The sequence below is a fragment of the Christensenella massiliensis genome (assembly GCF_040409835.1).
Classification (GTDB): domain Bacteria; phylum Bacillota; class Clostridia; order Christensenellales; family Christensenellaceae; genus Christensenella; species Christensenella massiliensis.
Genome location: NZ_CP117826.1, coordinates 2,354,074 through 2,411,744, shown reverse-complemented (window position 1 = coordinate 2,411,744; position 57,671 = coordinate 2,354,074). Strand labels below are relative to the sequence as shown.

General features: G+C 45.3%; 47 protein-coding genes and 1 tRNA gene (1 of these 48 running past the window's edge). 5 read left to right on the top strand and 43 right to left on the bottom strand.

Annotated elements, in window-relative coordinates:
• Positions 1–478 precede the first annotated feature (478 nt).
• The 3 genes from PUP29_RS11815 to PUP29_RS11805 are packed head-to-tail and all read right to left on the bottom strand — an operon-like array spanning position 479 to position 3,323.
• Positions 479–2,074, bottom strand: coding sequence for a recombinase family protein (locus PUP29_RS11815; RefSeq protein ID WP_353423432.1), 1,596 nt, complete (start codon positions 2,072–2,074; stop codon positions 479–481).
• Positions 2,071–2,367, bottom strand: a complete 297-nt coding sequence (locus PUP29_RS11810; RefSeq protein WP_066520125.1) for a hypothetical protein — start codon at positions 2,365–2,367, stop codon at positions 2,071–2,073. Before PUP29_RS11810 ends, PUP29_RS11815 begins: the two co-directional genes overlap by 4 nt.
• Before the next feature lie 53 nt (positions 2,368–2,420).
• Positions 2,421–3,323, bottom strand: coding sequence for a Fic family protein (locus PUP29_RS11805; RefSeq protein WP_066520122.1), 903 nt, complete (start codon positions 3,321–3,323; stop codon positions 2,421–2,423).
• Positions 3,324–3,605: 282 nt separating this feature from the next.
• Here PUP29_RS11805 and PUP29_RS11800 point away from each other — a divergent pair, with 282 nt between their 5' ends.
• Positions 3,606–3,992, top strand: a complete 387-nt coding sequence (locus tag PUP29_RS11800) for a DDE-type integrase/transposase/recombinase (protein WP_082771046.1) — start codon at positions 3,606–3,608, stop codon at positions 3,990–3,992.
• 142 nt (positions 3,993–4,134) lie between these two features.
• Here PUP29_RS11800 and PUP29_RS11795 read toward each other — a convergent pair whose 3' ends face one another.
• The 8 genes from PUP29_RS11795 to PUP29_RS11760 all read right to left on the bottom strand — a co-directional run bounded on the left by PUP29_RS11795 (position 4,135) and on the right by PUP29_RS11760 (position 14,233).
• A complete protein-coding gene (locus PUP29_RS11795; RefSeq protein WP_353423431.1) occupies positions 4,135–5,016 on the bottom strand; it encodes an alpha/beta fold hydrolase in 882 nt (293 codons plus the stop codon).
• 39 nt (positions 5,017–5,055) lie between these two features.
• Positions 5,056–6,015, bottom strand: a complete 960-nt coding sequence (locus tag PUP29_RS11790; RefSeq protein ID WP_353423430.1) for an ABC transporter permease — start codon at positions 6,013–6,015, stop codon at positions 5,056–5,058.
• Positions 5,996–7,489 carry a sugar ABC transporter ATP-binding protein gene (locus PUP29_RS11785; RefSeq protein WP_353423429.1) on the bottom strand — a complete coding sequence of 498 codons (1,494 nt, stop codon included), beginning with the start codon at positions 7,487–7,489 and terminating at the stop codon, positions 5,996–5,998. The genes PUP29_RS11790 and PUP29_RS11785 overlap by 20 nt, the downstream gene beginning before the upstream one ends.
• 89 nt (positions 7,490–7,578) lie before the next feature.
• The gene (locus PUP29_RS11780) at positions 7,579–8,892 is read right to left on the bottom strand and encodes a substrate-binding domain-containing protein (RefSeq protein ID WP_353423428.1); all 1,314 of its coding nucleotides are present in this window, start codon (positions 8,890–8,892) and stop codon (positions 7,579–7,581) included.
• 53 nt (positions 8,893–8,945) lie between these two features.
• Positions 8,946–10,103: a Gfo/Idh/MocA family protein gene (locus PUP29_RS11775; protein ID WP_353423427.1), complete on the bottom strand. Its 1,158-nt coding sequence runs from the start codon at positions 10,101–10,103 to the stop codon at positions 8,946–8,948.
• A gap of 27 nt (positions 10,104–10,130) precedes the next feature.
• Positions 10,131–10,946: a sugar phosphate isomerase/epimerase family protein gene (locus PUP29_RS11770; RefSeq protein ID WP_353423425.1), complete on the bottom strand. Its 816-nt coding sequence runs from the start codon at positions 10,944–10,946 to the stop codon at positions 10,131–10,133.
• A gap of 235 nt (positions 10,947–11,181) precedes the next feature.
• Complete coding sequence (locus tag PUP29_RS11765; protein ID WP_353423424.1) at positions 11,182–13,173, bottom strand: LacI family DNA-binding transcriptional regulator; 1,992 nt, start codon at positions 13,171–13,173, stop codon at positions 11,182–11,184.
• A gap of 592 nt (positions 13,174–13,765) precedes the next feature.
• The gene (locus PUP29_RS11760; RefSeq protein WP_066520107.1) at positions 13,766–14,233 is read right to left on the bottom strand and encodes a helix-turn-helix domain-containing protein; all 468 of its coding nucleotides are present in this window, start codon (positions 14,231–14,233) and stop codon (positions 13,766–13,768) included.
• 293 nt (positions 14,234–14,526) lie between these two features.
• Between PUP29_RS11760 and PUP29_RS11755 the strand changes: the two genes are divergently transcribed.
• Positions 14,527–15,750, top strand: coding sequence for a plasmid recombination protein (locus PUP29_RS11755; protein ID WP_353423423.1), 1,224 nt, complete (start codon positions 14,527–14,529; stop codon positions 15,748–15,750).
• A 48-nt stretch (positions 15,751–15,798) separates the two neighbouring features.
• The gene (locus PUP29_RS11750; protein WP_162938948.1) at positions 15,799–15,963 is read left to right on the top strand and encodes a hypothetical protein; all 165 of its coding nucleotides are present in this window, start codon (positions 15,799–15,801) and stop codon (positions 15,961–15,963) included.
• Positions 15,964–16,028: 65 nt separating this feature from the next.
• On the opposite strand, the gene PUP29_RS11745 is transcribed toward PUP29_RS11750, so the two are convergent.
• The 15 genes from PUP29_RS11745 to PUP29_RS11675 form a co-directional block, all read right to left on the bottom strand.
• On the bottom strand, positions 16,029–16,238 hold the full coding sequence (locus tag PUP29_RS11745) for a hypothetical protein (protein WP_066520104.1): 210 nt from the start codon (positions 16,236–16,238) through the stop codon (positions 16,029–16,031).
• A gap of 66 nt (positions 16,239–16,304) precedes the next feature.
• Entirely contained in the window at positions 16,305–16,610 is a 306-nt protein-coding gene (locus PUP29_RS11740) for a TnpV protein (protein WP_066520103.1), read from the bottom strand.
• A gap of 104 nt (positions 16,611–16,714) precedes the next feature.
• Positions 16,715–16,791 (bottom strand) — tRNA-Arg (locus PUP29_RS11735).
• Positions 16,792–16,814: 23 nt separating this feature from the next.
• A complete protein-coding gene (locus PUP29_RS11730; RefSeq protein ID WP_079545570.1) occupies positions 16,815–17,537 on the bottom strand; it encodes an amino acid ABC transporter ATP-binding protein in 723 nt (240 codons plus the stop codon).
• Between the two features lie 5 nt (positions 17,538–17,542).
• Positions 17,543–18,241: an amino acid ABC transporter permease gene (locus PUP29_RS11725; protein ID WP_353423421.1), complete on the bottom strand. Its 699-nt coding sequence runs from the start codon at positions 18,239–18,241 to the stop codon at positions 17,543–17,545.
• Positions 18,242–18,378: 137 nt separating this feature from the next.
• Positions 18,379–19,257, bottom strand: a complete 879-nt coding sequence (locus tag PUP29_RS11720) for a transporter substrate-binding domain-containing protein (RefSeq protein WP_079545571.1) — start codon at positions 19,255–19,257, stop codon at positions 18,379–18,381.
• A gap of 95 nt (positions 19,258–19,352) precedes the next feature.
• Complete coding sequence (locus PUP29_RS11715) at positions 19,353–21,056, bottom strand: phospho-sugar mutase (RefSeq protein WP_353423419.1); 1,704 nt, start codon at positions 21,054–21,056, stop codon at positions 19,353–19,355.
• Positions 21,053–21,979 (bottom strand): type I phosphomannose isomerase catalytic subunit, encoded by a 927-nt coding sequence (locus tag PUP29_RS11710; RefSeq protein ID WP_353423418.1) that lies wholly within the window; start codon positions 21,977–21,979, stop codon positions 21,053–21,055. The genes PUP29_RS11715 and PUP29_RS11710 overlap by 4 nt, the downstream gene beginning before the upstream one ends.
• Before the next feature lie 10 nt (positions 21,980–21,989).
• Complete coding sequence (locus PUP29_RS11705; protein WP_079545576.1) at positions 21,990–23,012, bottom strand: mannose-1-phosphate guanylyltransferase; 1,023 nt, start codon at positions 23,010–23,012, stop codon at positions 21,990–21,992.
• Between the two features lie 16 nt (positions 23,013–23,028).
• Entirely contained in the window at positions 23,029–26,097 is a 3,069-nt protein-coding gene (locus tag PUP29_RS11700; protein ID WP_079545578.1) for a glycosyltransferase, read from the bottom strand.
• Positions 26,098–26,120: 23 nt separating this feature from the next.
• Positions 26,121–27,407 (bottom strand): ABC transporter ATP-binding protein, encoded by a 1,287-nt coding sequence (locus PUP29_RS11695; RefSeq protein WP_079545579.1) that lies wholly within the window; start codon positions 27,405–27,407, stop codon positions 26,121–26,123.
• A gap of 21 nt (positions 27,408–27,428) precedes the next feature.
• A complete protein-coding gene (locus tag PUP29_RS11690) occupies positions 27,429–28,199 on the bottom strand; it encodes an ABC transporter permease (protein ID WP_353423416.1) in 771 nt (256 codons plus the stop codon).
• 138 nt (positions 28,200–28,337) lie between these two features.
• Positions 28,338–30,776, bottom strand: a complete 2,439-nt coding sequence (locus PUP29_RS11685) for a YfhO family protein (RefSeq protein ID WP_079545583.1) — start codon at positions 30,774–30,776, stop codon at positions 28,338–28,340.
• 3 nt (positions 30,777–30,779) lie between these two features.
• Positions 30,780–32,447, bottom strand: a complete 1,668-nt coding sequence (locus PUP29_RS11680) for a hypothetical protein (protein WP_353423414.1) — start codon at positions 32,445–32,447, stop codon at positions 30,780–30,782.
• On the bottom strand, positions 32,434–35,298 hold the full coding sequence (locus PUP29_RS11675) for a YfhO family protein (protein ID WP_353423413.1): 2,865 nt from the start codon (positions 35,296–35,298) through the stop codon (positions 32,434–32,436). Before PUP29_RS11675 ends, PUP29_RS11680 begins: the two co-directional genes overlap by 14 nt.
• Before the next feature lie 202 nt (positions 35,299–35,500).
• Here PUP29_RS11675 and PUP29_RS11670 point away from each other — a divergent pair, with 202 nt between their 5' ends.
• On the top strand, positions 35,501–39,469 hold the full coding sequence (locus PUP29_RS11670) for a GBS Bsp-like repeat-containing protein (RefSeq protein ID WP_353423411.1): 3,969 nt from the start codon (positions 35,501–35,503) through the stop codon (positions 39,467–39,469).
• Positions 39,470–39,600: 131 nt separating this feature from the next.
• On the opposite strand, the gene PUP29_RS11665 is transcribed toward PUP29_RS11670, so the two are convergent.
• The 13 genes from PUP29_RS11665 to gap form a co-directional block, all read right to left on the bottom strand.
• Positions 39,601–40,494, bottom strand: coding sequence for a UDP-3-O-(3-hydroxymyristoyl)glucosamine N-acyltransferase (locus PUP29_RS11665; protein WP_353423410.1), 894 nt, complete (start codon positions 40,492–40,494; stop codon positions 39,601–39,603).
• 5 nt (positions 40,495–40,499) lie between these two features.
• On the bottom strand, positions 40,500–41,453 hold the full coding sequence (locus PUP29_RS11660; RefSeq protein WP_079545592.1) for a glycosyltransferase: 954 nt from the start codon (positions 41,451–41,453) through the stop codon (positions 40,500–40,502).
• Between the two features lie 37 nt (positions 41,454–41,490).
• Positions 41,491–42,534: a hypothetical protein gene (locus PUP29_RS11655; RefSeq protein WP_079545594.1), complete on the bottom strand. Its 1,044-nt coding sequence runs from the start codon at positions 42,532–42,534 to the stop codon at positions 41,491–41,493.
• A 6-nt stretch (positions 42,535–42,540) separates the two neighbouring features.
• Positions 42,541–43,617 carry a DegT/DnrJ/EryC1/StrS family aminotransferase gene (locus PUP29_RS11650; protein ID WP_079545596.1) on the bottom strand — a complete coding sequence of 359 codons (1,077 nt, stop codon included), beginning with the start codon at positions 43,615–43,617 and terminating at the stop codon, positions 42,541–42,543.
• Between the two features lie 11 nt (positions 43,618–43,628).
• On the bottom strand, positions 43,629–44,591 hold the full coding sequence (locus PUP29_RS11645) for an SDR family NAD(P)-dependent oxidoreductase (RefSeq protein ID WP_353423408.1): 963 nt from the start codon (positions 44,589–44,591) through the stop codon (positions 43,629–43,631).
• Positions 44,588–45,592 (bottom strand): Gfo/Idh/MocA family protein, encoded by a 1,005-nt coding sequence (locus PUP29_RS11640; protein ID WP_079545597.1) that lies wholly within the window; start codon positions 45,590–45,592, stop codon positions 44,588–44,590. The genes PUP29_RS11645 and PUP29_RS11640 overlap by 4 nt, the downstream gene beginning before the upstream one ends.
• Positions 45,593–45,609: 17 nt before the next feature.
• Positions 45,610–45,963 (bottom strand): EamA family transporter, encoded by a 354-nt coding sequence (locus PUP29_RS11635; protein ID WP_079545599.1) that lies wholly within the window; start codon positions 45,961–45,963, stop codon positions 45,610–45,612.
• Positions 45,953–46,315: a hypothetical protein gene (locus PUP29_RS11630; protein WP_079545602.1), complete on the bottom strand. Its 363-nt coding sequence runs from the start codon at positions 46,313–46,315 to the stop codon at positions 45,953–45,955. The genes PUP29_RS11635 and PUP29_RS11630 overlap by 11 nt, the downstream gene beginning before the upstream one ends.
• Before the next feature lie 13 nt (positions 46,316–46,328).
• Positions 46,329–46,862, bottom strand: a complete 534-nt coding sequence (locus tag PUP29_RS11625; RefSeq protein WP_353423406.1) for an acyltransferase — start codon at positions 46,860–46,862, stop codon at positions 46,329–46,331.
• An 11-nt stretch (positions 46,863–46,873) separates the two neighbouring features.
• Positions 46,874–47,956 carry a DegT/DnrJ/EryC1/StrS family aminotransferase gene (locus tag PUP29_RS11620; protein ID WP_079545605.1) on the bottom strand — a complete coding sequence of 361 codons (1,083 nt, stop codon included), beginning with the start codon at positions 47,954–47,956 and terminating at the stop codon, positions 46,874–46,876.
• 98 nt (positions 47,957–48,054) lie between these two features.
• On the bottom strand, positions 48,055–48,762 hold the full coding sequence (locus PUP29_RS11615) for a hypothetical protein (RefSeq protein ID WP_079545606.1): 708 nt from the start codon (positions 48,760–48,762) through the stop codon (positions 48,055–48,057).
• A gap of 138 nt (positions 48,763–48,900) precedes the next feature.
• Positions 48,901–50,874: a GBS Bsp-like repeat-containing protein gene (locus PUP29_RS11610; RefSeq protein ID WP_353423404.1), complete on the bottom strand. Its 1,974-nt coding sequence runs from the start codon at positions 50,872–50,874 to the stop codon at positions 48,901–48,903.
• A gap of 415 nt (positions 50,875–51,289) precedes the next feature.
• Complete coding sequence (gene gap, locus PUP29_RS11605) at positions 51,290–52,294, bottom strand: type I glyceraldehyde-3-phosphate dehydrogenase (protein WP_079547772.1); 1,005 nt, start codon at positions 52,292–52,294, stop codon at positions 51,290–51,292.
• A gap of 423 nt (positions 52,295–52,717) precedes the next feature.
• Between gap and fba the strand changes: the two genes are divergently transcribed.
• Positions 52,718–53,647 carry a class II fructose-1,6-bisphosphate aldolase gene (fba, locus tag PUP29_RS11600; protein WP_079545610.1) on the top strand — a complete coding sequence of 310 codons (930 nt, stop codon included), beginning with the start codon at positions 52,718–52,720 and terminating at the stop codon, positions 53,645–53,647.
• Positions 53,648–53,740: 93 nt separating this feature from the next.
• On the opposite strand, the gene galE is transcribed toward fba, so the two are convergent.
• The 4 genes from galE to PUP29_RS11580 form a co-directional block, all read right to left on the bottom strand.
• Positions 53,741–54,757 (bottom strand): UDP-glucose 4-epimerase GalE, encoded by a 1,017-nt coding sequence (gene galE, locus PUP29_RS11595; protein ID WP_353423402.1) that lies wholly within the window; start codon positions 54,755–54,757, stop codon positions 53,741–53,743.
• Entirely contained in the window at positions 54,754–54,897 is a 144-nt protein-coding gene (locus tag PUP29_RS11590) for a hypothetical protein (RefSeq protein ID WP_353423400.1), read from the bottom strand. Before PUP29_RS11590 ends, galE begins: the two co-directional genes overlap by 4 nt.
• 300 nt (positions 54,898–55,197) lie before the next feature.
• The gene (locus tag PUP29_RS11585) at positions 55,198–56,313 is read right to left on the bottom strand and encodes an aminopeptidase (protein WP_079545614.1); all 1,116 of its coding nucleotides are present in this window, start codon (positions 56,311–56,313) and stop codon (positions 55,198–55,200) included.
• A gap of 78 nt (positions 56,314–56,391) precedes the next feature.
• Positions 56,392–57,671, bottom strand: partial view of an MATE family efflux transporter gene (locus tag PUP29_RS11580; RefSeq protein ID WP_079545615.1) — the 3' portion only. Its footprint extends 130 nt past the window's final position; only the last 1,280 of its 1,410 coding nucleotides appear in the window; its start codon lies off the right edge, out of view; it ends in the stop codon at positions 56,392–56,394.

Below are 57,671 nucleotides of genomic sequence, written 5' to 3'. Positions count from 1 at the left end.
TAATGTTAACGGTAATATTCTTCTCGTGTCATGCCCATTATCTCAAAAAAGACTCATGTCCAATTTTATTTAAGATTTGATGCAACATGGTGCACTCGAAAGGATAGCGCCCGCTTCGCATTCTGCTCGCGCTTGCATGAACCTTCGAAGGCTCGAATCTCTCCCTCATAAAAAATACCATCCCGTGCGCTCTGCGCATGGAATGGTATTTGGTAGAGTCTTACGGAATGGATATTTGTTTTCGGGATATAAACCACTTACGCTTATCGAATATGATCTAAACTATTGATTTCGGAACCGAGAAAAGTTGGTAGCACAGCGGAGGCGTTATGCCCGCGTTTACAAGGGCATAGTTACAAGGGCATAGCCGCAGCAAGCATGACCTTTCTCGGAAAGGGAGCATCAGCGGCATAAGACAATGACCCCATCGCAAAAGCGATGGGGTCATGTCAAGGTCGCTTGATGCGACGTGTGTCGTTCATACAAAATAGATGCAGCTAAAAACGGGGCCCCGCGCGAGCCCAGCGAAGCGGGTCGCGTGGGGAAAAGGAGCGGCAGTAGAGCATGAAAAAGCCCTCGCAAAAGCGAGGGCTTGGAAATCGCGGAACTTGCCGCGACGTGGTGTAGCCTCTTTCAATAAATCCGAACCCTCTATATCCCGAAGGGAAATGGTCTTTGCACCTTCCGTATAATTTAATGTGATGACGATCCTATCGTCATATAAATAAATCGCGTTGACGAAGCTGTCTATCAGCCTCTGTCTCTGCTCCCGTTTCGTGATATCGCTGTCCCGGAAACGATAGATGAAAAAGGATATCTGCTCCCTCGTCAATAAAGGATGCCGTATCTTCTCCTGCAGGATACTCGTTTGCAGTTTGCTTTTCGTTTCCTCCAGTTCCCGCAGCCTTTCCTTTGTCGATTCTGTCAAAAGTCCCTGCTGGATCGCGTCCAGCAAATTTCGTATCCCATTTTCCGTTTCCGCAAGCTGCCGTTCCAGCAAAGGAAGCTCCCTGCTCTCCTTGGATTGCAGATTCAACAGCGCGTCGATCAGCCGTTCCAGTTCGTCGTCATGCATCAATTCCTGCATAATGCGGCTGACTACAAAGTTCTCGATCCAGTCCTTTTGCACAGCTTTTTTATCACAGGTCTTTCTTTGCTTGGTATTCGTGCATTTGTAGTAGCGATAGATCTTCGCCGTATGGCTCGTACCGCTTTCCCCCACCATAAAGGCTCCGCACTTTCCGCAATACAGCTTTGTCGTCAGCAGATAATCGTCCTCCGCCTTGTGTCTTGTCGGAGCCTTCTTGTTCTGCTTCATCCGCTCCTGCGCACGTTCAAACAATTCTTCTGAAATGATCACAGGCATCCCGCCCGGCGTTACGATATCCCCATAGCGGTATTCGCCAAGATACCGCCTGTTTTTCAGCATGTGGGAAATGATATTCAAAGAAATCGGTCCGCCTCTTGAAGAACGGATCCCCTTAGCGTTCAGCCCGTCCGCGATCTCTTTCATTGTTGCACCTTCCGCATATTGGTTGAAAACTTCCTGCACAATGGGGGCAGCAACTGGATCGATCTGAAAATGCCGTTCGCTGTCGACCACATATCCCATCGGTATACTGCACCCGTTAGATTTGCATTTCAGCGCATTTTCTTTCATGCCGCGCCTGACCTTTTCGGAAAGCTCTGCCGAAAAGAATTCTGCATATCCCTCTAAAACCGATTCCAACAGGATACCTGTCGAGTCCTCTGCGATACTCTCCCGTGCTGAAACGACTTTCACGCCGTTTTTCCGCAGGATCATCTTATAATGGGCGGAGTCGTAGCGGTTGCGCGCGAAGCGGTCGAGCCGCCATACGATCGCCACATCAAACAGCCCCTTTGTGCTGTCCTTTATCATTCGCTGGAAATCCGGCCGGTTATCCGTTTTAGCCGAAAGTGCCCGGTCAATATATGTTCCAAGAATATTGATATCCTGTTTTTCTGCAAACTCCATACATTCGCGAATCTGTCCTTCAATGGATTCCTCGCGCTGGTTGTCCGAGGAATACCGCGCATAGATCACTCCGTTCATTGCTTCGATTCCTCCGGATTCGATTTCGCCAATTCGCCCATATCCTTTACCAGATTTCGGAAAGTTTCCTCGCCGTCCAAATAAACGTCATTGTAATAAATCGGCTTGCCGAATAAAATTTTTACCGCTCGTTTTATTCGTTCCCACACGGTATTATAATTGTGATCATATCTGGAATCCTGAATCGAAATATTATAACCGATGTCTCCTTCTTCCCACACCGTCTTCTCGATCACAAACGTACAGCATTTGCAATCGCAGGGCAAAGTGATCCTTTTGCTGATTGAGTTCATGATTTTCCTCCCGCTTTTGTCCTTTAGAAATCATCTGGCTGTGCAATCGCCTTTCAACCCATATAGCCAATGCCAATGCGGAAATAATCGAGATACTGTTTGAATGTATCCTGCGCCGCAAGACAGGTATCGGTCAAATATCCCTCTGTATGATGCCATTCGGCCAATCCCCGATAGTAAAACATTTTTAATTTATCATCGATGATAAAGGGAACGATATTATGCTTCAAACACTCTTTGAACAGGATAAGCCGCCCCACACGCCCGTTTCCGTCCTGAAACGGATGGATCAATTCAAAGCGTACATGGAAGTTTATTATATCATGCAGCGTCGGCGATTCGATTGCCCTATATTTTTTGAGCAGGGAATTCATCTCTGTTTCTACATCTTCCGGCAGCGTCGTTGCTTTTCCTCCGACTTCATTCGGCAGCCGTTTATATTTCCCAACTGCAAACCAGCTTTTCCGCGAGTCGCTCGTTCCATTCTTTAAGGTCTGATGAAGTTCTTTAATCCATCTTTCGCTGAGCATTTTTCCCGCGTCTTCAATCACCATATCGATACAGCGGAAATGATTGACCGTCTCGATAATATCGTCTACATTCATCCCATCCTCTGCGACGCCAATAGTGTTCGTTTCAAAAATATACCGCGTCTGGTCGTGGGTGAGTCTGCTGCCTTCCATATGGTTTGAATTATATGTCAGGTCGATCTGTATCTTATGATAGATACCCCCTCTCATACCGGAATCTTTTTCCGCACGCAAAATATCCAGAAGTACCTGCATCGTTTCTTTTTTCTTGTTGGCGCGTTTGGGTTTCACGGCGTTTTCCGGGATATTCCACGTCTTTCCTTTTCGGAACGCCCCCGGTATTCTTCCGTTCGCACAATAATTCCGCACGCTTCTCTCAGATATATCCCATTTTTTAGCTGTTTCCGCAACCGATAAGAATTTCATAGCAGTACCTCATTCACTGCTTTTATTATACCACGGATTCGGCAATATATTGATAATTTTTTTATTTTTTATGTTTTTAGCCGATATTCTTTAAGTTATGAAAATATTCAAGTATATTTTTATTTTGCAAATAATATCTGTTACTTTTATGAAAAGATAATATAAAATTCCCGTATAGATTTTATTATACTGCCTATTCTAAAAAGTTACAAGTGGGTAGTGGATTTAGCATATATATTGTACAAAAAACTATAGAGAGATTAACTATTAAAGCATGGCTGGTTGTATCTTGTTGTTTTTATTGACATCTATTCCCGTAAGGTGACTGGATGGATCATGGACACCATGGTTCGGGATACGTTGGTTTTACCAGTGCTTACCCAAGCAATCTGCCGAAAACATCCGCCAGAGGGATTGATTATTCATACAGATAGAGGTTGCCAATTTACAGTACGCAGATTTCAGTCTATGTGTATTCGCTGCGGCTTCCGGCAAAGCATGAGCCGAAAAGGTAACCCTTATGACAATGCTATTATGGAATCTTTCTACCGCATCCTAAAAAGAGGGCTTGTTCAGGATGTCAAGTATGACAATCCCGAACAAGCCCGCATGGATATCTTCAAATACATTGAACTTTACTACCATACATTCCCATACATTCTGCTTTAGGTTAGCTCAGTCCGGCGTAATTTGAAGCTATAAAGATTTAACCGCTTTTAACTTTGTGTCTGTTTTTTGGGCATGAACAAATTTCCCTTCAAAATATTGTCTGCTTTTTGTGGCGCTTCAAATTTGATGCCCTATCTAACTTTTATTCTCCAAAAAATTGATCTAATTCCGATGCCAGAAGCTCTGGGCATTCCTCTGCCATCTGGTGGCCATAGTCGAGGACAACACTGGTGACATCTTCTGCAACCAGTTTCATTTCACGTTCCACTTCTTCGAAAATGAATTCTCTGCCTCCCAGTGCCAACACCGGCATTTTTAGCTTTTCTTTGGCCGCTTCGAGATTCCACTCCGCATCTTGGAATGTAGCTCTGTAAATTTCGCACATACTCCGGATGCCGTCTGGCTTTGAATAGCATCGGATATATTCATCCATCGCATCATCTGGAATATTACAGTCCAGCGCCTCATTCTTTAAGAACTGATCAAAATAGATCCGTTCGCGTCCCGTAATCAGCGCCTCTGGAAATGCCGGCACATTATAAAAATTGATGTGCCACAGCCAACGGTTACCTTCCACATTTTCCGGCGTCAGATGAGACCATTCTTCCAGTCCGAAACCGGGCAGGAGCATCTCGATATAGGCAAATTTCATTACGCGGTCAGGATACTTCTTTGCTATACAATATCCGCATGCCGCACCCCAGTCTTCTCCCGCAAGGTAAAACTTGTCAATTCCAAGCTGGTCGGTCAGTGATATGATGTCGTCTGCCATCGTCATCATGTCATACCCGTCTTTTGGACGGTTTGAATCCCCAAGCCCGCGGAGATCCGGGCATACGACCGTGTATTTCTCCGTTAGGATAGGTATGAGTTTCCGCCAGTAATAGGAGGTTTTGGGAACGCCGTGAAGCAGGATCAGCGCTGGACCTTGGCCTGCCGTGTAATAATGCAGGCGGACTCCATTGCATGTCTTGCGGGAATGTGTCACCTTGTTACCTTTAAAGTCCAAAATATCTTGTTTCATGTTTCTTCTCCTTTTCATTTTATTTTAAACTGATTGTGCTCAAACTTTTTTACGCTTTTCCCCAAAAGCGATTGCCAGAATGATAATTGCCCCTGTCACCATAGATTGCTGTGCGATATTGAGTCCCATGATTACAATACCGTTATTGATTACACCAATCAAAAGCGATGCGACCACTGTTCCTATGATCGAGCCTTTTCCTCCGGATAGTGCGGCGCCGCCGAGAATCGCTGCAGCGATTGCGTTTAGCTCAATGCCGCCCTCCCCAATCGTGCTGCGCGCTGTTTGCATCAGCCCTGCAGAAAGCATGCCGGAAATGGCCGCCACGATTCCGATGACCAGCATGACCATAAATTTGATTTTTTTTGTAGAAACGCCGGAGAACTCCGCCGCCACTCTATTAGCCCCGGTTGCAAGCACCTCGCGTCCGTAAGACGTTTTTTTGAGTACAACGTGCCCAAACAGCAAAGCCGCGACCGTCCATATCACCAGTACTGGCACGGGACCGATACTTGCCTGTCCGAAAATATTGTTAAACAACGCATCGCCTATGATGATCGGCTTAGTATTAGTAAGCCACATATCTGCCCCTCGAACCACCATTTGCATACCAACTGTTACGATAAACGATGGTATGCCAAGACCGGCAACGAGCGCTCCATTGGCGGCGCCCACGAGTGCTCCCCCTGCGATACCAGCTAAAATTCCAATAAACGTATTCCCGGTTGCCTGGATTGCAAGAGCCGCAAAAATTGCGCCGAAAGCCGCCGTCGCTCCAACCGAGAGGTCGAATTCGCCCGCCGCAATCGTAAATGTCATTGCAACTGCAATCAAAGTTGTCATCGTAGTTGTCCTGACTATGCTCAACAGGTTGCTTGGTTTTAGAAAACCAGAATCACCGATCGAAAACAGAAAGAACAGAAAAACGCCGATGAAAACAAAATATACAATGTAATTTCTCCATTCAAAGCTTCTTCTGCTAGAGACCTTGGATTGCATGATGAAGCACCTCCTCCGATTCAATTTCTCGTCCGGACAGTTCTTTATTGATCGTCCGGTTGTACAGAACCAATATCCGGTCGCATGCCGCTACCAATTCACTTAACTCCGATGAAATCATCAATACCGCAACGCCTTCGTCGGCAAGCTGCCTTATGATACGCAGGATTTCGGCTTTGGCCGCAACATCGACGCCAATAGTCGGCTCGTCTAGGATCAAGATCCTGGGGGTACGTGCAAGCCATTTCCCTAGGACGACTTTTTGCTGATTCCCACCGGAAAGCAACATAACCATCTGCTTGATGCTATCTGCTTTAATTGACAGCTTTTCAATATATTCCCAAGCGATATCCGCCCCTTTTTTATCATTGATCAAAAGTCCTTTTCTCATCTGCCGGACGCTAGGCAACATAAAATTACTTTTGATACTATGCTGCAAAATCAATCCTTCCTGCCGCCGGTCTTCGGGGACAAGTGCAATTCCTTTATCCATCGCATCTTTTTTGCTTTTGACAGGCTCTCCCCGCACAACAACTTCTCCCGTCCAATTTCTTCTTATGCCGAAGATGGATTCGACAAGCTCCGTTCTTCCGCTCCCCATCAGCCCGGCAAGTCCCAGTATTTCCCCCGGATACAGGTCAAACGAGACATCTGTGAGTTTATTGCCATAGGAAAAATCTCTTACGCGCAGCACAGGATCGCCAGACTGTTTAAAATTCCTTTCCACACGCTCAAAGGAGGTTTTTGCAGCTACATCCAGCATCTTATCAATAATCTCTTCCATTGTAGTATCGCTGCTTTCGACCGTTGCAACGTTGATTCCGTCGCGCAGGATCGTTACCCTGTCGCAAATTTCAAAAACCTCGGCCATCCTGTGTGAAATATATATGATCGAAATCCCCTTTTCCTTGAGTTGGCGGATCACCTTAAACAACGCCTTTGTTTCCGCTTTCGACAAAGAAGACGTAGGTTCGTCCATAACTAATATTTTTGCATCCTGAGCCAGTGCCTTCGCAATCTCGACCATCTGCCAGTATCCAACATCCAGCGACTCGACTGCAACTCGGGGATCCATCTTGTCAATTTCCAGCCATTTCAGCAGTTCCTCAGCCTTTTTAATATTTTTTCTATCATCGATCAGTCCACCCTTTTTCCACTCGCGCGTAATGTAAATATTTTCCGCAACGCTCATGGCGGGTAACAAACTGAATTCTTGGTAGATCATCGCGATGCCCTTTTTGTGTGCATCCTCCGCACTGTGCAGTTCGACCTCCTGCCCATCAATCCGTATTTGCCCTACGTCCTTGGTATATACACCGTTCAATATTTTCATCAGCGTAGACTTGCCGGCGCCGTTGCCTCCGAGCAGGGCGTGGACTTCACCCTTTCTTAGGGAAAAGTTCATTTTTTTTAGGACAGGAACGCCGTTGAATTGCTTTTCAATATCGTGCATTTCCAAAACGTTTTCATTCATCTTTGCCACCTTGTAAAATGGGCTGTAAGGCGGAATCGGGAATGCCCTGCTCCGCCTTGTCCCATTTGGATTTCTTACGCAGCTTCAAATTACTGCTTCAGTGCTTCTGCAGCTTCCTCAAACAAAGGTTCACCGCATACTTCTTCATAAATATCCGCAAGATTGTCACGAGTAACAACGGTTGGAACAACTTCAATAAACGCCGGTACATCCGCACCGATCAGAGCAAGCGCGCCCGCCGTCGCTTCGGCAACTCCCTGCTGATAAGGATCCTGTGTGCTGATCCCCTTTACATATCCGCCCTGCGCTAAGTCCAACACGACTTCATCGCTCATGAGGTCTGTACCGATTGCCAGATCCTCCGATGAAAGCCCTGCCGCGCGCGCCGCAGAGATAATGCCAATTGCTGGTTCGTCCCACTCCGTATAGATTGCATTGATCTCTGGATGCGCTGTGAGCAGCGCAGCCGCAGGTGCTTCCGTATCCAAAGCATCCTCAAATGGCGCGATGGCCACGATGTTGATGTCCGGATATTTTGCCGCTAATCTTGTTACAAAACCTTCATACCGATCGTTGGTTGCGGTAAACTGCGGTGCGTAATATAATATTCCAACATTTTTTTCCGTTTTGCCTTCCAACGCCTGTGCAACGATATCGGCATGCCGCATACCATTTAGAAGATTGTCACATGTAACTGTTGTAACATAGTCCGTGCCCGCTTCGAGTCCGTCTACCGCTTGATCCATGAATATGATTTTGATTCCAGCGTCCACCGCTTTTTTGCATACATCCGTGAGAGTAGCTTCATTCGTCGGATGGATAAAGAGAAGATCCGGTTCCATTGCAATCGCCGCTTCAATATTGGATATCTGCGTCACGTCGTCCGAATTTGCATCTGTCGTTGTGATCACCTCGATTCCATAGGATGCAAGCGTATCGGTAATACCTGCAACCTGCTGATTCGGCCAAAAGCTGCCCGTCCACCGCATGCACAGTGCTGCCGTCATTCCATCGAGGGCTTCGATCTGATTCTTCTGATCCTCCGTTACAGCTGCGACGAAATCGCTTCCCAGAACTGCTTCCTCTCCATTCGGTCCAAAATTGAGAACCGATCCGTCAAGCGCCGATTCCGCCATTTTAAGTGTGTTTTCACTGGGTTCCTCATACCAAAAAGGCTGCTGCCATCCATACTCCGCCGCCATTGCATCCAGGCGCTCCGTTACACCTTCCTCTGCGGGCGCCGCTTCACTTTCACTTTCTTCGGAGTCCGTCTCTGTCGCTTCCTGCGTTGCCTGCTCCGCAGATATATCCGCAGAGCTTTCGGGAACTGTCGTTTCGGCGCAGGCCGTAAAAACAGCCGTAACCATCACAATCACTACGATGATTGCCACTAACTTTTTCATTTCTTTCCTCCTTGTTTTCCATTGATTTTGGGTATCCCAAAAACTGATTTCACTCAAACTTTTTCCCATGCGCGGCTCACGCCCGACCGGAGGACAGCATCGCTTATTCTCTCGATCTGGTAGCCGTCCTCAAAATTGGGGGATGGCTGCTTGTTTTCCGCAATCGCCTTGATAAAATCGTAACATTCGACGATCTTGGTCTCCGTATATCCGATCCCAAGTGCCGGAATCGGCCAAAGGCCTTCTCCATAAGGGTGGGCTGGTCCGGTATAAATCGTACGGAAGCCCCGGCGGTCTCCGGCATCGCTCGCAAAGCATACCTGCAATTCATCCCTGCGTTCATAATTGAAATAAATAGAGCCTTCCGTCCCATGTATCTCCAGCGTGATGAAATTGTTGCGCCCCCATGCGTTCCTTGTCGCCTCTATCGTGCCAAATGCGCCGTTTTTGAAATTAATCATAAAGCAGCACTGATCGTCCACGTCAACATTGCCTTTCGGCCCGCCGCCGCCTTTCACATTTCCAAGACTGTCTGCGGAACCGGTTTGCAGCGGCCGCTCGTTTATATACGTTGCGACGTGTGCGTTTACCTCAGCAAAGTCCCCGATGAGGAACCGCGCCATATCGACTACATGCGTCCCAATATCTCCAAGCGCGCCCGATCCGCAAACCTTTTTCTGGAACCTCCAGGAAAGCGGGGAATCCGGATCCGCCGACCAATCCTGTAAATATGTCCCACGGAAATCTAGTATCGCCCCGATCGCACCTTCGTCAATCAATTTTTTTGCAAGCTGCACCGCGGGCGTCCGCCTGTAATTGAACGCAAGCATATTGATTACGCCAGCCTTTTTGACGGCATCGCGCATCTTTTCGGCTTCCTCGAGCGTGCGTGCTATCGGCTTTTCACACAGAATATGCTTTCCGGCCTCTGCCGCCGCCACAGCGATTTCGCAATGCGCGTTGTTCGGCGTGCAGATATCAACGATATCTATTTCAGGGTCGTCCACGATGTCGCGCCAGTTTGCCGTCCCCTGTTGGAATCCCAACCGCTGCGCCGCGTCTTTTGCACATTCCTCCGTCAAATCGGCAATGGTCTTTTTGACCGCCATACCCGGCGCCGGCCAAAAAAACATTGGCATCCCGTCGTATGCGATGGAATGTGCTTTCGCCATAAAGCCCGCGCCGATCAAACCTACCTGATAAGTCTTCATTTTTTTCTCCTTTCGATTTTTATTTTCTCAAAACCCCTGTTTTTTTAAATAGTTTGACGTAATTCGCGCCCCTTCTGCCGGATCGCCCGTCCAACCATCACATTCAATCGCGATCTCAATCCTGTGCGGCGCTTTTTTGAGCGTTTCCACAATTGCATCTATATCAAGTATCCCGACTCCGAGAGGGCAGAACATGCCGTCGTCCATAATGTCCTTCAGATGGATGTATTCGATCCGGTCAAGATATTGTTTTACGACCTCAAGCGGGTCACCGCCGCCTTTTTTTACATGGGCAAGATCAGGACACAGTTTAATACGTGTATGCGGCATAACCTTGTCCAGCTGAACCGGGGACTCCACCAGCGACCCCATATGAGGATGGAAGCTCGCCCGCATCCCCAGTGCGTCTGCAAGGTCACAAACCCTGTCAAGTGCTTCGCCCAGCTTTACGTAATCCGATTCCCTGATTCCGTCAAACCGTATCGCGCCGCCCCCAAGGGCTATCTCTGTTGCCCCGAGTTTTTTCGCAAACTGCGCGGCGCGGCGGACACGGTCCAGTTCTTCCGGCAGTATCTCGTCGTAAATAAAATTACAGGCGATATATACGCCCTTTAGCGCAAGGCCGTACTTTTCCAGCATTTTTTCCAGAAGCTCGCTGCGTCCCTCGAACTCCAGCAATTCTCCATCAAATATCTCCACCGATTCGAATCCTGCTTCCGCGATATCCGCCAGCGCCTGTTCGAGTTTGCCGCCGCACCTGTAATATGCGGCGTTTACACAATTTGGTGCGGCCCAGTGCGCCAGAACCGGTCCCCACGCATTTGTCGAGTAAGTGATTTTCATAAGCTTTCTCCTTTTTTATTTTTTTCGATTGCGCTAAAAAAGCGTAAATTAACAGAGCTACGGAAAATCTTGTTTTTCCGTTTCCATAGCGGGTACGTCATTTGTTGTTTTATCTTTGTGTTTTTCCCTTTGTTTACGTATACTATAGTGCAGCAAAAAAAATAAAGAAAGCAATTTTGTCCATTTTAACTTTTTTTCAGGAAAACACTATTTTTTATGCCTTTTTTACGTAAATTCAACGGTTTTTATGCGGTTTCAGAAATTCAGGCGCAGGTTTTCTGATGATTTCGCGCCAATAACGCGTCAACTCGCGCGGGTATACCACCACCGGCTGCACGCCCACAAATTTATATCCTTTTTTCCCCAGAAGCGCCTGGATCGTAACCATTGCCGCTGCTTCGCCCTGCTCGTAAGGGCGCTGCGCGCTTATGCCCCGCACCATTTCCCCGCGGGCCATATAAGATGCGATTTCCAAATCCAAATCCACCGTGGAAATGGCGACATCCGTCCTTCCAAGCGTACGCAGGGCGCGTATCGCCTCCATTGCCGGGCGTTCCCACGACACATAAAGCCCGGAAATCTCCGGGTGTTCCCGCATCATTTGCATGCAGGTATCATATACGTTTTGAATTTGGTAAAAATTTTTGCGCGATACGATTTGCAAATTGGTATAATTTTCTGTCAGCACCTGCTCGGCTGCATTATCCCGTTGGCGCGTCATGTGGAACGGCAGCCCATGATTTAACAAGCCCAGCTTGACATCCGTTCTTTCCTTGAAATATTCCCCCAATATATTTCCTGCATTTTGTCCGTTTTCCCGCTCGTTCACTGAAACGCAGCTATAATAATCATTCTTGTCAATCCCTTGAGGTATATTTCCAATAAGAATCATTTTTGTCAGGCGGGAGAGTTCTTTGAATTTGCCCGCCGTAATGTTTTCATCCACCGGAACGCCGATAATCGCATCCGGCTTCTGCATACGAAGCGCCTCAAGCTGCGTTACCTGCAGCTGCGCATTAAAATTTGCGTCCATCACCGCAATGACCTGTACGTTATAGCGCGCAAGCGTATCGCGGATCCCCGTTTCCTGAAGCCGGGACCATTCTGTATCCGTGCAGTGGAACGCGATGGCAACCTTGAATTGTTCCTTTTTTAAATATTCCTCTTCCGCCGTATCGACCAGTATGTTTTCAGGCGGAACGGCAATTTCCCCAAACGGCCCCCGATTGATGACGCGCGTGGATTTGCGTACCGTAAAACCGACGGGCATGCGAACCGCTGTCTGCGCAGCAGGATTTCCTTTCAATAATTCCATCATCATCTCCACCGCACGCTTTGCAGTGCTAGCGGTATCCTGCCTGAGAATCGTAAGCGACGGGTTAAAAATACTGCTCCATTCATCATCTCCAAAGCCGACAATAGAAATATCGTCCGGGCACTTCAAGCCGTAATCGTCCGCATTTTTCAGGAGTTTTAGGGTCAAAGTGTTTCCCGCCGCGATAAATGCAGAAGGGAGCGTATCGAAACGCGCTTTTTCAAAAATATTTTCCTCTTCCTGGCAGTAAAGATCCACTCTGCAAACCAATCCTTTGTCGAATGGGACTTTATATTCCTCTAACGCGCGCCTATATCCCGCAAGACGCTCCTGGCAGTGAATCAAGTCGCAGTCTTCGAGCAGGATACCAATCAATTTATGCCCGCTGCGAATCAAGTGGCGGGTTCCCCTGAACATCGCTTCTTCGTTTTCAGACAGTATGGCTGGAATTTCGCCGTCTTTCGTCTTGCGCTCCACGCACATAAAAGGAATACCGGAACGCTTCACCTTTGTGTATATCCGCGACGCGTTTACCGTAGGCGACAAAAAGATACCGGCAATATTTTTATCCGCAAGCAGATTCATCAGGATATGCTTTTCATACTCTTCATTATCGTGGGAAACATAGGTCGAAAGGATATATCCCTCTTTTGCAAGAAGCTCTGTCATTGTGTTTGCAAGCTGTGCATATACGGTACTGTTGGTGGTGGGCAGCACAAATGCCATTCTGGATCGCCTTCCAAATTTGAATTGATTTTTTCGTATTTTATTGATATATCCCGTTTCATAAATGGCCCTTTCCACTTTTTGCGTCAGCTCCGGGCTTACATAACGGGTCTTGTTGATAACATGGGATACCGTGGCAATCGATACTCCCGTCATTTTTGCAATCTCTTTTATTGTAATATTCAAAATCTATCTCCCAATCAATTTTCTTATGGTGTATGGACATGATTGAAATCATAGATACAATCATTAGTATTTGCAGGAAAACTGTTTCATTGAAAAATAAAATGCAAATTTCTATATATCATTTATAAGTTCAGATTGCTTTCTGTTATTCAGACTGCCGCAATACAAACTGTTTTTTTAGTATATATTGGTATATATCATAATCTTTTTAGCCTAATAAAATCAATCAGTTGAAAATATTTTGCTATAATTTACGTAAAGCTGTGCAATTTACGTAAATTATATTAAATATATTAAAAATAGAAAAAGTCATATTTATATTTTGGGCAGACTTATTATTGATTCAATTAAACTATGCAAAATCAAAAGTTATTAAAATATTATATATCTCTATTTATTCCTATATAACAAAACAATACGATCAATTGCGAAAATATATGAAATACTATTTGTTTATATCAGCGGCTAATCCGCTTAGGGTCATAGGGACGATAGTCCCTAACAAGCTGCAAAAGTATATACTTTTGCGATGCTTGCAAAGGACACGCGCCTCTCTTTTTTGTTGTTTTTTGCAGCTGAACAAGGCTCAAAGCTATTTTTGCTTCTTTTGCAGCTCACGCACAGCCCGTATGTTTCGTTCCGTCCGTATTTTGGGAAAGGTATGCCGCCATTCGTCATAGTCCTCGCGGGAAATCTTATCCTCCGCAAACGCCTGCCGCTCTTTGCACCATGAACGCACATCCTCATAAAGGGAATTTTCAATCGGGAACTTCAGCACAATCTCTCCGCTGCGGTCAATCGGCTCCAGTCCATAGGTATCCTCCAAATAAAATAAGGCGTGCATCACCCCGATGTAAGTGTCAAGGTCCGGATCAGACAGGGCGAACCGGCTCACCCCGAGCGCACCCGCCAAAGCCTCCAACCGCTTGACCGACGGGATACGGTTCCCCAGCTCATAGTTGCGTACCGCGGGCTCGCTCATCCCTGCCCGCAGCCCCAGCTCCTTCTGGGAAAGCCCCCGTTCCAGTCTGTATTTCCGTATCTTTTCCCCTGTCGTCATTACTTTTTTCTCCTTTTTGTTGTTACTATCTGTGACCAGTATATCATAAACAGTTCACTTCTGAAATATTTTTATTGACAGTTCATATTTGTACTGATAGAATCATATCGTGAGCAGTTCATATGCGAACTGCTACTTGCGTCTATCTCGGATATACAGCCCCGCAGGGCCCTCGGAGAGCCCGCATGACAGCTTTCGGAGCGGAGCACGAAAGTGTCATAGTGGGTCAAATACTTTTCCAAAGTATTCTCCCGGCGCTCCCTGCGGCACGCAGCGAAAGGAAGGTGAAGTTCATGCCCAAACCAGACCGTACCGTCGTGCGCAACAAGCCTTACACGAAAAAAGCAATCGGTATCCGTGAGCGGCACAACGAGCGGAAGAACGAATCGTACAGCAACCCGGACGTCATACCGGAGCGGAGCGGAAACAATGTATATTTCAAAAAGTGCGAAGGGACCTATGCGCAGGCCTTTGACAGGCTGGTACAGGACAAGGTCGTCAGCACACGTGGACTCAGGCAGGACGCCAACGTATTCGACGAGATGGTATTCGACGTCAACACCGCGTACTTTGAGCGGCACGGCGGCTATGCGTATGCCGTAAGGTTCTACCGGGAGGCATACAAGCTCGCCGCAGAGATCGCGGGCGGCGAGCAGTACATTATCTCGGCGGTCATGCACGCGGACGAGCGGAACCGCAGCCTGTCCGCCGAATACGGATATGACGTATATCATTACCACCTGCACGTCGTGTATATCCCTGTAGTGGAAAAGGAGATCCGGTGGACAAAGCGGTGCAGAGACAAAGCCCTTATAGGCAAGGTCAAGGAGGTGGTTCATCAGGTCAGCCATTCCAAGAAATGGGGATCGAGGAAAATGACGGACGAACGCGGAAACACGATACGGGACGGGAAGGGGAAGCCCCGTCTGGTACATCCGTACAGCCTGTTGCAGGACAGATTCTACGAACACATGAGGGACGCGGGATATACGGATTTTGAACGCGGGGTGCGCGGGAGCACCGCGGAGCACTTATCCGTACTGGATTACAAGTTGCGGCAGGAGCAGGAGAAAGTAAGAGAAATGGAGCGGAAAGCGCGGATGCGGCAGCAGGAACTGGACAGGATCGAACAGGTACTGGAGCCCAAACGGGAGGTATATAAGACCTTTTATGAATTGGAACATACCGGAAAGAAGAAGATCTTCGGAAAGGTGGAACTGACCGGGGAGGAATTTGAGGGGATGCTCACGCTGGCCAAGGAGGGGATCGTGTCTCGCTCTACAATCCCGGAATTGAGGCGGGAGCTGGCGGAGAAGGAATGGAAGCTGCGGGATCTGCGAGGAGACTTTGACCGGCTATGGGAGAGTACGCGGGATTTCTTTCGGGCGGTGAAGATTGCGCCCAAAAGAGTAAAGGAATTATTGGAAGACATTTTTGCCAAAGACCGTGCGGAACGGGAGCGGGAGCGGCAGATGCGCAGGGAAAGCCGCAGCCGCAATAACGCCCCGATACGGTAAGTACCTTGAAAACTGAATAGAGTCTGACAACTGAATACGGAGGGATACATGGTAAGGAAGGCAAAGGAGGAGAAAATACCACAGTACGAGATCGACACACTGGCTCGCTGCCTGCTCCCGGAGATACAAAGATTCTTTGAGAGCGAGGAAGGTCAGAAAGAGTTTCGGGAGTGGAAGCGGAAACAAAAATTAAAGAAAAAGAAAATCGGGTAATATGAATTGGCGGCCGGTATTCATATAGATACCGTCCGCCTTATCATTGGATACTCTGACTTAGGTTAAAGTTTCCTTAGCACTTCGAAATCTCCAAATTGGTCATTATTCATTCCCGATATTATTTGTGTATATGTACTAAACTCGGCTGATAAACTATACAGTTTTACCTCATCGCCATATATCAACGCCACTTTTATCATATCAATATCCAGATGGATATCCAATCTGCTTTTGGGTAATGTTGCTACAGCAATCTGGAATTTCTCCATCATATCTAATCCTCTCACCTATATTATAAGTATATCATATCGTTCTTGCAATCTACGTATTATAGGGGATTATTCTCTGATTATCTCATTAAGGATAACTTCCTCCGCCTGCGCTTTAATCGCATTCATCGTTCCAACCCACGCCATTTGATCGTGCGCTTTCAATTCTTCGTCGATGCCTTGCTCTTTTGCAATCTGGCAGGTATATTCCCATATCCGATCCAGCACTTCCTTATTCAATTCACATAGATAATCTTCCAGACTACCCGAAAAGAGAAGCTCTGTGTATAAATCTTTCCGGTGCTCCTTGATGAATACAAGCCGCATCCGTCCGTACCTGCCGATTTTTGATTCATTGATTTTGATTCTGCTCATTTTTTACGCCTCCGTTTGATTGGTTTTTTATCTTCAGAAGGCGCTAAGAAAACAATAAATCCGAACCCTTCTCCGATTGGGATCAGGTTCGGATTATCTTGGTTTGGTGTGCCCGGGAGGATTCGAACCTCTGGCCTCAGGAGTCGGAGTCCTGCGCTCTATCCAGCTGAGCTACGAGCACATGAAACTGCCGGAAAGGCAGTCTTATAACACTTTTGAGAGGAAGTCCTGCAAGCGTGCATTTTTTGGCGAACCGAAAAATTCCTTTGGCGGCGCCTGCTCAAGAATCTTTCCCTCATCCATAAACAAGCAGCGGGTCGCAACTTCTTTCGCAAATCCCATCTCGTGCGTAACGACGACCATCGTCATCCCTTCGTCGGCAAGCGCATGCATAAAATCAAGCACTTCTCCAACCATTTCAGGATCAAGCGCGGATGTCGGTTCGTCAAACAACATCACATCCGGATTCATAGCAAGCGCGCGCACGATAGCGACACGCTGCTGCTGCCCGCCCGAAAGCTGAGAGGGATATGAATCTATTTTATCCGATAATCCGATTCTTTTCAAGAGGGATTCTGCACGTTCCTGCGCTTCTTCTTCAGTCATCAGGCCGAGCTTCAAAGGTGCAAGCATGATATTCTGTCCAACCGTCTTGTGAGGAAACAGATTGAACTGCTGAAATACCATTCCCATTTTCTGGCGCACCTTATCGATATCCGTATCCGGCGCAGTCAAAAGCTTGCCTTCAAACCAAATCTCCCCGCTCGTCGGGACCTCAAGCATATTCAGGCACCGCAGAAACGTAGACTTTCCGCTGCCCGACGGCCCTACGATCACGACCTTTTCGCCGCGTTCGATATGTTCGTCGATCCCTTTCAGAACCATATTGTTATGAAACTGTTTGCATAATTCCTTTACAATAATCATTCGTTCTACCTCACATCGCTCTGAGCAAGCTTTTTCTCCAATTTACGCAAAGCCCATGTAATCAGCATTACGATGCCCAAATAAACCAGAGCGATAAAAATGAGCGGTACAAAGGCGTCCATCGTCCGCGAACGCACCAGCTCTGCCGCACGCGTCAGATCCTGTACCGCGACATAACCGACGATCGACGTTTCTTTAAACAGCACAATAAACTCATTCCCCAAAGCGGGCAGAATATTCTTGATCGCCTGCGGAAAGATGATCGTCCGCATCGTCATACCGTTCGTAAGGCCAAGCGAACGTCCCGCTTCCATTTGCCCCCGCGGAACAGCCATGATCCCCGAACGAACGATCTCTGCCACATAAGCGCCACTGTTGATACCGAACGCAAGTGCGGCTACATAAGGAGCCATCTCGATCGGGGCCGCAGCAAATACGATATAATACATGATCAGGAGCTGTACAAGCACCGGCGTTCCGCGAATCACCGTCAAATAAATATCGCAAATTACATTCAGCCATTTCAGGCGTTTATTACGCGCCGCATTCACCTTTGCAATTGCAACAAAGGAACCGATCACAACGCCCATCAGCACTGCGATGCCCGCAATCATCAGAGTAACGAGCAATCCGTCGAGGAACATCGTCCATCGGTCGTTTGCGACCAATGTATTGTAAACTTGCTGTCCCAAATTGTCAAACATATCCCCAAACTCCATTCGCCGTATACAATCAGCTGCTATTTCCTGCGCCAAGTGCGCAAACAAGTTATATTATACTACATTTAGAGTTAAAAAAAAAGTTGTGGAAGAAAATTCTTCCACAACTTTTTTGCTTGAACTTATTCGGCTTCCGTTGCTGTACCGGAATAAAGGTCAAAATGCTTCTGCGTCAGAGCTTCCATTTCTCCGGACATATCTGTCAGCACTTTATTGATGATCTCCAGAAGGTCTGCAGACTGCCCTTTCGGTACAGCCATTGCATACTGCTCTGTCGTCAGGACATCATCGTACACCATCAGTGCGTCATTATTCGCTACAATGCTTTGTGCCGGAAGCTTATCGACAACCACTGCATCAAGTCTGCCATTCGCAAGGTCCATCCCGGCCTCAAGAGCGCTCTTATACTGCTTTACCGTCGCTCCCTCTACTTCAGACATAAACAGGTCGCCCGTTGTACCAAGCTGCACGCCTACAGTCTTTCCTTCCAGATCTTCTACTGTTGCAGCCGCAACCTTCGGATCGTCTTTTGTCACAATTACCATCTGGTTGGAGGTTGCATATTCATCCGAGAAATCTACGCTCTGCTGGCGTTCTTCCGTGATCGTCAGGCCCGCTGCCACAAAATCACCTTTCCCGCCATTCAGCGCGGGAATCAATCCGTCAAAGTCCATGTCAACGACAGTTAACTCGACACCGAGTTCATCTGCGATCTTCTGTGCAATCTCGATATCCACACCTGTCGGCTCGTTGTCGTCTCCAAGGTATTCATAGGGAGGGAACTGCGCATTCGTCAGAAGCACAAGCTCGCCCGCTTCTTTGATCTTATCTACCGCGCCGCCCGCTGTTCCGGCATCAGCCGATGCTTCCGCACTTGCGGAGCCTTCCGCCGCAGCCGGCTCCGAAGGAGCAGCAGATTCCTCAGCCGCCGGTGCGGAGCATGCCGCAAACACCGATACGGCCATCAATACCGTCAGTACCAAAGCAATAATCTTTTTCATTTCTTTCCTCCAAATAAATATTTAAAACTCATAATGTATAATTATACATTATTATTCAAAAAAATCAATACCTTTATACAAAAATTGAATAATTTTTAGTCTACTCCTAAAATGTGATGCATATCCTCTGAAATCGCACCATATAATTTTTTCGCCTGTACTTCATCCTCACATCTAAGCGAATAATAAATCTTCATCTTGGGCTCCGTTCCGGATGGACGCACTACGACCGAGCTGCCGCCCTCAAGCAGATATCCCATCACATCCGACTTTGGCAAGCTGATCACGCGTATTCCCTGCTCTCCGTGCTCCTGCGATGCAAGGTAATCCGAGCTTTTTACTACTTTTATACTTCCTATATCGGAAATTTCCCTGCTGCGCAGCCCCCTCATGATTGCAGACATACGCTGCATTCCGGCGGCGCCTTCAAACGTAAAGCTCTCCAGCTTATCATAAAAATAGCCATATTCGGCATATAACTCGTTCAGTCTGTCGATCAAAGTCTTTCCTTGTTCATGGTAATAGGCTGCCATCTGGCAAATCAGCATAGACGCATTGACCGCATCTTTGTCCCGAGCATGGATCCCGGAAAGATAACCATAACTCTCTTCAAAGCCAAAAAGATAACGCTCCGCTTCTCCCCGTTTCTCTAAAAGCCCAATCTGCTCCCCGATAAACTTAAAGCCTGTCAGCACATTGATTAAGTGGACTCCATATCGGTCTGCAACGCTCTGCGCCATTTCCGTTGTCACGATCGTCTTTACCGCGACCGGCGCCTTTGGCATCGTTCCTCCTGCTTGGCGCATCATACATATGAAGTCAAATAGCAAAACACCCATCTGGTTCCCATTGATCAGCACATACTTCTTGTCCTGCCGAACACCCGCTCCCACGCGGTCACAGTCCGGGTCCGTCCCCAGCATCAGATCCGCTCCCATTTCTTCACACAGCTTCAGGCCAAGCTGGAGCGCCTCGCGTTCTTCCGGATTCGGATAAGGGCAAGTCGTGAATTTTTCGTCCGGCCGCTCCTGCTCCGGTACGACCGTAATATTCTGAAATCCCGTTTCATGCAAGATCCTCAAAACCGGTTTTAATCCTGTACCATTCAATGGCGTATATACGATCTTGATGTCTCCGCCTTTTTCGTAAAGGCTGTAGCCTTTTACCGCTTCAAAATATGCGTCTATCGTATCATCGTCAATATAGCGGATCATTCCTGTTTCTAAAAAGCTGTCAAACGGGCCTGTCCTGATGTCTTCAAAAATATCCTTTTGTTCGATATATCCGGTGATTTTTTTTGCCGCCTCAAGCGTGATCTGACAGCCGTCCGGTCCATAAACCTTATACCCGTTATATTCCGCCGGATTATGGCTCGCAGTGATCACGATCCCTGCGCTGCACCCGAGGCTGCGCACCGCAAAGGAAAGCATTGGCGTAGGCATCAGTTCTTGATACTGAAATACCCGAATGCCGTTTTCTGCAAATACTTCCGCCGCCGCTTTTGCAAAGCGCTGTGAATTTTTGCGGCTGTCATAAGCGACCGCAATAGAGGGCGCTTCAAACTCAGTATTCAAATAATCTGCAAGCCCCTGCGACGCCTTGCGGACTGTATAGATATTCATACGGTTCGTTCCCGCGCCGATCACGCCTCTAAGTCCACCCGTTCCAAACGCTAAATCTCTATAGAAACGATCCTTGACCGCTTCATCGTTTCCAGCGATCGCCTCCAGCTCTTCGGTAAGCTCAATATCTTCGAGCTTCTTTTCTTTCCACTGTTCATATTGTTCTCTTATCTTCATATCGTCGTCTTTACCGCCTTTAAATTGCCCACTATTCTGCAGCTGCCCATATTAGCGGGAAGAAACAAGCTCATCCCCTTTTGCAGCGGTATCTTATTGCCGTTATAGCTTAAATCTCCTCCCCCGCAGAACACGAGTAAACTTATAAACGTATCTCCATTTACAGCTAAATCAGCCTGTCCTTCTATATGCAAAATCTCTATCTGAAAATCATCGCATTTGATACCGTTGGCATTCTGTTTATATCCGAAATCTTTGCGGCCCCCGAACTGTATCACCTCCGCTGCCTTATCTAAATGCAATTCCCTTTCCTTGCCATATTTGTCTTTCCGCCCATAATCAAATATCCGATAAGTGATATTGGAATTGGTTCCTACTTCAGCCATTAAGATCCCTTTTCCGATGGCATGCACCATCCCCGGCGGAATAAAGAACATATCTCCCGGTGCGACCGACACTTTATTGAGCCTGTCAACAATAGAGCCATCCTGCGCTGCTTTCACGAATTGCTTTTTCGTCATTTCCTCATAAAAGCCATAATAAAGCCATGCGCCCGGTTCGCAGTCTATGACATACCACGCTTCTGTTTTCCCCATATCTTGTTCGTATGTCTGTGCATACAGCATACCGGGATGCACTTGTATCGACAGGAAATCCTGTGCGTCAATATATTTGATCAAAACCGGCAGCTGCTTATCCTTGCATCGCGTACCTAATACCTGCTTTCCATATGAAGCAATGTACTCATTTAGATATTTCCCTTGCCATATCCCATTCTGAATCATATTGGCTTGATCCTGATAGGAACAGAGCTCCCAGCTTTCTGCAATATTTTCATCAGACTGTTTGCCATATTCTTTTTTTAATTTGGTCCCGCCCCATAAATAATTTTTTAGAATAGGCCTTAAGATCAACGGGTACATACTATTTTCGTTACTGATTCTCATAAAACTTTTTAGAAATACAACCTATCTCCGGCGACTTTTTAAAATCTGCGACCAGAATAGCATCTTCTCCTTCTGCCACTATGATATCTTCCACCCCAACGATCACAGCCTTTTTTCGTGTATTTACATAACAGTTCCGGGCATTTATCGCAAGCGCATTTCCTGCGTTGCCATCATCATCCTTTTGGCTCTCTTGGTATAGACTGTAATAACTTCCTACGTCATTCCATCCAAATGAGGCCGGTATGCAATATCCTCTTTGCGTTTTTTCCATAACTGCATAATCGATAGAAACCGATCTGCACTGCTCAAACGCTTTCTTCACATCATTCTGACAGTCTGCATCGATATCTTGAAAGCATTCAAAAATATCCGGGCAATACTTTCGAAATTCTTCTATCATTACGTCAGAGCGGAACACAAACATGCCGCTGTTCCATAAAAAATTCCCGGCCTCCAGATACTTTTCCGCTGTAGTATGATCGGGTTTTTCCTGAAACGCTAATATGTTCTTGACGGATCGGTTCAATTCATATGGTTCACGCGATATCTCGATATAGCCATATCCTGTTTCCGCACGCTCCGGGAAAATCCCAAACGTCACGATCTTCCCCTCTTCCGCCGCTTCTTTCGCTGTATTGAGTGCCTCTCCAAACTGCGCTGCTTCTTTAATAAGATGATCCGAGGGCAGAACGGCCATAATTCCGCCGCCCATTTTTTGTATCTTGAGAGCTGCCCAAAGAATACATGGAGCCGTATTTCTGGCTTCTGGCTCCACCAGTACATGTACTGCATCTCCAAATTGTTCCCGCACGATCTCCGAATACATTTCTCCGGTAAGAATATATTGCCGCTCACGCGGAATTTGATGCGCAATCCGATTGCTGGTCTCAACGATCATGCTGTATTCAGAGAACAGCTTTAAAAACTGCTTTGGAGCTTCTGCCGTGGACAGCGGCCATAACCGTGTACCGCTCCCGCCTGCCAATATTATCCCATATAACAACATATTATCAAAATCCTCTTTAGCCTAACATATCAGCAAAAAGCTTACTCATCTTTTCCCGGGAAAAATTTTGTTTCAGATACTCAATATACTGCTGCCCTGCCTGTATCAGCGCTCCATCATCCTGATACTTCTGTATGATCTGCCGCGCAAATTCTTCCGGAGTGTCCGCCGGAGAGATGATTTTTTCAATTCCCGGAAGTCCTTCTATCCCGATCCCTGTAGAAACGACAGCAATACGGTTATACATAGCTTCTATTGTTTTTCCCTTAATGCCGGCTCCATATCTTAAGGGAATGATGCAGACACGGCTTTTTGCATAATACTCTGCTAACTCGTCGTCCGATACGAAGCCTCTCACAAAAATTTTATTGCCAGCCATCGCCTTCACAGCATCTGTCGGATGTGAGCCTACTACGTTCAGCCGAACCTCCGGCAATTTTTTTTCTACGATCGGCCAGACTTCCTTTACGAACCACTTAAGTCCATCCTCATTCGGCCTGTGCGCAAATCCGCCTACAAATAATAAATCGCGCTTATTTGCGGTATCTATCCTGCCTTCCGGAAAGTTGTCATAAGAAAAAATCGGCATAGTAACAATATCGATATCAAATTCTTTTTTTATGATTCGTCTTTCTTCTTCGCTCAGCATAACGACATGATCTGCTTTTTTCATCAGATCATGCTCTTTCCATCTCCAATTCTCAGCCGATTCCCGAAACGTTTCATCCCCCGTAACTTCATATTCCCGCATTTCACGCAGAAAATGCAGATCATGTCCATAATAAATGACCTTCATTTTCGTATTTTCTTTTATAAAGTCCATATAATTCACCGCAATATGGGGGCGGTTTAGAACTGCCGCTGCAAAATGATCTTGGTTTTCAAGCAGCCATGTTTTCCATTCTCCCTGTGCATAATTGGCTCCGAACAGAACTTCTATCCCCATTTGCTCTAACGTTGTCGTATAGGGCTCTTCATGGCAAAAATTATCCCCAATAAATTTTACATTATATCCCATATCCAACAGTAATTTCAGATAATTAAACACCGCACGCGAACCGGCATCTTTATCATACGTCGGAACATAATGGTCAACTACCAAAATCGCCTTTTTATCTCTGCTGCGGTCTCTGGCCGCAAAAACATCCACTGCATTCTCAAAATGTTCCCGTTCCAATTCAGCGCTCCATTTCTCCCTGAATTTGGTCCGATTCACTTTTTGATAGCTTTTTATACCGCTTTCTTCGCTCGTTCCATTCGACACTCCTTCAAAATGGATCACCTCAGAAAGGGGCTGATACATTACCTTATAACCCCGTTTACGCACCTCAAAGGCAAGATCAGTGTCTTCAAAATAAGCTGGTACGTAACGTTCGTCAAATCCGCCGACCTCATCCCATATATCCTTGCGTATCAGCAAACTCGCGCCGGATACATAATCGGTCTCTTTTACATAATTATATGCCGGCAGATCAGGCTCATTTCCCAGTCCAAAATTCCATCCCGTCGCATCTTTCCAAATAATACCGCCTGCTTCCTGAAGCTTTCCGTCTGCCCCTATCAGCTTTGAGCCCACGATACCTATCTGTTGATCCTTTTCGGCCAAATCAACAAGCGGCTGCAGCCAATTCGTGCAAACCTGCGTATCATTATTCAGGAATAGGATATATTCTCCTGCTGCTTCCTTGGCAGCATGATTGCAATTGCGCAAAAAGCCAAGATTCTCCTCATTTCGGATGACCTTGATATTTTTTATATACTTTTCTATTTTTTGTGTTTTATCGCTCGATACATCATCCGCCACAATCACCTCATACGAGATGTTCCGTGTATTTTTCAGGATCGATTCTATGCAGTGATACGTATAGGCGAACTGGTTATAGACCGGTATAATAATCGATACCTGCACGTCTTTTCTCTCCGGCAAGTACAGAACATCAAAGCTTTTACGCGCTGCGATTTTCTCGACCGCCGTTTTTTCTCTTTTTTCTTGCTTGACCGGCCGAACTGCGCGAAACATCTTTTTCGCCAAATTCCGCCGCCGTGACCCAACCGGAATCAGCTTGTTCTTTATTTTCTGCGTCAGCCGATAAGAACGGGAAGCCTGAATCGCTTCTGCCATATTTTTATAGTACATACACCAGTCATAGTTCTGCTGCTTCTGTATGCACATATTCTCATATTTTTTTTGCAGTTCCTTTAACTCGCTCTTTCTCTTTTTCAGTTCATCATTGATCTCTTCCAGTTCTTTTCGACTCTGCCTTGCTTCAGTCTCCTTTTCATCAACGATCTCTCTTTGTTTCGCGATCTCTTGATCCAGCACTCTAATATGCCGGTTCCTTTCCTCTTCTTCCTCCTGCAGCTGTACGATCCTTTTATTTCTGCTCTGGTAAAGATTATTGTCCGGAACTAAAATATTGCTTTTCAGAGGCAGCTTTATTTCGTCATCCGAACAGCAGGCGATATAATATTTCGCTTGCTTATCCGGAAAATGGCTGACTTTATCAGCAACAGGGTCCTTTCTATTCTCAATATTAGAACACACTTCAAAATATTGGGAATACAGCTTTATATTCCCAAAATACTTTTCCAGAAATGTTATAAACTCATCCTGATAGAATTCCCTGACATGAAATTCATTATGATAATTTGCATCATCAGAATACACTCTGCGGTTCGGCGTCGACAACAATAAATATCCATTCGGTTTTAAGATACGCTTTACTTCATTCATGAAGCAATGCTGTATCTCTTCATCAACATGTTCTATCGTTTCGAATGAAACTACACAATCTATACTCTGATCATCCAGCGGGATTTTTTCGATGCTTGCACATAAAAATTCTAGATTTGGAGAAGCATACTTCCCCTTAGCATGTTCTACCGCTTCGGACGAAACATCCAATCCGTAAACTTTCGCTGCGTTTTCTGCTAAAATCGCACTCCCGTACCCCTCTCCGCAGGCTGCATCCAGTACAGTCAACCCTTTTATCGCTGTTGCTGCGAAATGGTATCTTTGTATATGTTCGATCTCTATTTCTTCGCCTGATATATTAGGTATAAAACGTTCACCTGTAAATTCCATATCGAATATTAATTCCTCTACTTTTAGATAATATTAACGCTGATATCGTCAAATCTCACAAAACCCTGCAGATCTCCGAAATGATTTCCGACTACATTAAAAATATAAGCATCAAAAACCCAATTATGCTGCTTATGGTCCAACAACGTTCCCTCAGCAACAGCAGGCGAAATCGTATAGGTCCCGTCGTTGAGGCGCGGCATTTCAAATTCGAATACATATTGATATCGTCCCTGCTCTTCACAAGCCTGCGTCTGCAATACATAAGTATTTGTTTGGAATATCATGTTTCCTAATCTATCCTTTATAGAAAATCCGATGATCTCATTATGGATCACTTCATGATTTTCTACTTCGATCACTAAACGCACACACATTTTCGGTGCAACGATCTCACGAGCAGCTCCGCTTTTAGCATCGAAAAGACCGATTCCTGTGATCTCTGCTGTTTTATCGCCAAAATTTTCCATATCTGAAGTGATTGCGTTTAACGAATATTTTTCTGCCGTTACAGATGTATTTCTGCTTTTCACATTCAGAATATCCGTCTCACCATCAGCTGCTCCGCCTTCCAAAGTATAATTCATCAGATATGCCTGATATTGCTTGGCGATCTCTACCGGGTCGCCGATCCCCATAAGCTTGCCTCTTTCGATCCAAACCACTCTTTGACAAAACTTCGTTACCGCATTGATATCATGCGTCACTAACAATACCGTTTTGGTGCGACGGAATTCCTCCATTTTTCGATAGCATTTCTGCTGGAACCGGATATCTCCCACCGACAATGCTTCATCAACGATCAGTATCTCCGGATCAACATTGATGGCGACCGCAAAAGCAAGCCGTGCAAACATACCGCTGGAATAGTTTCGAACCGGTTGATGGATATAATCTCCAATATCGGCAAACTCTATGATCCCATCGATCTTCCGGGTGATTTCTGCTCGTGAATAACCCAGCACGGTCCCGTTCAAATAGATATTCTCAATTCCAGTATAGTCCGGATTAAATCCAGCCCCCAGCTCCAATAACGCTGATATTTTCCCCTCGATATTGACTTTCCCTGCCGAGGGGCTCAGTACTCCGGTCAGTATTTTTAATAAAGTCGACTTCCCGGAACCGTTCGTTCCGATGATCCCAACGATTTCTCTTTGATTTACCTGAAAAGAAATATCATTTAACGCATAATAGTCTTCATGATAGCTCTTCCGCGTAATACTCAAAGCTTCTTTCAAACGGTCTACTGGCTTCTGATATAATTTATATATTTTTGTCAAATGTTCAATATCGATTACACATTTGTTCATGTTTTACCTCTGCAATAGCCATTATATAATATCAGCAAAATGCGGCCGTAATTTTCTGAAAAGCAAGATACCTACTACAAATACGACCGCTGAAACTATCCAAAAATATATCGTCAGCGCGCCATGCTCCCAGAAGCCAACTCCGTTTATAAACGAATCACGATATCCCTCTACAATATAATAAAGAGGGTTATACTTCAAGATCGCTACAATACCGGGATTCATATTCGCCGGAGCCCAAAAAATAGGAGTCGCCCAAAAGCCAAGCTGCAATATGATATTGACGATCTGACCGAAATCTTTAAAAAATACAGTTACAGAAGATACGATCCATGACAGCCCTGTCATGAGGAACGTAATGCAGGCTGAATAATAGAAAGCCTGAAACCACATAGGGCTGAATGTATATCCATAGATCGTATAGAGAATAAATAGAAACGCAATAAAAAATATATGGATAAATAGGGATGACAATATTTTGATAAAGGGCAGATTCATAATGGGGAAGCGAATCATCTTCACCAAATAGTGATACTCAAACAAACAATTCGAGGAAGAAAGGATCCCGTCATTAAAATAGATCCACGGGATATATCCCGCAGCAAACCATAAGATGAAAGGAACGTTTTCCACCGGAGGATTTTTAAATCCTACCTGAAATACGAACCAAAAGACCAGCATAGTCATCAATGGCTGCACAAATGCCCAAACCATGCCGAAAAAAGATCCTGCGTATCTCGACTTGATATCGTTTTTTGCTAATTTGAGAACAAGATTTCCATTTGTTCTCATATCATTAACAACTTCGTTAGAGTTTGTTCTATATCCTTGATTTTTTTTATTACCCATTGAACTCCTCTTTGCGAATAGCTTTTGGTCATCAATCGCTTTATTATATCATTCGTACTGCTAAAAATCAAATAACCGAAATCAGAGATACCAGCAATTTGTTAAACCCGCTACAAAAGTAAGAAATACAATCGTCACCGCACCTATTCCCACACAGCTTATTATCGGCATTACCCTTTTCATTCGTTCTTTCCACCGAATGATCATAAAAATCAAAAACGCCAAGGTCGCTCCCCCAATACATAACCCGGCATAAACCGTACCCGGCTCATAGACTACACGGATCGTATGGCTTCCTTCAGGCAGCTTGATCCCTCTCAGCAGCGCATCCGTCAGATAAATTTCGGTCGGCGCGCCGTCTATGTATGCTTTCCATCCATGTGAATAAAGCTCCGACATGACCATGATGGATTCTTTATTCGTTTCTGCATAATATATGATTTCTCCCGGTTCATATCTCTGGACCTCTACAGTATATTCCAACGCATCATCCGATGAGATCAATTCTACGTCGTTTCCCTCGATCACCGCTGTCGTATACGGATCGTTTTGGTTCAATGCTTCCAACGAATCATCGAATGAATCGGAATGCAGAACCTCGTCTGCAAGCCACGCAGCTCCGTAAGCGTTCGGATTTTCCAAGATCACAGATGCCGTTTCATTTGTTGCCTTTATAGAATCATAAAATCCGTTTATTTCGCCGCATTTTGTCAAATTATTCTCTCGGTAGAAGTTCACCATCCATTCATTATCGAATGATTGCAGATAGTTTTTTTCTTCTGCAATCAGATAGCGTATATTCAATAAATTAAGGAATGGGGAGCCTCCCAATTCCTGCTTATAGATATGAAGGCGGAAAAGAACCGGATTCCCATAATTATAGGTGTCATAATAGCCGGCGACATCTGCCTCGTTGATTGGAGCTGCTCCGTCTCCTTGTTCATCGAGTATGCTCATTACCCGATAGGGATCTGTATCTTCCGGCACTATTTCCTCAAACGGATTTTTCTTTTCGTAAATGCCGTCGTTCCTCCCATAGTTATCTAAGTATTCGTTGCTTTCATTCGTTAGGACGGCAACATTCACATTCATTTGCAAAATAACGACTCCAGCTACAGCACCATTCAGCGCAGCCATTAATGCCCGTTTTGCTCCATGCTTTTTACCATATCGATAGAAAAGATAAATCAGAAAAATACAGATGAATAGAAATAAAGAAATGAAATATCCCTTTGAATATTGCTTTATTATCCCGAGCAGAAGTGCGGCAGCAATAGCGACTGCCCCTCCTGTCACACTGATATCCCAAATCTTAAATTTTTGTCCACAACTATCAGCAAAGCAAGAATCGATCCCTGCTCCTGCAAAGATAACTGCCGCAATATGGAGATAGATCAAATATATTTGTGCTTCACGCAGCATATTAAGCAATGGCAGCTTTTGAAATAAATAAGGCAGCCCTATTCCAAATACATATAATAAAGAAATAATGCTGAGAACGATCATAAATTGGGAAAACCGCTTTTTTCTTGATTTGATCAGTCCTATGACCGCAAAAAACATAGCTGTAAATCCTATAAAAAGTCCTCCGATATCTAACCGGCCATTTTCCGGTATCACCAACCCCTTCATTGCGGAGGGTTCAATAATATATTCTGTCATGCTGTCTGTCGTTAAAGCTTCTCCGGGCAGCAGATAGGCAGCGCCTCCATCCACCATACGTATTGTATGTTCTGAATATTGAAAATTGGAAAGGAATGAGGGGGCTGCGATCAATACTCCCGCACAAATCACCACGGCACAAGACAGTAGTATCCACATAGCCTTTTTCCGCTCTCTCCATGAATAAAAAACTGCAAATATTGTGAATACTGCCGCCATAAAAATCACAACAATAATTGGCTGCGCCGGACCGGCCAAAGCCGCCATTCCCATGAAGATCCCGCCGAGTCCGACATATTTCCAATTTTGGGGATCTTCCCATATTTTAAGTAAACACAATAAAATCAACGGGATCCATGCATAAGTCATCAAATTATATTTCCAATGCTGCAATACCAGCATTTCTGAAGATAACATGAACATAACGCCCATGCACAGCGCTGCGATCCTAGAACGCTTGAGCGATCTTCCCAAAATATACATATTCAATCCGCATAGAAAGAAATGGAACAGGGTAAGGGCATCCATTGCAAAGCATGGAAAAGGATTTTCTCCCCATGGAAGCGCCATAAATAAAAGATTGAAAGGATAGAAAATGCCAATCCCCGGATATGCCGCTAATGATGTTCCCGCAAATAAATGTGGATCCCAGAGCGGAAAATCTCCGTTTTTTAAAGTCTCAGCCATAAAATAATATTTTTTATATGTGGCTTCCGCATCCATAGGCAAAACAAAAGTAGCTTTTCCTATAAGAATATCACGGAAAAATATCAACAGCACAAATAAAATAATCAAAACCGCTATGATATCCTTATAGGTAACTATCTTTTTTTCTTTGATACACAGTTGTTTTGTCATCTTTTATTTATTTCTTTCCGCGAGCAATGTATCGATTTTTTGATTCATTGCCCGCACTTCAGCCGCAAGCTCTAACGCACCCATATCCTCATCATATACCTGCCCGTTTTGAACAGCATAATATAAATTGATGTTATCCAGATAAGCAGATCCTTCTTCTATTGTAATCTTTAAATCTTTTTCTTTTAATGCTCCGAGCTCAACCTCATAGTCTCCTGCTTCTGTTATTTCTATCTCTTCTTCGTGTTCCCCTATCTCTATTTTTACCGTAGCGCTCTCATCCGGTATCACGGAAAAGCTGAGTTTATATTCCGTTTCCTGCAAGGGATACATTATATTTTCCTGACTGATTGATCCTCCCTTTTCGATCTTGACCTTTTTATTTCCATCCACTTCTTCTATCCTGCAATCTCCTGCTGTCCTCCAGCCTTTTAAGTCAAGCTCAAATTGAGAATTGTACAAATCATTCATTTTATAGTCACGGTAAGTCCAAAGCGCATATCCGCATGTCTCCTCTACCAAGATATCTGCACTCTCCATCAAAAAATCATCTAATTCATCTTCCCTTACCTGCGCATTGTTTTCAAATCCGGGCGTATTATCTACAAAGATAAACTGATCAATAAATAGCGGTTTCCCGTCTGCCGCCTCCTGAATCGTCTCTATCATATAATCAAATTTTTCGATCGCTTCTTCCGCGCTTACTTTTTCTCCATTATTTTCAAATCCCATGGGGATTCCATAAATAGACGTCGCGTAAGGTGCGTTTCCTGCCGGATACGTCTCTGTATGGAAATACCATTCCGCTTCTCCGTCTGCTCCATATACAACGTCTGCATCTGTTCTTACTTCCATGCCTAACTTCGGATATACTTCCTGCGAGGGGAGCAATATTTTATGGATAAGAATATCATCAAAAAAGCGATTAAATAATTCCATTGCATAATCGCCATCCTGCGGCATAACAGCATCTTCGTATCTTGTTAAATCTTCCTCCTGATAATATTGGCTGACCTCGTCAAGTGAAAATGTATCCTTTAGATATTGGGTAAACCCGGATTCTTGTGCAAGCCTTTTCCGTTCCTCCTGTTCTTTGCCTGCGCTGCTATATTCATGATACACAGCCCAGAAATCTTCCCAGCATATCAGGCTTCCTGAAAGGTTGCTGTACTCCGTGTTCAAGCTCTGGAATTTTCCGACGTAATCAAGCCATGCCGTCATAAACTTTTCTTCTCCGCGCAGCAGGCCTTCATATCTTTGGAGCAGCGGATACTGGTCATCCGCATCAAAATCCCAATAGTATCCGATGCGCAAGACCACATTGAGTTCAAATTCATCGCAGCGTTCGATGATATATCTCAAACGCTCCCATGCCTTTTCATTGTATTGAATCGGTTCGATGCCAGTTTGAAATTCTCCCCATGGAACTGCAAGCATGACCGTATTAAAGCCATCCTCTTTAATCGTTTGCAAATCTTCGTCAAGATGTTCCCATTCGCTGTTCCAAAAATTGAGCGGCCATTCTCTTCCAAAATACCAAGCGGCCTTCACGAAATAATTTTCTTCGCCGACATTTTCTTTTCCATTTCCTGAACAGCTTACCGGTGCAATTAAAACCGTAATGATCAGAATGATTCCAATAAATTTCTTGAAATTATTATTCTTTATCATGGTCATCCTCAATTATCGTTTTTTTCCTAACATATAACCAATAAAACAAAACGAAACAGCCAATACCTATTCCCGAGACTATCGCTCCTAATTTCAGCATCGGAGTTTCATAACGAAACTCTATCTCATGTGCTCCCGGCTGAATAAGGACTCCGGAAAAACCGTAATTTACCGGAATGGTCTCTTGTTCCTCCCCATCCACATACACTCTCCATCCTTTTTCACAAGGGATCGCCGCCGATACGATCCCGGCCTTATCCACGACCGCACTCCCCGTTACTCTATTGTCTTTTGCCGGCTTTTCAAAAAAAACTTCTCCGCAGCCCTTTGCTGTCGGAGTCTCTTCAATATAGGCAAACGCAAATTTTTTCAACTGGAATCTGCCTAACCCCTGCTCACCGAAAGGCTGTATTGCAGTAAAAGTAACGCTTTGCGTTTTATATGGTATTTCTATTATAACATCCCTATTATATTGAGGAAAATAATGAGTTTTATAGGTCTCATACGATTTGTTTCCATTTTGCAAGGTATAGCATACCTGCAGCTCATTGGATTCCATACTTCCTATAGAAAATGAGCAATAAAGATTTTTTCCGGGATTTCCCTCCCATATATCCTGATTTATTTCCAGCACAATAGACGTATCATTATCTTGGGCTACTGCTTGTATCATACCGGGAAAACTATTTTCTTCTATCAAGATATCTCCATAGGTCCATATCCCTTCCTCGGCGATCACCTCGTCCGGCGGCAATCTCTCTACGTGGTCTTCCAAAAATTGGTCGGCGTCAAGAAACGCCTCCTCTGATAGTGACGAATCGCTCACAACAGTACCTGCGCCTAATAAGACCAATTGCTCCAACAATGACTTTGATTGAATATCCTCAGGCCGGATAAAAGTTCCGCATGAATGAAACGTGCCTATCCCATCTGTCAGAATATTTCGATAGGCAGTAACCTCTCCTGCTTGAGCTGCTCTTTGATAGAACTCATTTTCTAAATCGTCATTCCTCGATAAAATATATTTTACTCCTGCAAGAGATTCACGAAATGGATTCTGCATTGCTATTCTCTCATACAAAGAGACGCGCCCTTCCCCTATTGCTATTTCCGGCCAAATATTCTGATAGAAAGCAAGGGATGAATTGCTTCCTAATGAGCTGTATGAGCTGACGCCATAATATTGTTGAGCCTCCGCCTCCTTATAATAAGAGACGTCCGTAAAGTCCTTTTCCATTCGGAAAAAACTATTGTCGTTTTTCTCGATCTCCGCTATTACTTGCTCAATATCCTCAGAATATAAGCGGTCAAGAGCTTCCTGCGTTCCTAAATCACGTTTATTGTTTGTAATATAGGAATCGGCTATCACATTCCCCATTAATAAAATCATCAAACACGCAGTCAGGAGCTGATGGCCATGCGCTTTCCACCATGGCCCGGCTTTCAAGGATCCCTTGCTTTTCTTTCCTAATCTCCACAGCAAAAACGCCATAGCAATGAATACGACGGTATCCGCGATCAAAAACTCTTTAAACCATGCTTCCTCCGCCATCGGGCCGTTTACAATCACTCTATTATAGGTATATAAAAACACCATGACTCCTGCAATTGAGGTTCCAAGCAAAAGCCAGACATTGAGCCGTTTTTCCTTTAAGATACTTTGTAGGCCTACTGCCGAAAATACCGCAAAAAACGGCAAAACACAATAGAAAACTCTGGAGGAAGCCTCTGCGAATCCATTTAATATAATAGATATGGCCGGAGAAAGAATCAAAAGCGCGATCGCCGCTGCGCCTATGATTCGTGCCGCTTTATTTTTTAAAAAATCCTTTTTCCGTAAAAGACCTGCGATATATTGTGGGAATACCAGAAGAAAAAGCAGAGAAAAAAACAGACACGGCATTGTGTAGTAATTAGCTGCCGACAGCGCTAAATTGTTTTCCACCCCCAGCATATTATTAGAAAACATTCTTAATATCGTTGTCTTCAAATCATAGTAGTATTCTGCGTTCGCAAGTTTGTCCGCCAGACTTTCAGATGTTCCTAGCCGTGTTGATTGTGTCAGCATCCCGTAGACGACCGGTAATAAAATGACCGCTGAGACCAATATTCCAATCATGACCGCAAGGATCATCGGCAAGACCTGCTTTAAAAACAATTTCCAGCACACCTTTTCATTGCGTATAACGAAGCGCAATAAAACGTATATAAAATCGACGATCAATGCCATATAAGCAAAATAGACCGCACTGATGCAGCTAATTGCTGTAAATATAGACACCCCAATCAAATATCTGCTTTCTGTGAAGCTTTTTTCTAATGTCCATAACAATAATGGCATTAAGGTAAAATAGGCACCAAAGAAGTAATGCTGCCCCCACAAGGTCAGGAAGCCACAGAAAGCATACATGATACTGGCAAAAATTTTCGGCGCTTCTTCTATCTTCAGCGCGGTAAGAAATAAATAGCAGGTAAGCCCTGCGCCATATATTTTCAAAACCGTCATGATAACAAGAAGAAACGGTATCGTTTGTATCCCCCCGATTATCCCTCCTACATAAAGAATGATTGCATACGGGTCAAAAACGATACTTTGACTCATTAAAACATTGCTGCCCATCCCGGAATGAAAATCCCAAAGCGCCGTATCACCGCTCACGATCTTATTTACAATACCACTGTATTTCATCAAATAGGAATCTCGGGTATCGGAACCTGAAGTCCAAAACAAATAAGGAGTGCCCTTAAATAAAAACTGAAAATATATGATCAATATCCCTATTGTTATCAGCAGCAGTAACCATAGAACAGACTTTTGATATTGCTTTTTAGAATTGCCCAATTCTGTCATTTCGCTTCCTCCAACTCAATGCAACATTTTGTATGAGTTTACAATAGATTATTTATTATAACAAAACTACTATTATTTATCAAGAAAGACGCTAGCTCTGTTCTTTTGATATGATTACATTTTTGAAATATTTATATACTATTTTTGAAATATTTATGATATACTGATAGCGATAATATATTTCGGGAGTTTTTTGTCTTATATGAATTTAATATCTTCAAAAAAAAAATCTTTCCTCATTGTTTTAGTTAGTATTATCTTAGCTGTTGTTTGCATTTTCGGTATTTATCATATCCAATCTCAGGCCGCAAGTGGTTTTGTGGTTTATCTTTATCCCGGCCACAGCCCATCCAATTCTTCAAAGTTAGAGGCTACACTCAACGAAAAGGTAACGATCAAGCTGTACAAGGAGCTCACACGGCGTGGCTATATTGTTTATATTACCAATTCTATGACTTTAGCTCCGAATCTCCCTCATATTTTGACAGAGGGGCCTGTTGGCGATGACGGAAAACCGGCAAGTCAATATCATTTCGGCACTCAATTGCTGCCTGCTATCAATACGCCTGAAAAATATAATGCAAATATCCCTGCGGCGGATTTATGTATCGGCATCCATCATAATGCCGAGCCGGGCTATTCTATCGACGACCCCATCGGCAGTGCAAACGGCTACGAGATCTATTATTCCAGTACGTTAACAGAGGATTATGGCAAAAATACTGAAACTGTTACAAGGTCTCGCGATATGGCGAATTATTTAGACCAACAGCTCGACAGTGATTTTTATATCAATCGGAGATCTGGTGCCGTAAAGGATGCGGATGTCAATTCCGTCACCACACGTTCCAAGGTGCCTTCTATTTTATTAGAAGCAGGCTTTATGACAAATGCTTATGACAGAAGCCAGATTACAAAGGAATCCAATATGGAAATTCTGGCACAGCGGATCGCAGATGCGGTCGATTTGTATTCCCAAAAATACCCTTCTGACAAAAATCCGCCTAGTCTGAATAGCGTGACCAAGAATCCCGCTGCCGATTCCTACTGGCCGGGTTTTGAGATCGCAGCAAATGTAACCGATCAAAAAAGCGGCGTAGATAGAGTTGAGTTTGCCGTCTGGACAACTGAAAACGGGCAGGATGATTTGAAGTGGTATACTGCCACCAATATGGGAAATAATAATTACCAATTCTATTGTGACATATTAAAATATCATAATGGAGAAGGCGGCGAATATAATGTTCATATTTATGCGACAGATAAGGTCGGCAATCGTGCCTTAGTTGGAACTACCTCTGTGAATGTTCTTGCCGATACTACGGGACCGTCTGTGTCTGCGGTAACTGTCACGGGGGCTAAAAATGGTATTGTCTATACACCGCAGTTTACCGCTTCTTCTACCATTACCGATAAGCAAAGCGGCGTTAAAAGTGTAAAGGCTGCTGTCTGGAGCGCAGATGGGGGGCAAGATGATTTAAAATGGTATACAGCAACTAATGCCGGAAATAATCAATGGTCAGTAGATCTCGACATTGAGAACCATGGCAATGGCGAAGGGCTTTACTATATCCACTTTTATGCGTATGACCAGTGGGATAATTCTACACTTTATGCCTCCTCTATTACCTATGAATACGATGAGACTCCTCCTGTGCGTGGGGATAGTTTAAAATATGTAAATAATCCTTACGCTTTTACAGCTACCCTGCCAGTAGTGGATGCCGAAAGCGGAGTCAGCAAGGTTGAATTTGCCGTTTGGAGTGATAAAGACGGACAGGATGATCTGCTCTGGCACGCCGGAACTGAAATCAGTCCCGGAACATGGCAGACCTATGTTAACTATACTTCCCATAAAAAGGACACCGGTACTTATAACGTCCATGTATACGCGACCGACAACTGCGGAAACCGTGCTCTGATATCTGCCACTCAGACCACTGTTACCGGGGATGTAAATGGCCCGACAGCCACCTCTATCACTCCCGCCCAGTCATTCAGTGGGCGGACCTGTACGGTCTCTGTAGAGGGAGTAACTGATGCCGAAGCAGGAACGGAAGGCTATGAAAGCGGCGTCAAGACCGTCAAATTTGCCGTTTGGACGGCTGAAAACGGACAAGACGATATCCAATGGCTCACCGGTAAAAACCTCGGAAATGGTAAATGGCAGATCACATTCGATGTTGCCGACCATGATTATGACTCTGGGCTTTACTATATCCATGTCAATGGCTATGACAATGCCGGGAACTATCGCTTGATGAAAACAACGACCGCTACGGCTACCGGTGATTTTAAAGCTCCCACACGTGGAGGCAGTTTAAAATATGTAAATAATCCTTATGCCTTTACCGCTACTATCCCCGTCGTAGACAATTACAGCGGAGTAGCTAAGGTTGAATTTGCCGTTTGGAGCGATAAAGACGGACAGGATGATCTGCTCTGGCACGCCGGAACTGAAATCAGTCCCGGAACATGGCAGACCTATGTTAACTATGCTTCCCATAAAAAGGACACCGGTACTTATAACGTCCATGTATACGCGACCGACAATGCCGGAAACCGCGCTCTGATATCTGCCACTCAGACCACTGTTACCGGGGATGTAAATGGCCCGACAGCCACCTCTATCACTCCCGCCCAGTCATTCAGCGGGCGGACCTGTACGGTCTCTGTAGAGGGAGTAACTGATGCCGAAGCAGGAACGGAAGGCTATGAAAGCGGCGTCAAGACCGTCAAATTTGCCGTTTGGACGGCTGAAAACGGACAAGACGATATCCAATGGCTTATCGGTAAAAACCTCGGAAATGGTAAATGGCAGATCACATTCGATGTTGCCGACCATAATTATGACTCCGGACTTTACTATATCCATGTCAATGGCTATGACAATGCCGGGAACTATCGCTTGATGAAAACGACGACCGCTACGGCTACCGGCGATTTTAAAGCTCCTGTGTTCGTGGGGATGGACGTGAGCAGCGCTGCGCCCGAGTATACCTTCAAGGCATTTGCTGACGTTTTGGATGATAACAGCGGAGTCAGCAAGGTTGAATTTGCCGTTTGGAGCGCAAAGGGCGGGCAGGATGACCTGATATGGTATGTCGGCGAAAAGAGCGGGACGATGCGTTACACCGCAAACGTTGATTACCGTGACCACAATGAGGATACCGGGCTTTACTATATCCATCTATACGCAACGGACAATGCCGGAAACCGTGCTCTGCTTTATACGACACAAATAAATATGACGGGAGATAAAACGCCCCCTTACGCCTCCAGCGTGGAACCGGATGAATCCATAGTCCTTGGAGATACCTTTAATATTCTTGTCCATGGCCTCTCTGACATACAAGCCGGATACGAAGGCTGCGAGAGCGGTGTGAATCCTAAAACAGTACAGGTAGGGGTTTGGAGTGCCAAGGATGGTCAGGACGACTTAAAATGGTATACTATGTCTACTTCGGATAATGTGAACTACTGGAAAACGGTCGATATTGGAAATCACGATTATGATTCCGGTATATACTATGCGCATGTCTACGCTTCCGATCATGCTGGAAATCGAGCATTAGTAGGAACTACTCAGCTTACAGTCGGCGGCGATAAAATTATGGGAGGCTCTTTAACAAGCAGTGCACAGCTCATGCGTTTTTATACTTCCAATGCAGGTGCTAATAATTATGAAACATATCGTCAGGATTATATCGCAGACGGGGTAACGTTAGAACGCATTTGTGAACTCTATATCGAATGTGCGCAGGCAGAAGGAGTGCGGACAGAAGTTGCATTTGCTCAGGCGATGAAAGAGACCGGCTGGCTGCGATTTGGTGGGCAAGTACAGCCAATGCAATATAATTTCGCCGGTTTAGGTGCCCTTGACGGAGGAGCTCAGGGCTTTGACTTCCGTTCAACATACGGTGCCGGTGAAGCAGGCGTACGTGCTGGTATCCTTGCCCAAATCCAACATTTAAAATGCTACGCTTCGACCGAATCTCTCAATGTTCTAAATTCCAGCGGACAGCCCTATGACCCTCGTTGGGATGCGGCTGTCAATAAATACGGCCGCGGTTCTTCTCCTTTTATCCAAACATTAGGAGGAAAATGGGCCTCCGATCCTAACTATGGCTACGATCTTGCGAATATGGTTGCTAAACTGTTAAATTCCTAAACCATTCGGCTGGATAGATAAAGTCGTAAAGTCCGTTTGTGAAACAATTCTTATCAAAAAAGCGCAGATGCTATAAGCTCCGGCGCTTTTTCTTTATAGTATTTTTGTTTTTAATGCTGATCGACGCCTACTTATTTTGCAAGCGTCTTTATATGATTTAGAAATTTATGATGTTCTATCGCAAAATTGCCGGAGACCGTTACATTTTTCGGTACGTTTTTGGTCACCACGGCTCCCAGCGATATTCTTGCATGATCTCCAATGATAATGCGGTCTGAAATAGTAGAATTGACTCCCAGCCAAACATCGCTTCCTATTTTTGCAGAGCCTGCAACGCAGGAGCAGGCACTTATCATTGTCCTTTCCCCTATTTTTACAGCATGACTAATCGACACCATGGAGCTGATTTTCGTATCAGTTCCAATAACCGTTGCATCCCACGGATAGACTGCGCGCATTATGCTGGATAATTGTAATATCTCTACACGGTCTCCTATTTTTACTTTTCCTTTATGAAGCACCTTTCTTGGGATTCCATCCTGCTTTTTAAATTCAAATCCGCAGCCGCCTACTACGCATCCGGAATGAATAAAGCAATCATCCCCGATGACCGTTCCTTCTTTGATCACAGCCTTTTCACCTATTATTGTGCGGTCCCCTATTACGACATTCTGCGGGGCGATATAAGCTTCAGGACTGATTTGACACCCATTTCCTATCTTTGTCGCAAAGCTCTGCCCAATATATCTCTCATCCATGCACAATTCATTATGTAAGTTCGCGATACACTGCCTCGGTTCAGATGCTACCGCTATCCCCAGCTTCAGTCCGTCAACCAAATCGATAACCGCCGGTGAACAAATAACGGCGCTCACATCCGCATTTTCCTTTAATTCCGGAAAATATTTGGCGTCTTCTAAAAACGTCAGCATTCTTTTTTCCGGCCGGCTCATCATCAAGCCGATACAATCGAATTCTGCATCCCTTAAAAGTACATCCTTTTGAAAAAATTCCGATAACTTCATTACCGCTACTCCTCACCTGCTTGATCCAATGTTTTTTCAATCACTTCTTCGATCAAAAACGCCGGCCTGTTCCGTGCAGCATCGAATGTCCTCCACAAATATTCCGCTACGATACCTATCCCGATATTCGTGATGCCAAATCCTACTAACAGTACCGCGATCAGGGTGGGCCATCCTGCGGCAAACGCATTAAAGTCCAATAGCTTCCGTATCAAAATATAAATAGCATATATAATTCCTGCTAAAGAAAGGACGCCTCCCACGATCGTAACCGCACGAATCGGCGCAAAAGAGAAAGCAACAAAAGAATCTACAAATAATTTGATTTTTTTAGATAAAGTCCATTTGGATTTTCCTTTTTTTCGTTCGTGGAATACGCACTCAATCATCGTAGATTTAAAGCCCATATCCAAAACCTGCATAAAAATAGGTGTATTAGCCTCTACATTTTTATTGAGAATGCCGCGCACCTTTTCTGTGATCATAAAATTATTGATCCCGCCGGGCGGAAAATTCTTGATTGCATATTTACGGAACAGCTTGGAAAAGCCATGTGAAAATGCCTTTTCTTTCTTCCCGACTTTATCATTGTGCTTTTGTACCAATACAATTTCATAGCCTTCCCGAATCGTATCATAAAGACGTCCAATCAATTCCGTCGGCTGCTGTAAATCTCCGGAGAAAATCATAGTATACTTTCCGCTTGCTTCAGAAAGCCCGGCTCTAATAGCAGCATGCGCGCCATAATTTTTTGATAGTGATATCAATTTTGCATCGATATGATAAAAGTTCTTTTTTTTCAGTTTTTCAAATGTATCGTCGACCGAACCGTCATTTACAAACAGCACCTCTATTTTGTATGGCTTATCCTTTGCATACGTGTCTAAGGTCTCACACAAATCGTCTACATTATCACTTTCATTATATAACGCCGTAATAATTGAAATATCGGGGTTCATCCGCTTCCGCCTCCCTAATCAATTTATCGTTTCCACATCAAAAATCCATTGCAGGACTATTTTCTAAAGTATATTTTCTCACTTGCTCTAAGCTATAGCGCCGTCGTAGCCCCTCTACCATAGCTTGTCCTACCTTCAATCCTGCCGTATGTAAATCGATAACGGGCTTTATACCTACATAGTCTGTTGTTACAGTCATATAACCCGGCGATACTTCTTTGGCGGGAAATTTTATAATTCCATACTTTCTTAATGATCCATAATCCAGATTCCCAACAATATGTATCAAATATTTTATTTTGCGGAATAGCTTCGCATCAAGAAGCGCTCCCTCTTCTGCAATCAATAACTCCGAAGTGTCTTGTTCTGCCACAATTACTGCATCGGCGTGATCTAATGTGTCATAAAAGTCATTCTTACAGTATTTTAAAACAGGATCGTAGGTGTGTACTGCTGCTCCGTTTTTTTCTAAAACATCTGTAATTTCTTTTTCATATTTTCCTGATGAAATCAATGCAATATCAGAGTGGTATATTTCAATCCCTTGTTCCATCAAAAGCTTAAGCGCAACCATACCTACGTAATGGATGATATCCAGTCTACTATCATATTCATTCGTGCCCAATAAGGGAACGCCATATTTTATGCAAGCCTCTCTGTCTAAATCTTCTCTGCGGAACTCCCATGTTTCCATCATCAGCGAGATACAGCCGTCTTTTGGCAAACGCCCTATTATTTCTTCTCCAATCGGCCTCACCGCCCTTAAATTCGTTACGATCTGAACTTGTCCTGCAACAGCTGCCGGATCGTAAATTGGTGAAATCACCTCATCCGAAAAACCTAATTTTTGTTTCCACTCCCACAAATAGGCCTCCAACTCCGCTACTGTACCATATCCGGTGTCCTTTACAACAGCATATACCTTTTGCGCACCGGCCAAAGCCGCGATCAATGGAGTAACGATAAAATATCCGGAAGCCGCCTCTGTTAACACTGTCATGCCGCGCAGGTCTAACTTCATCTTTTGTATCGACTGTTGCATCAGCCTCATTGCGCGTACGCTATCCTCTATCTTTCTCATAATGTATTACTGCCCCAATAGCGTATGAATAATCTTTTCTGTATCTACACCCGTATAGCATGGCAGCGTGATCGTATTTTGTTCCAAATAAAGCGCATTCGGCTGCACATCACCATATTTATTCCTATAATAAGTACAATTCGAAAGACAATAGGTCCCGATCGTGCTCTCGATCCCATTTTCCTTTAAATGCTTGATCAGACCATCCCGCTCTATATGCTCCGGTACTGTAAAAACGAGGCTTTGAATATTATGCACCGCATTTTCCGCGCACTTCTGTGCTGCATATCCCATAGGCTCCAATGCCTGCGCCGTTTGCTTCTGTATTTCCAGCCGCTCCGCTACGATCTCATCCAGCTTTTCGAGCTGTTTGATCAGCATAAGACACTGCAGCTCCGGCAGCCGGTAATTATATCCATAGGTCACAAAATCCATTTTTCCATTCTTATCGGTTGCCCCATGCGCAAGCTTTACAGATAAATACTCGGCATATTCATCACAGTTTGTTGTGATCGCCCCGCCCTCTCCTGCAGTCAAAAGCTTGCGTGGGTGAAAGCTGAAGCATTCGATATCTGTCAGGTTCCCCACTTTCACACCGTCTACAGAACTCCCGATCGCGCAGGCTGCGTCATTGATCAGCGGGATACCTTTCTCTCTGCAAATACAAACAATTTCATCCAGCCCGGAAGGATTTCCTAAGGCGCATACAAAAATGACCGCTTTGGTTCTCGGTGTAATTTTTTTCTCCAGCTCGTCCGGCAGCATATTATACGTTTCCCGGCTGACGTCGGCAAACACAGGCCTTGCGCCGCACGCTTCCACCACATTGACCGTTGCGGGGAAAGAGAAATCGGAGACGATCACTTCATCGCCTTCTCTTACGCCAAGCGTGTCCAAGCTCATGGCTAACGCGGTGGTCGCAGAGGTTGCGTTAAAGCTATACTGTGCGCCTGTATACTCACACATCTTCTGCGGGAACTCTCTTGAATACTTGCCTCTCGTCAGCATGCCGCTGTCAAATATCTCTTTGAATTCTTCTTTTACTTCGTCAAACGTAATATAGGGTTTGATCAGTTTTATCATACGATTCTCCATTATAGCTTAATATGCTCTTTATACCAGTCAAGCGTTTTTGCAAGCCCTTTTTCAAAGGGCGTCGGCTCAAAATCGATCAAACCTTTCAGCTTCGCGTTGCTGGCATTATGACAGTCTACATCCGCATTGCGGCGCTCTTTATAGACAATTTCCCCGTTAAAATTCATGTAGCCGCAAATTTTTTCTATCAAATCCTTGATCTTGATCTGGCCGTTCGTCGAAATATTGACGGCTTCCCCCGCCGGGAGCTTATCATACAGCTTTAAGATCGCGGATATGGTATCCCCTACATAAATAAAATCCCGCGACTGCATACCCGTTCCATGGATTTCCGGCGCCTCGCCCGCCATGATTCGTTTCGCGGTGATCGGAATGATCCCTGCAAGAGGTCCTTCATAGTTCTGCCGCGGACCGTAATTGTTGAACGGACGCACAATAAACGCGTCTAATTGATATTGATTCACATAAGAAAACAGCATGACGTCCGCGGCCGCTTTTCCGGCGGCATAGGCCGTAGTAGCCTTAAAAGGATGATTTTCGTCCATCGGTTCATAGACTGCAGACCCATAGACCTCAGACGAAGAAAAATGGCATAGCGTATGAAATGCCCCCTTGCGCTGCAGCTCCAATAAGTTTTTTATGATATTCACATTTGTCATATAAGCATTCAGCGGATTGATAAAGGAGTAATTCAGCGCTTTTGTAGCACAATTGAATACGATATCGATATCGTATTGCTCCATAATATAATCAAGAGTTCCCTCTATCTCTGCATCATCTTTGATAAAGACAGCTCCCCGCTTAAGCGCCTGTTCAAGATTGCTTCTGTGACCAACAAAAAGGTTGTCTACCACAACAACCTTTTTTGCTCCCTCATCCAGTAATCGGTCTACTAAATGACTCCCAATAAATCCTGCTCCTCCGGTGACCAAAATATTGGCCCGTTCGATTTTTGCTCTCACGCTTTCACCTCATTTTTGTTTAGGCTGCAATCTGCTTTTTCCAATATCTCCAGCACTCGGATGCCTTGATCCGGTCCTGAGATAGACTGCTTATTTTCACGGATACATTCGGCAAAATGTGTGAGACTGTTCAGAAGAGAATCTTCCCGCTCTATATTGGGAACATATAGGTCTCCCATACGCACTTTCGCTTCATATTTCCCGTATTCACTAAACAATTCTTTGTTGATCTCTACGCCTTTATCATAAATCATCAGTTTTTCCGATTCTTTCAAATCGTCAAATACGATCATTTTATGAGTTCCGCTGATAATGATCGTCCTTTCTTTCAAGGGCGATATCCAACTGGACTTCAGCATAGCAATAAAATTGGAATACTGGATCGTCAAATAGGTCAGGACCTCTTGGTCTCCAAATTTCTTGACTCCCATGCATTCCACGTCCCGCGCATGCTTTCCATTACATAAATAATCTAAGATCGCAAGATCGTGCACCGCAAGATCCCACATCGCATTCATATCGTTTTTGATATGAGGTCCAAGGTTGGCACGATTCGACTCAAAGAAGATCAGCTCCCCCAACTCTCCGCTGTCTATGATCTCTTTTATTTTACGAATGATCGGATGATAGACAAGAATATGATCGATATGGATCAATACGCCATTCTCCTCGGCAAGCCTTTTCAAGAGCTTCGCATCCTCCAATTTCGTTGCCATCGGCTTTTCCATAAAAAGATGCTTCTTTGCTTTCAATACTTCCCGCGCTACGATCTGGCCTATTTCATTGCGCAGCGCTACCGCGCACATATCAACGGCGGCATCTGCAATCACGTCTTTGTAATCCGTATAGTATTTTACCTTGTCTCCATACAGATTTTTCGCTTTCGCAAGCTTCTTTTCGTCCACATCGCAAATTCCATATAAATTGAAATCCTTGCTCACATTCAGATTGCGCGCAATATTAGGACCCCAATATCCAAATCCAATCAAAACTGCATTCATTTTCTTATCCTTGCCTTCTAAAAGATTTTTAAGCTAAAAATAATGACACCCGCAACGATCAGTAAATTACCGATCAATTTTCTCTTGGTGATCTTTTCCCGCAAAATGACTGCGCTCAATATCATTACGAACACATAGCCCAGCGACTCGATCACCGCGCCGTATTTTAACGGAATAAACTGATATACATAGAGCGGGATCAGCATGGCGATAAAAAGCAGCAAATAGCCGATAATCACAAACTTATTCAGATATTGCGCTTTAAAGCCCTTTGCTCCAATGTTTTTTTCGGCGCTGATCTTTAGCAATATCTGCGAAACAGATGAAATAAAGACCCCGCACGCCATGATCAGCAAATAACTAATGACCATCTGACGATACCACTACGATCCCTATCAGTATGACCGCACTTCCTATTATATTTTCGATCGTAATGACCTCTTGGAAAAAAACGACCGCCCAAATCAAATTCCAGATAACAACAACGCCTTTATTGGAATATGCCTTCACAAGCGTAAAATGCTTTAGCACCTGCTGCCACATCAAGGCATATACGCCTAAAAACAACAGCTCGATACAGGCATATACAAAAAACATCGTCGTGAACATGCCTTGATTTGCCGCTGTCTTCGACATCACGCTGACAAAAGAATACACGATAAAGGAAACGTGCATAAAAATAAAATTCCAAATTGTCGGCTTCCGGCTTTCTGTTAGCGTCAAAATCTCTTCTCCTTTATTCAGGAATCACAAAACCGCATTTTGGGCATACGCCGTCTTCCGGTATTCGTTGTCCGCAGCGGCATACTTTCCCGATCGCTCTTGCCGGGTTTCCCACCACAAGCGTATAGGGCGGCACATCTTGTGTGACAACGCTTCCCGCGCCTACCATAGCATATTTCCCCACTGTATGGCCGCAAACGACCGTACAATTCGCACCGAGCGAAGCTCCCTCGCAAATCAAAGTCGGCGTTACTTCCCATTCCGGATTTTGAGCCCGCGGATAATAGTCATTCGTAAAAGCTGCATTTGGGCCGACGAAAACCTCGTCTTCAATCGTGACTCCATGATAAACAGATACGCCGTTCTGTATCTTTACCCGATCGCCTATCTGAACAGCATGATCGATATAGGCATCTTTACTAATGATACATCCTTCCCCAATCTTCACATCCTCGCGGATCTGAACATTGATCCATATTTTGGTATCCTTTCCAATCTTCGCATTTTCAGCAATATGAGCTGTTTCATGTGCAAAATATGCCGCCATACTTTTCCCTCTTATAATGAATTGATCACTCGTGCAACCGTCTTTACTTCGTCCTCTGTGATTCCCGGATGAACAGGAATCGACAGCACCTCTTTTTTGACCCTATCGGTCACCGGATACGCTGTCTTAAAGTTCATTTCCTTATAGCAAGGCTGTTCCGGAATGCTGAACGGATAAAAAATCCCATAGCCTATCCCGTTTTCTTCAAATGTCTTGATCAATTGGTCGCGTTTTCCCTCCGTTACCCGAATCGTATACTGATGATAAACATGCTTGGCATGCTCGTCGACATAAGGAACGATCATCGCTTTATTTTGAATTTCTCCGTTATAACAAGCGGCATTTCTGCGGCGCAGATCATTGAACCCGTCCAGTTTTTTCAGCTGCTCTCTTCCAATCGCCGCTGCGATGTTCGTCATTCTGTAATTGTGTCCTATTATATCATGTGTATACCGTATTTTCATTCCATGGTTTTCAATAAGCCGTGCTTTTTCCGCAACTGCTTCGTCATTCGTAAGTACGATCCCGCCCTCTCCTGTCGTCATATTTTTAGTAGGATAAAAGCTAAAGGTGGACACGTCTCCGAAGCTTCCGGCTTTTTTATCATTCCACAAGGCTCCATGTGCCTGTGCACAGTCCTCGATCAGCTTTACATTATACTTTTTAGCTAAAGCGCACAATTTATCCATATTGCAGGGCTGTCCAAACAAATGCACGATCAATAGGGCTTTTGCGTCCGGATTTTGCTTTAAGCATTCTTCAGCCGATTCAGGATCGATATTGAATGTTTTTTCATCTATATCGGCAAACACGGGAGTAGCGCCCGTATAAACGATCCCATTCGTAGATGCTATAAAAGAATAAGCGGTCGTGACGACCTTGTCGCCTGCCCCTATCCCAAGCGCCCGCAAAGCGATCTCCAAGGCTGTCGTTCCTGATGTACAGGCGATCCCATGCTGCATCCCAATATATGACGCAAATTCTTTCTCAAATTCACTTACCACGCCTCCGGATGCGATCATACCGGAGCCCATTACTTCCATGACTGCATCTTTTTCTTCCTGTCCTATCTGTGGCTTTGCTATCGTAATCACTATTATTCTCCTTAATATCTGATATTTACTGTTCCTAAAGCAGTATAGCAAACGGCTAAAACCATTGTCAAACCTAATACGCTCAATCGGGGGAACGATCATTCCTCTGCTGCAAACGCTTCCACCGTAAAACCAAATATTGCGTTCGGATCCGGGTTGAAAGTGATAGTAATCGTTCTCCACAGTTCATTTTCATGTCCAGTTACTATTTCTCCCGTTAAGTTCCATCTTCCGCTGTCATCGATATAATATTCCTGAGGCAGAAATGAAATGCTATTCTCATCTGTGCTTATTTCCAGTTGATATCCATTTTCTACTTCTTTAATCAAGCTATTGCTTCCTTGATATTCCGGCAAAAAGCCCTCTCCGAAAATTTTCGGATAAATTTGGCTCTGCAAATAATCTTTGCTCACAAATTTTGTGTTATCGTCGATACTGTATATCTCATCTGTATCTATGATCCTGAATCGTTCTATCCCTACCCAATACAAAACGTTCCATATGAAATCCGCCTCAGCGTCTTCCAGCTTTAAAGTTCCCGTTTCATAACAGGCTCTTGCAAGATAGTCAAGCAATGGCTGCAGCTTTTCTAACGACGCTTTATCCGCTTTTTCATCGTTGACTTTTAAAACCACATTTTTATCCACCTGTGCAGCAGTTGGCGTAGGGGTCGCCTCCGGCTCCGGGGTGGGGCGCGGAATCTCTTCTTCTGCTACTGTCTCGCTTGCCGGACCAACGGGAACACATCCGCCAACGCATAGCGACAATACAAGCAATATACAAATTATAAACAAACCGCGTCTCACAGCACTATGACTCCTATATTACAAATTTTATTTAAATTATATCATAAATTTATTTTCATTTCATTCTTTTTCCAGTAAAAAGCACCTTACAAGTCCGAAGCCTGTAAGGTGCTTTTTCGATATCATATATTATATTGCCTAAACCGTGAAATAGTATTGACCGACTATATAAAACCTGCCGCGCATATCCAGTACCCCCACATCTAAATTACATGTTCCATAGGGCTGTATCATATCATCCAGATACAGATCCCCCGATGTCAGAAAATCAGTATAATGCGCCTCTACATATATATCATCATATTCATTATAGAAATTATAGAATACACCGGAAACTCCTGTGGAACAACTGATGTCATAGACCCAAATACTGTCAAAAAAATCATAATAATACACTTCTGCATCTCCTGCAGAGGCAACTGCAGGTTCTACATAAAAATCAGTCGTATAAACACAAGCCCTGTTTCCCAATACATCTTCGGTATATATATGGACATTATAAATTCCCTCGTCGAAGAAAGGTCCCCCATGCTCCGCCAAGCTTAAAGTCATATCCCAGTTTCCATTTCCTCTGTTCGTCAGAGAATACCATTTCAAATCATCTTGCCCATAATCTGCTCCCCATATCGCTGCCTGAACAGACTTGACTCCGCTTTGATCCGATACTCCTCCGAGATAAATCACTTTGCTGCCGCCGTAAATATCTCCATTTAAAATATTTGATGCAGCTACTGTCGGAGCCTGATTATCCACAAAATCAGACACCAGCGTTGTAGTTCCAACCAGTCCGCGGTTCCCTGCGTTGTCCGTCGCATATACATGGATCTGATACTTTCCGGTATCCATTTTATGATTTAATACGCTTACGCCTACCGACCAGCTGTCCGCGCCGTCCTTCGTGCCTTTATACCACTTCAGGTCGTCCTGACCGTTCTTTTCGCTCCACACCGCGAACTCTACGCTCTTGACGCCGCTTCTGTCATCCATCACGTCCTTGGCCGCTACATAAAATATAGCCGTCTTTGACGGGTCCGCACTTTTCTCGATATGATCCAGCGTCGGTATCTTCGTATCTCTATGGTCGAGCGTGACTGTGCTCGTTCCGACCAGCCCGCGGTTCCCTGCGTTGTCCGTCGCGTATACATGGATCTGGTATTTCCCTGTATCATTTTTATGATTCGCCGCATTGACGCCTACCGACCAGCTGTCCGCGCCGTCCTTCACGCCCGTATACCATTTCAAATCGTCCTGACCGTTCTTTTCGCTCCACACCGCGAACTCCACGCTCTTGACGCCGCTCCTGTCATCCGTCACGCCCTTGGCCGCTACATAAAATATAGCCGTCTTTGACGGGTCTGCGCTTTTCTCGATATGATCCAGCGTCGGTATCTTCGCATCTCTATGGTCGAGCGTGACTGTGCTCGTTCCGACCAGCCCGCGGTTCCCTGCGTTGTCCGTCGCGTATACATGGATCTGGTATTTCCCTGTATCATTTTTATGATTCGCCGCATTGACGCCTACCGACCAGCTGTCCGCGCCGTCCTTCGCGCCTTTATACCATTTCAAATCGTCCTGACCGTTCTTTTCGCTCCACACCGCGAACTCCACGCTCTTGACGCCGCTCTTGTCATCCGTCACGCCCTTGGCCGCTACATAAAATATAGCCGTCTTTGACGGGTCTGCGCTTTTCTCGATATGATCCAGCGTCGGTATCTTCGTATCAGATTCTTCTGTCTCCCGTGCTTCTGGCTCTAAAATCAAAGCGTCCACCGCCTCTTTCGATACAATATCGACCGTATTTTGGGCCGAATCTAACAAAGGACCTTCCTGTTTTTCCGGTAAATCCTTTGTTTCATTCTTTTCCTCTATTTTCTCTGTTTCCTCTATTTTCTCTTCTTCCTCGGCCACCCCATCTTCTACAATTGGCGCCGAATCTTCTTCTTTACCGGGCTCTTGCTCATCCGTGATGTTTTCTGTCTTGTCCCCTATCTGTGCAGCCGTATCCTCACTCGGTGCAGCCGGCGCCTCCTCTGCCAACGCGATCGTAGCCGAGGAAAGCACCAGCAAGCAGCATAACAAAACAGCCACAAGACGTCTTCTTCCTCTTTTCATTTCACTTCCCCCTTTACTATATAATATTAATATATATCAGTATACATTGATTTTACTTTATAAAAATTCAGAAATTTTAATCCATACTATTTACTTTGTTATTCTATTGCTATTGTTTATTATTTTATTATTGCTTTTTGTATTTATATAATAATCGTATTTTTATTATATCATCCTATATTTTTTTGTCTATATAGTGTTCCGCCTTTTATTTCTAAAATATGGGGATAGTATATCTCAAGTAAAAAATAAAAAAACACTTCTCCAGATGAAGAAGTGTTTTTTATTTTAATTATGACAGACATTGACGATTATTGACACTTCAGATACCCGTTTGTACAGTATTATCGTGCCTTATACTTTTTCGCCTTTTGCTATTCTGTCTTTTGTCTCCTCAAACTCTACTCTATAACGCTTATTTCACGCTGTCGATATAGGAGATGAGGTCAAGAACCTTATTGGAATAACCCCACTCGTTATCGTACCAAGAAATCAGCTTCATGAAGTTGCCCGTAAGCGCGATACCAGCCGTTGCATCGAAGATGGACGTATGAGCATCGCCGAGGATGTCGCTGGAAACAATAGCGTCTTCCGTATAGGACATGATGCCTTTCAGTTCGCCTTCGCAGGCTTTCTTGACAGCCGCGCAAACCTCATCATAGGTCGCTTCTTTCTCAAGGCGGCAAGTGAGGTCAACAACAGACCCGTCAAGCGTCGGAACACGCATAGACATACCCGTCAGCTTGCCGTTCAGTTCCGGGATAACCTTGCCGACTGCTTTTGCAGCGCCCGTGGAAGAAGGAATGATGTTACCGGCAGCAGCACGTCCGCCTCTCCAGTCTTTCTTGGAAGGGCCGTCGACCGTCTTCTGGGTAGCCGTTGTTGCATGGACCGTCGTCATAAGTCCTTCAACAAGACCGAAATTGTCGTTGATAACTTTCGCCAGCGGAGCAAGGCAGTTCGTCGTGCAGGACGCATTGGAAACGATCGTCATAGACGGGTCATACGTCTTGTTGTTAACGCCCATTACGAACATCGGAGCGTCCGCAGAAGGAGCGGAGATAACGACCTGCTTTGCACCCGCTTCAAGGTGTGCTTTCGCTTTGTCCATCGTGGTAAATACGCCCGTGGATTCCACAACGTAATCCGCACCGATCTCGCCCCACGGGATCTCTACCGGATTCATTTTGTCAAATACTTTGATCTCATTTCCGTTTACAACGATCGCATCGTCCTTATAGGAAACTTCACCGTCGAACCGGCCGTGTACCGTATCATACTTCAGCATGTATTCCATATAGTCAGGAGAGATGAACGGGTCGTTGATCCCCACTACCTGAATGTTCGGATTCTTTACCGAAGCACGGAAAACCAGTCTGCCGATGCGGCCAAAACCGTTGATACCAACTTTGATAGCCATACTATAAAATCCTCCTAAAATATTATTTTTAATTTTATGCGTACGTATATTATTATATGTGATTACAGTTCCTTTTGCAACAGCTTTTGCCCATTTTTTCACAGGCAAAATCCCACTTCTCCTGCAAGAATGAGAAGCGGCTATTCAGGACGTCGTTTTGCTATCTTTACTTTAAAGCTGCAAAATATAAAAAATATTTCTGCGCCACTGTTTTCAAAGTCCTGCAGCCCCCTTATTCTGTTGCTTCTATATTGTTTTTTTCTCACGAAAATGTCAATTTCTTCTGTTCTTTTTCACATCCTGTTCTTTTTTACGCCAGAATCCTTTCTTACCAGAAATAAACCGGCGCTTTTCAGTTGTGCTTTTTTCTCTCCGATAGTATAATGAAGCTATGTTTGAATATTATGAAGGAGGATCTTATAGATGCCATTAGTCACTACAAAGGAAATGTTTGAAAAAGCGTACAAGGGCGGCTACGCGATCGGCGCATTCAATGTAAACAACATGGAGATCATTCAAGGGATCACGGAGGCGGCCAAGGAGCTGAACGCCCCGCTCATTCTGCAGGTTTCCAAAGGTGCGCGCAATTATGCAAACCCGATCTACCTCACGAAGCTCGTAGAAGCGGCTCTCGAGGATACGGGGCTTCCGATCTGTCTGCATCTCGACCACGGCGACAGCTTCGAGACCTGCAAATCCTGTATCGACGGCGGTTTTACTTCCGTTATGATCGACGGTTCTCATCTTCCGTTCGAGGAAAACATCGCTGTTACGAAGCGCGTTGTGGAATATGCGCATGACCGCGGCGTTGTGGTAGAGGGTGAGCTTGGCCGGCTCGCAGGAGTAGAGGACGAGATCAAAGTTTCTGCCGAGGATTCTTCTTATACGCGGCCTGAAGAGGTATATGAATTCGCCAGCAAAACAGGCGTAGACAGCCTTGCGATCGCGATCGGCACGAGCCACGGCGCTTTTAAATTCAAGGGCGAACCGAAGCTGCGCTTTGATATCCTTGAAAAAGTGACGGAGATCCTGCCCGGCTTCCCGATCGTACTGCACGGCGCATCTTCCGTTATCCCGGAATTCGTTGATATGATCAATAAATACGGCGGAAACATGCCGGGAGCGCAGGGCGTTCCGGAAAACCTGCTGCGTCAGGCGGCAAAGAGCGCGGTCTGCAAGATCAATATCGACTCCGACCTGCGTCTTGCTATGACGGGAACGATCCGTAAATATTTCGCGGAGCATCCTGATCATTTTGATCCGCGCCAATATCTGAAGCCGGCACGTGAAGCCATCAAGCAGATGGTCGCTCATAAAATCGTCGATGTTCTCGGCTGCGATAACAAAGCGTAAATTCAGCATAACGAAAAAAGCTCTTCATCTTTGCGGTGAGGAGCTTTTCTTTTGTTTCAAACTATCGCGGCGCGTATACCTTTCCGAACGGCGTCAGCGGTATCCCTCCGGATTTTTCTTTTGCCAGTTCCAACTGTCCCGGCACATAGCGCCGATATCCCGTTTCGCTTCCCAGCCAAGCTCTGCCTTTGCCTTATCTGCATTGGCATAATACTTGGGCGCGTCGCCTGCCCGCCGCGGTGCGATCGTATAATTGATCTTCAATCCGTTTGCCTGCTCGAACGCATGCACGACTTCCAATACGCTTTGCGGCTTTCCCGTTCCCAAATTATAGACAGACAGGCCCGGCGCGTCAAGCTTTGCGACAGCCTTCCAATGCCCTGCCGCAAGATCCATCACATGGATGTAATCGCGGATGCAAGTGCCATCCGGCGTGTCATAATCGTTGCCAAATATGTGAAGTCTTTCCCGTTTACCTACCGCCACCTGCGTGATATACGGCATAAGATTGTTCGGTTCTCCATTTGGATCTTCCCCAATCCTTCCGCTCTCATGCGCGCCAATCGGATTGAAATACCGCAGCATAACGATGGACCAGCTTTCATCTGCATGGTAAAGGTCTGTGAGCATTTGTTCGATCACCAGCTTGGTCCGCCCATAGGGACTGGTGGAATTTCCAAGCGGCGACTGCTCTGTGAGGCATTCCTCCCGGGTAAGGTCATATACCGTGGCAGAGGAACTGAAGATGATACGCTTCACATTATGCTTTGTCATCTCTTCCAGCAGCACGACCGTTCCGCCGATGTTGTTGTCAAAATACAGAAGGGGCTCACGCACTGATTCCCCGACCGCCTTGAGTCCTGCCATGTGAATGACGCCGCAGATTTCATTTTGCGAAAAAATTTTTTCGTATGCGCCGCGGTCGCGGATATCGGCCTGATAGAACCGGAGCTTTTCTCCAGTGATCTCCTCGGCGCGGCGAAGCGCCTCTTCGCTGCTGTTGGAGAGATTATCCATGACGGTGACATCATAGCCTTGCTCTAAAAGCTCTACGCAGATATGGCTTCCAATATATCCGGCGCCGCCGGTGACTAAAATATTTTTTTTCATTTTTCTCCTGTTTTGACGCGCAGAATATGTGTATCATTTAAAATAGTACAGCTCTGTTTTCCGCTCTGTTGCGCGCTTTTTAAGCCTTGCGCTTCAAATCTCTTGCATTTCTCTTCAACTGCTGAATAAGACGCATCCATACCTCCTACTGTGCTTAAAAAATATTCCTTTGGAACCAAGCCGGATTATTTTTCACAATCAAAAGGCTCGGGAAAGCAGGAATGCTCTATAGGAGATAGGCCGGGGACCGGATGGCCGCACAAGGCCATCCGGTCCCCGGCAGTCTGCCGCCGTGTACGGAATGCTGCCCATCAAAATATTTCTTCTTCAGACAAAGCGCAGGAAGCAAATGCCTCTGAGACAGTAATCCCGCTCTGCCCCAGTGCCCGAAGCATTTTTGTTGGATTGGATAGGCATCAAAGTGCGGATCGTAATATCACTTACTTAAGATTTTCCGGATTAAGGCATTCTAATTCATCGATCACGAACAGGCCGTCTTTGCGGATCATCACATCATCGAACCATACCTCGCCACCGCCCATTTCCGGCGTCTGTACGAGCACGAGATCCCAATGGACCGCGCTTTCGTTGCCGTTGTAGGCATCGTCATAGCTGGAACCCGGCGTGAAATGCAGGGAACCGGCGATTTTTTCGTCGAACAGGATATCGCCCATAGAATGATTGATGTAGGGGTTCACGCCCAGCGAAAACTCCCCAACATAACGCGCCCCCTCATCTGTATCAAAAATCTTGTTGATACGCTCCGTATCGTTGGACGTTGCTTCCACGATCTTACCGTCCTTGAAAAGAAGGCTTACGTTTTCATATTTAAAGCCTTGATTGAAAGAGGGCGTGTTATAGGTGATACGTCCGTTCACACTATCGCGTACGGGAGCAGTATAGACCTCTCCGTCCGGCACGTTCATGTGCCCGTCGCATTTGATAGCTCCGATCCCCTTAATGGAGAATGTGAGATCCGTTCCCGGCGCTTTGATGTGTACGCGGTCCGTTTTATTCATCAGTTCCACGAGCGGGTCCATTGCTTTTGACATTTTCCCGTAATCAAGGTTGCATACGTCGAAATAAAATTTTTCGAACGCTTCCGTACTCATGCCCGCCTGCTGAGCCATAGAAGGCGTCGGATAGCGCAGGATGACCCAATTTGTATTTTTGACTCTGATCTCATGATGCACCTGCCGGGAGTAGATGGACTGATACAATTCCATTTTATCTGCCGGAACGTCCGCCAGCTCAGTTGCGTTATCCCCGCCCCTGAAAGCGATATAGGCCTGCATCTCTTTCATGCGCGCGCTTCCCCATTTGGTGATATCTTCAATCTGTTCCCTCGTCGCCTGCATCAGCCATTGGCGCTGCACCGCGTTATGCGGGGTATCGAAATAGGGCAGCCCGCCTGCCGCGTATACTTCTTTGATCAGCTGCTCCGTCAGCGCGTCCGGACAGCCCGATACGTCGATCAGCACCTTATCGCCTGTTTTGACTCCGCACGAATAACTGACCAGCGTATGACACAATTTCTTGATTCTTTCGTCTACCATTTTGATCTACCTCAACAGTCGTTTGATTTTGATATTTTGATACTTTTATTATACCACAACCGCTTCGGCCAAAACACCTTACATTCCCGGCACATAGGCGGCCGGATCGTCGAGCGGACGGATATACTTTTTGTTGATATGCCGGAAAAAAAGAATGCTCATAATGAGTGAAACGCACTCCGCGACCGGAAATGCATACCACACGTCGTTTACGCTGCCGAGCATCGACAAAAGATATGCAGCCGGTAAAATAACTACGAGCTGACGGCACAGCGACACAAGCATGCTCAATACGCCGTTCCCGACTGCCTGAAATACTGAAGAAAATACGATCCCAACGCCGGCAAACGCAAAACAGAGGCTGATCGTCCGCAGCGCGCCCGTTCCCATTTCCAGCATGGCAGGCGTCGCGTTGAACATTCTGAGCAAGGCATCCGGAAACAGCTGAAAAATCACCATGCCTACTATCATAATGATCACCGCAAGGATCGTTGCAAACCGTATGGCATCCAATATCCGTTTCCTGTGCCGTGCTCCGTAATTATAAGCCACGATCGGTATGAGGCCGTTCGTCAGCCCCAGCACCGGAAGGAAGATGAAAGACTGAAGCTTGAAATACGCGCCGAGCACAGAGACCGCAGCCGCGGAAACGTCCGCCGCGTAAACGTAAACTAAAATAAAATTGAAGCCTACGATCATGACGGATGTGATCGCCTGCATGACGATAGACGGTACGCCTACCTTATAAATCTCTCCTATGATCCTTTTATGCGGCCGGAAGCCACGCAGCCTGACTTTTACTTCCTTGATTTTTTTGTTGACGAAATACAGGCACAAAATCATAGCGACGATCTGTCCGGCAACTGTCGCTACCGCAGCGCCCGCAGCGCCCATTTCCGGAAACGGCCCGATGCCGAAAATCAAAATAGGGTCGAGAATGATATTGATGACCGCGCCTGTAAGCTGGGTGATCATATTGTAGATCGTGACGCCCGTGGACTGCATGATGCGTTCGCATGTGATCTGTATGAAAACACCGAACGAAAAGATGGTACAGATCGAGATATACTGCGTACCCATCTCTGCAATCAAAGCGCCGTTTTCGATCCCCGCCGTAAACGCTTCAAAAAACATCCGCGAAAAAAATAGGCCGAACACTGCAAACCCGGCCCAACTGATGATCCCGAGGAAAATGCCGGCCGACACCCCTTCATTTGCATCGGTAAACTTTTTTTCTCCGAGCCGGCGTGATACCAAGGAATTCATCCCCACGCCCGTACCGACCGCAACTGCGATAATGAGCATCTGTACCGGAAACGCAAGCGATACCGCCGCGAAAGCCGCGTCGCTGTACTGCC

Excerpts from the sequence above, each read along its gene's own strand:
- PUP29_RS11770 (WP_353423425.1), bottom strand. The coding sequence starts at position 10,946 with ATGAAAATCACTTACTCGACAAATGCGTGGGGACCGGTTCTGGCGCAC.
- PUP29_RS11750 (WP_162938948.1), top strand. The coding sequence starts at position 15,799 with ATGGTAAGGAAGGCAAAGGAGGAGAAAATACCACAGTACGAGATCGAC.
- PUP29_RS11795 (WP_353423431.1), bottom strand. The coding sequence starts at position 5,016 with ATGAAACAAGATATTTTGGACTTTAAAGGTAACAAGGTGACACATTCC.
- PUP29_RS11785 (WP_353423429.1), bottom strand. The coding sequence starts at position 7,489 with ATGAATGAAAACGTTTTGGAAATGCACGATATTGAAAAGCAATTCAAC.
- PUP29_RS11685 (WP_079545583.1), bottom strand. The coding sequence starts at position 30,776 with ATGACAAAACAACTGTGTATCAAAGAAAAAAAGATAGTTACCTATAAG.
- PUP29_RS11670 (WP_353423411.1), top strand. The coding sequence starts at position 35,501 with ATGAATTTAATATCTTCAAAAAAAAAATCTTTCCTCATTGTTTTAGTT.
- PUP29_RS11625 (WP_353423406.1), bottom strand. The coding sequence starts at position 46,862 with ATGGCGGCATATTTTGCACATGAAACAGCTCATATTGCTGAAAATGCG.
- PUP29_RS11760 (WP_066520107.1), bottom strand. The coding sequence starts at position 14,233 with ATGACGACAGGGGAAAAGATACGGAAATACAGACTGGAACGGGGGCTT.
- PUP29_RS11700 (WP_079545578.1), bottom strand. The coding sequence starts at position 26,097 with ATGGAATTTACAGGTGAACGTTTTATACCTAATATATCAGGCGAAGAA.
- PUP29_RS11665 (WP_353423410.1), bottom strand. The coding sequence starts at position 40,494 with ATGAAGTTATCGGAATTTTTTCAAAAGGATGTACTTTTAAGGGATGCA.
- PUP29_RS11635 (WP_079545599.1), bottom strand. The coding sequence starts at position 45,963 with ATGGTCATTAGTTATTTGCTGATCATGGCGTGCGGGGTCTTTATTTCA.
- PUP29_RS11655 (WP_079545594.1), bottom strand. The coding sequence starts at position 42,534 with ATGAGAAAGATAGAGGATAGCGTACGCGCAATGAGGCTGATGCAACAG.
- PUP29_RS11780 (WP_353423428.1), bottom strand. The coding sequence starts at position 8,892 with ATGAAAAAGTTAGTGGCAATCATCGTAGTGATTGTGATGGTTACGGCT.
- PUP29_RS11810 (WP_066520125.1), bottom strand. The coding sequence starts at position 2,367 with ATGAACTCAATCAGCAAAAGGATCACTTTGCCCTGCGATTGCAAATGC.
- galE (WP_353423402.1), bottom strand. The coding sequence starts at position 54,757 with ATGAAAAAAAATATTTTAGTCACCGGCGGCGCCGGATATATTGGAAGC.
- PUP29_RS11705 (WP_079545576.1), bottom strand. The coding sequence starts at position 23,012 with ATGTTGTTATATGGGATAATATTGGCAGGCGGGAGCGGTACACGGTTA.
- PUP29_RS11715 (WP_353423419.1), bottom strand. The coding sequence starts at position 21,056 with ATGAAGATAAGAGAACAATATGAACAGTGGAAAGAAAAGAAGCTCGAA.
- PUP29_RS11590 (WP_353423400.1), bottom strand. The coding sequence starts at position 54,897 with ATGGATGCGTCTTATTCAGCAGTTGAAGAGAAATGCAAGAGATTTGAA.
- PUP29_RS11690 (WP_353423416.1), bottom strand. The coding sequence starts at position 28,199 with ATGAGAACAAATGGAAATCTTGTTCTCAAATTAGCAAAAAACGATATC.
- PUP29_RS11650 (WP_079545596.1), bottom strand. The coding sequence starts at position 43,617 with ATGATAAAACTGATCAAACCCTATATTACGTTTGACGAAGTAAAAGAA.
- PUP29_RS11610 (WP_353423404.1), bottom strand. The coding sequence starts at position 50,874 with ATGAAAAGAGGAAGAAGACGTCTTGTGGCTGTTTTGTTATGCTGCTTG.
- PUP29_RS11740 (WP_066520103.1), bottom strand. The coding sequence starts at position 16,610 with ATGAGCAGAATCAAAATCAATGAATCAAAAATCGGCAGGTACGGACGG.
- PUP29_RS11775 (WP_353423427.1), bottom strand. The coding sequence starts at position 10,103 with ATGAAGACTTATCAGGTAGGTTTGATCGGCGCGGGCTTTATGGCGAAA.
- PUP29_RS11640 (WP_079545597.1), bottom strand. The coding sequence starts at position 45,592 with ATGAATGCAGTTTTGATTGGATTTGGATATTGGGGTCCTAATATTGCG.
- PUP29_RS11675 (WP_353423413.1), bottom strand. The coding sequence starts at position 35,298 with ATGACAGAATTGGGCAATTCTAAAAAGCAATATCAAAAGTCTGTTCTA.
- PUP29_RS11660 (WP_079545592.1), bottom strand. The coding sequence starts at position 41,453 with ATGAACCCCGATATTTCAATTATTACGGCGTTATATAATGAAAGTGAT.
- PUP29_RS11790 (WP_353423430.1), bottom strand. The coding sequence starts at position 6,015 with ATGCAATCCAAGGTCTCTAGCAGAAGAAGCTTTGAATGGAGAAATTAC.
- fba (WP_079545610.1), top strand. The coding sequence starts at position 52,718 with ATGCCATTAGTCACTACAAAGGAAATGTTTGAAAAAGCGTACAAGGGC.
- gap (WP_079547772.1), bottom strand. The coding sequence starts at position 52,294 with ATGGCTATCAAAGTTGGTATCAACGGTTTTGGCCGCATCGGCAGACTG.
- PUP29_RS11815 (WP_353423432.1), bottom strand. The coding sequence starts at position 2,074 with ATGAACGGAGTGATCTATGCGCGGTATTCCTCGGACAACCAGCGCGAG.
- PUP29_RS11745 (WP_066520104.1), bottom strand. The coding sequence starts at position 16,238 with ATGATGGAGAAATTCCAGATTGCTGTAGCAACATTACCCAAAAGCAGA.
- PUP29_RS11730 (WP_079545570.1), bottom strand. The coding sequence starts at position 17,537 with ATGATTATTGTAAAGGAATTATGCAAACAGTTTCATAACAATATGGTT.
- PUP29_RS11680 (WP_353423414.1), bottom strand. The coding sequence starts at position 32,447 with ATGATAAAGAATAATAATTTCAAGAAATTTATTGGAATCATTCTGATC.
- PUP29_RS11695 (WP_079545579.1), bottom strand. The coding sequence starts at position 27,407 with ATGAACAAATGTGTAATCGATATTGAACATTTGACAAAAATATATAAA.
- PUP29_RS11720 (WP_079545571.1), bottom strand. The coding sequence starts at position 19,257 with ATGAAAAAGATTATTGCTTTGGTACTGACGGTATTGATGGCCGTATCG.
- PUP29_RS11585 (WP_079545614.1), bottom strand. The coding sequence starts at position 56,313 with ATGGTAGACGAAAGAATCAAGAAATTGTGTCATACGCTGGTCAGTTAT.
- PUP29_RS11710 (WP_353423418.1), bottom strand. The coding sequence starts at position 21,979 with ATGTACCCGTTGATCTTAAGGCCTATTCTAAAAAATTATTTATGGGGC.
- PUP29_RS11805 (WP_066520122.1), bottom strand. The coding sequence starts at position 3,323 with ATGAAATTCTTATCGGTTGCGGAAACAGCTAAAAAATGGGATATATCT.
- PUP29_RS11725 (WP_353423421.1), bottom strand. The coding sequence starts at position 18,241 with ATGTTTGACAATTTGGGACAGCAAGTTTACAATACATTGGTCGCAAAC.
- PUP29_RS11755 (WP_353423423.1), top strand. The coding sequence starts at position 14,527 with ATGCCCAAACCAGACCGTACCGTCGTGCGCAACAAGCCTTACACGAAA.